Origin of the sequence: Pseudoalteromonas sp. PPB1, from assembly GCF_015356275.1 — a bacterium.
In the GTDB taxonomy this organism is placed as follows: domain Bacteria; phylum Pseudomonadota; class Gammaproteobacteria; order Enterobacterales; family Alteromonadaceae; genus Pseudoalteromonas; species Pseudoalteromonas rubra_D.
In genome coordinates, this window is the sequence record NZ_JACEQV010000006.1 from 1 (window position 1) to 57,671 (window position 57,671).

Annotated in this window: 51 protein-coding genes and 3 tRNA genes (1 of these 54 running past the window's edge); 34 read left to right on the forward strand and 20 right to left on the reverse strand. The window is 45.8% G+C overall.

Going from position 1 to position 57,671, the window contains the following annotated elements:
• Positions 1-63 precede the first annotated feature (63 nt).
• The 4 genes from IY568_RS07540 to IY568_RS07555 all read right to left on the reverse strand — a co-directional run bounded on the left by IY568_RS07540 (position 64) and on the right by IY568_RS07555 (position 2,699).
• A tRNA-Val gene (locus IY568_RS07540) sits at positions 64-139 on the reverse strand.
• 40 nt (positions 140-179) lie between these two features.
• A tRNA-Val gene (locus tag IY568_RS07545) sits at positions 180-256 on the reverse strand.
• Between the two features lie 126 nt (positions 257-382).
• Positions 383-1,372, reverse strand: a complete 990-nt coding sequence (locus IY568_RS07550; RefSeq protein ID WP_194867222.1) for a DUF3080 family protein — start codon at positions 1,370-1,372, stop codon at positions 383-385.
• Positions 1,344-2,699: an MATE family efflux transporter gene (locus tag IY568_RS07555; RefSeq protein WP_125559740.1), complete on the reverse strand. Its 1,356-nt coding sequence runs from the start codon at positions 2,697-2,699 to the stop codon at positions 1,344-1,346. The genes IY568_RS07550 and IY568_RS07555 overlap by 29 nt, the downstream gene beginning before the upstream one ends.
• Before the next feature lie 138 nt (positions 2,700-2,837).
• Between IY568_RS07555 and IY568_RS07560 the strand changes: the two genes are divergently transcribed.
• A complete protein-coding gene (locus IY568_RS07560) occupies positions 2,838-3,479 on the forward strand; it encodes a riboflavin synthase subunit alpha (RefSeq protein WP_125559798.1) in 642 nt (213 codons plus the stop codon).
• A 152-nt stretch (positions 3,480-3,631) separates the two neighbouring features.
• On the opposite strand, the gene IY568_RS07565 is transcribed toward IY568_RS07560, so the two are convergent.
• The gene (locus IY568_RS07565; protein WP_010384490.1) at positions 3,632-3,835 is read right to left on the reverse strand and encodes a CPXCG motif-containing cysteine-rich protein; all 204 of its coding nucleotides are present in this window, start codon (positions 3,833-3,835) and stop codon (positions 3,632-3,634) included.
• A 78-nt stretch (positions 3,836-3,913) separates the two neighbouring features.
• Positions 3,914-4,768 carry a fructosamine kinase family protein gene (locus IY568_RS07570; protein ID WP_194867223.1) on the reverse strand — a complete coding sequence of 285 codons (855 nt, stop codon included), beginning with the start codon at positions 4,766-4,768 and terminating at the stop codon, positions 3,914-3,916.
• Between the two features lie 135 nt (positions 4,769-4,903).
• Here IY568_RS07570 and IY568_RS07575 point away from each other — a divergent pair, with 135 nt between their 5' ends.
• A complete protein-coding gene (locus IY568_RS07575; RefSeq protein WP_125559736.1) occupies positions 4,904-5,596 on the forward strand; it encodes a DUF445 domain-containing protein in 693 nt (230 codons plus the stop codon).
• Between the two features lie 99 nt (positions 5,597-5,695).
• Here IY568_RS07575 and IY568_RS07580 read toward each other — a convergent pair whose 3' ends face one another.
• Positions 5,696-6,055 (reverse strand): DUF3718 domain-containing protein, encoded by a 360-nt coding sequence (locus tag IY568_RS07580; RefSeq protein ID WP_164517515.1) that lies wholly within the window; start codon positions 6,053-6,055, stop codon positions 5,696-5,698.
• Positions 6,056-6,675: 620 nt separating this feature from the next.
• Between IY568_RS07580 and IY568_RS07585 the strand changes: the two genes are divergently transcribed.
• The 4 genes from IY568_RS07585 to IY568_RS07600 all read left to right on the forward strand — a co-directional run bounded on the left by IY568_RS07585 (position 6,676) and on the right by IY568_RS07600 (position 11,377).
• Entirely contained in the window at positions 6,676-8,058 is a 1,383-nt protein-coding gene (locus tag IY568_RS07585; protein ID WP_194867333.1) for an amidohydrolase, read from the forward strand.
• Between the two features lie 10 nt (positions 8,059-8,068).
• Complete coding sequence (locus tag IY568_RS07590; RefSeq protein WP_138536037.1) at positions 8,069-9,313, forward strand: amidohydrolase family protein; 1,245 nt, start codon at positions 8,069-8,071, stop codon at positions 9,311-9,313.
• Between the two features lie 164 nt (positions 9,314-9,477).
• A complete protein-coding gene (locus tag IY568_RS07595) occupies positions 9,478-10,548 on the forward strand; it encodes a sensor histidine kinase (RefSeq protein ID WP_010384498.1) in 1,071 nt (356 codons plus the stop codon).
• A 4-nt stretch (positions 10,549-10,552) separates the two neighbouring features.
• Positions 10,553-11,377, forward strand: a complete 825-nt coding sequence (locus tag IY568_RS07600; protein WP_125559731.1) for a LytR/AlgR family response regulator transcription factor — start codon at positions 10,553-10,555, stop codon at positions 11,375-11,377.
• 69 nt (positions 11,378-11,446) lie between these two features.
• On the opposite strand, the gene pyk is transcribed toward IY568_RS07600, so the two are convergent.
• The gene (gene pyk, locus IY568_RS07605) at positions 11,447-12,880 is read right to left on the reverse strand and encodes a pyruvate kinase (RefSeq protein ID WP_125559729.1); all 1,434 of its coding nucleotides are present in this window, start codon (positions 12,878-12,880) and stop codon (positions 11,447-11,449) included.
• 319 nt (positions 12,881-13,199) lie between these two features.
• Here pyk and gndA point away from each other — a divergent pair, with 319 nt between their 5' ends.
• Entirely contained in the window at positions 13,200-14,573 is a 1,374-nt protein-coding gene (gndA, locus tag IY568_RS07610) for an NADP-dependent phosphogluconate dehydrogenase (protein ID WP_125559727.1), read from the forward strand.
• 70 nt (positions 14,574-14,643) lie between these two features.
• Here gndA and ansA read toward each other — a convergent pair whose 3' ends face one another.
• Positions 14,644-15,654 carry an asparaginase gene (gene ansA, locus IY568_RS07615; protein ID WP_194867224.1) on the reverse strand — a complete coding sequence of 337 codons (1,011 nt, stop codon included), beginning with the start codon at positions 15,652-15,654 and terminating at the stop codon, positions 14,644-14,646.
• Positions 15,655-15,743: 89 nt separating this feature from the next.
• A complete protein-coding gene (gene sppA, locus IY568_RS07620) occupies positions 15,744-17,615 on the reverse strand; it encodes a signal peptide peptidase SppA (protein ID WP_228553227.1) in 1,872 nt (623 codons plus the stop codon).
• 241 nt (positions 17,616-17,856) lie between these two features.
• Between sppA and IY568_RS07625 the strand changes: the two genes are divergently transcribed.
• From IY568_RS07625 to IY568_RS07635, 3 genes are all read left to right on the forward strand, one after another.
• The gene (locus IY568_RS07625; RefSeq protein ID WP_125559721.1) at positions 17,857-19,818 is read left to right on the forward strand and encodes an FAD-dependent oxidoreductase; all 1,962 of its coding nucleotides are present in this window, start codon (positions 17,857-17,859) and stop codon (positions 19,816-19,818) included.
• Positions 19,819-19,960: 142 nt separating this feature from the next.
• Positions 19,961-20,662, forward strand: a complete 702-nt coding sequence (locus IY568_RS07630) for a DoxX family protein (protein ID WP_138536027.1) — start codon at positions 19,961-19,963, stop codon at positions 20,660-20,662.
• 82 nt (positions 20,663-20,744) lie between these two features.
• Positions 20,745-21,293 (forward strand): NAD(P)H nitroreductase, encoded by a 549-nt coding sequence (locus IY568_RS07635; protein ID WP_138536025.1) that lies wholly within the window; start codon positions 20,745-20,747, stop codon positions 21,291-21,293.
• A gap of 266 nt (positions 21,294-21,559) precedes the next feature.
• On the opposite strand, the gene IY568_RS07640 is transcribed toward IY568_RS07635, so the two are convergent.
• Positions 21,560-24,160 (reverse strand): TonB-dependent receptor, encoded by a 2,601-nt coding sequence (locus IY568_RS07640; protein WP_194867225.1) that lies wholly within the window; start codon positions 24,158-24,160, stop codon positions 21,560-21,562.
• A 141-nt stretch (positions 24,161-24,301) separates the two neighbouring features.
• Here IY568_RS07640 and IY568_RS07645 point away from each other — a divergent pair, with 141 nt between their 5' ends.
• Positions 24,302-24,826 (forward strand): YaeQ family protein, encoded by a 525-nt coding sequence (locus IY568_RS07645; RefSeq protein ID WP_125559714.1) that lies wholly within the window; start codon positions 24,302-24,304, stop codon positions 24,824-24,826.
• Here the strand turns inward: IY568_RS07645 and yfaE are convergent.
• The 5 genes from yfaE to ubiG form a co-directional block, all read right to left on the reverse strand.
• A complete protein-coding gene (yfaE, locus tag IY568_RS07650) occupies positions 24,818-25,090 on the reverse strand; it encodes a class I ribonucleotide reductase maintenance protein YfaE (RefSeq protein WP_138536021.1) in 273 nt (90 codons plus the stop codon). The two genes, IY568_RS07645 and yfaE, sit on opposite strands and share 9 nt — an antisense overlap.
• Positions 25,090-26,220 (reverse strand): class Ia ribonucleoside-diphosphate reductase subunit beta, encoded by a 1,131-nt coding sequence (gene nrdB, locus IY568_RS07655; protein WP_049866281.1) that lies wholly within the window; start codon positions 26,218-26,220, stop codon positions 25,090-25,092. The genes yfaE and nrdB overlap by 1 nt, the downstream gene beginning before the upstream one ends.
• A 51-nt stretch (positions 26,221-26,271) precedes the next feature.
• Positions 26,272-28,557, reverse strand: a complete 2,286-nt coding sequence (gene nrdA, locus IY568_RS07660) for a class 1a ribonucleoside-diphosphate reductase subunit alpha (RefSeq protein WP_049866282.1) — start codon at positions 28,555-28,557, stop codon at positions 26,272-26,274.
• Between the two features lie 366 nt (positions 28,558-28,923).
• Entirely contained in the window at positions 28,924-29,571 is a 648-nt protein-coding gene (locus IY568_RS07665) for an HAD family hydrolase (RefSeq protein WP_194867226.1), read from the reverse strand.
• Positions 29,568-30,278 (reverse strand): bifunctional 2-polyprenyl-6-hydroxyphenol methylase/3-demethylubiquinol 3-O-methyltransferase UbiG, encoded by a 711-nt coding sequence (gene ubiG / locus IY568_RS07670; protein WP_194867227.1) that lies wholly within the window; start codon positions 30,276-30,278, stop codon positions 29,568-29,570. Before ubiG ends, IY568_RS07665 begins: the two co-directional genes overlap by 4 nt.
• A gap of 182 nt (positions 30,279-30,460) precedes the next feature.
• Between ubiG and gyrA the strand changes: the two genes are divergently transcribed.
• The 16 genes from gyrA (at position 30,461) to IY568_RS07750 (ending at position 45,008) form a co-directional block, all read left to right on the forward strand.
• Entirely contained in the window at positions 30,461-33,124 is a 2,664-nt protein-coding gene (gene gyrA, locus IY568_RS07675; RefSeq protein ID WP_194867228.1) for a DNA topoisomerase (ATP-hydrolyzing) subunit A, read from the forward strand.
• Between the two features lie 143 nt (positions 33,125-33,267).
• Positions 33,268-34,350 (forward strand): 3-phosphoserine/phosphohydroxythreonine transaminase, encoded by a 1,083-nt coding sequence (serC, locus tag IY568_RS07680; protein WP_194867229.1) that lies wholly within the window; start codon positions 33,268-33,270, stop codon positions 34,348-34,350.
• Positions 34,350-35,627 (forward strand): 3-phosphoshikimate 1-carboxyvinyltransferase, encoded by a 1,278-nt coding sequence (gene aroA, locus IY568_RS07685; protein WP_125559704.1) that lies wholly within the window; start codon positions 34,350-34,352, stop codon positions 35,625-35,627. Before serC ends, aroA begins: the two co-directional genes overlap by 1 nt.
• Before the next feature lie 214 nt (positions 35,628-35,841).
• A complete protein-coding gene (cmk, locus tag IY568_RS07690; RefSeq protein WP_125559702.1) occupies positions 35,842-36,549 on the forward strand; it encodes a (d)CMP kinase in 708 nt (235 codons plus the stop codon).
• A 95-nt stretch (positions 36,550-36,644) separates the two neighbouring features.
• Entirely contained in the window at positions 36,645-38,312 is a 1,668-nt protein-coding gene (rpsA, locus tag IY568_RS07695; RefSeq protein ID WP_010384522.1) for a 30S ribosomal protein S1, read from the forward strand.
• 59 nt (positions 38,313-38,371) lie between these two features.
• Positions 38,372-38,662: an integration host factor subunit beta gene (gene ihfB / locus IY568_RS07700; protein ID WP_010384523.1), complete on the forward strand. Its 291-nt coding sequence runs from the start codon at positions 38,372-38,374 to the stop codon at positions 38,660-38,662.
• A gap of 69 nt (positions 38,663-38,731) precedes the next feature.
• On the forward strand, positions 38,732-38,941 hold the full coding sequence (locus IY568_RS25425; RefSeq protein ID WP_416365162.1) for a lipopolysaccharide assembly protein LapA domain-containing protein: 210 nt from the start codon (positions 38,732-38,734) through the stop codon (positions 38,939-38,941).
• The gene (lapB, locus tag IY568_RS07710; protein ID WP_194867230.1) at positions 38,938-40,101 is read left to right on the forward strand and encodes a lipopolysaccharide assembly protein LapB; all 1,164 of its coding nucleotides are present in this window, start codon (positions 38,938-38,940) and stop codon (positions 40,099-40,101) included. Before IY568_RS25425 ends, lapB begins: the two co-directional genes overlap by 4 nt.
• 35 nt (positions 40,102-40,136) lie before the next feature.
• Positions 40,137-40,847 carry an orotidine-5'-phosphate decarboxylase gene (gene pyrF, locus IY568_RS07715; RefSeq protein ID WP_125559696.1) on the forward strand — a complete coding sequence of 237 codons (711 nt, stop codon included), beginning with the start codon at positions 40,137-40,139 and terminating at the stop codon, positions 40,845-40,847.
• 445 nt (positions 40,848-41,292) lie between these two features.
• Entirely contained in the window at positions 41,293-41,706 is a 414-nt protein-coding gene (locus tag IY568_RS07720) for a hypothetical protein (RefSeq protein WP_125559694.1), read from the forward strand.
• Positions 41,707-42,216: 510 nt separating this feature from the next.
• A complete protein-coding gene (locus IY568_RS07725) occupies positions 42,217-42,654 on the forward strand; it encodes a nucleoside deaminase (protein WP_125559692.1) in 438 nt (145 codons plus the stop codon).
• Between the two features lie 184 nt (positions 42,655-42,838).
• Positions 42,839-43,210, forward strand: coding sequence for a hypothetical protein (locus IY568_RS07730; protein ID WP_125559690.1), 372 nt, complete (start codon positions 42,839-42,841; stop codon positions 43,208-43,210).
• 130 nt (positions 43,211-43,340) lie between these two features.
• Positions 43,341-43,431 (forward strand) — tRNA-Ser (locus tag IY568_RS07735).
• 51 nt (positions 43,432-43,482) lie between these two features.
• Positions 43,483-43,851, forward strand: a complete 369-nt coding sequence (locus IY568_RS07740) for a hypothetical protein (protein WP_138536007.1) — start codon at positions 43,483-43,485, stop codon at positions 43,849-43,851.
• A 173-nt stretch (positions 43,852-44,024) separates the two neighbouring features.
• Positions 44,025-44,642 carry an FKBP-type peptidyl-prolyl cis-trans isomerase gene (locus tag IY568_RS07745; RefSeq protein WP_049865357.1) on the forward strand — a complete coding sequence of 206 codons (618 nt, stop codon included), beginning with the start codon at positions 44,025-44,027 and terminating at the stop codon, positions 44,640-44,642.
• Positions 44,643-44,699: 57 nt separating this feature from the next.
• Positions 44,700-45,008, forward strand: coding sequence for a hypothetical protein (locus IY568_RS07750; RefSeq protein ID WP_138536005.1), 309 nt, complete (start codon positions 44,700-44,702; stop codon positions 45,006-45,008).
• Between the two features lie 116 nt (positions 45,009-45,124).
• Here IY568_RS07750 and IY568_RS07755 read toward each other — a convergent pair whose 3' ends face one another.
• Positions 45,125-47,545, reverse strand: coding sequence for a methyl-accepting chemotaxis protein (locus IY568_RS07755; protein WP_194867231.1), 2,421 nt, complete (start codon positions 47,543-47,545; stop codon positions 45,125-45,127).
• Between the two features lie 169 nt (positions 47,546-47,714).
• Here IY568_RS07755 and IY568_RS07760 point away from each other — a divergent pair, with 169 nt between their 5' ends.
• The 4 genes from IY568_RS07760 to IY568_RS07775 all read left to right on the forward strand — a co-directional run bounded on the left by IY568_RS07760 (position 47,715) and on the right by IY568_RS07775 (position 51,285).
• The gene (locus IY568_RS07760; RefSeq protein WP_194867232.1) at positions 47,715-48,707 is read left to right on the forward strand and encodes a cytochrome-c peroxidase; all 993 of its coding nucleotides are present in this window, start codon (positions 47,715-47,717) and stop codon (positions 48,705-48,707) included.
• A 13-nt stretch (positions 48,708-48,720) separates the two neighbouring features.
• A complete protein-coding gene (locus IY568_RS07765) occupies positions 48,721-49,326 on the forward strand; it encodes a cupredoxin domain-containing protein (RefSeq protein ID WP_125559684.1) in 606 nt (201 codons plus the stop codon).
• Between the two features lie 10 nt (positions 49,327-49,336).
• Positions 49,337-49,918 (forward strand): cytochrome P460 family protein, encoded by a 582-nt coding sequence (locus tag IY568_RS07770; RefSeq protein WP_125559683.1) that lies wholly within the window; start codon positions 49,337-49,339, stop codon positions 49,916-49,918.
• Between the two features lie 146 nt (positions 49,919-50,064).
• The gene (locus IY568_RS07775) at positions 50,065-51,285 is read left to right on the forward strand and encodes a glycoside hydrolase family 18 protein (protein ID WP_010384544.1); all 1,221 of its coding nucleotides are present in this window, start codon (positions 50,065-50,067) and stop codon (positions 51,283-51,285) included.
• A 53-nt stretch (positions 51,286-51,338) separates the two neighbouring features.
• On the opposite strand, the gene asnS is transcribed toward IY568_RS07775, so the two are convergent.
• Positions 51,339-52,736: an asparagine--tRNA ligase gene (asnS, locus tag IY568_RS07780; protein ID WP_010384545.1), complete on the reverse strand. Its 1,398-nt coding sequence runs from the start codon at positions 52,734-52,736 to the stop codon at positions 51,339-51,341.
• 362 nt (positions 52,737-53,098) lie between these two features.
• Between asnS and IY568_RS07785 the strand changes: the two genes are divergently transcribed.
• Positions 53,099-53,533 carry an AAA family ATPase gene (locus IY568_RS07785; protein ID WP_010384547.1) on the forward strand — a complete coding sequence of 145 codons (435 nt, stop codon included), beginning with the start codon at positions 53,099-53,101 and terminating at the stop codon, positions 53,531-53,533.
• A gap of 73 nt (positions 53,534-53,606) precedes the next feature.
• On the opposite strand, the gene IY568_RS07790 is transcribed toward IY568_RS07785, so the two are convergent.
• Both IY568_RS07790 and bioA read right to left on the reverse strand, forming a co-directional pair.
• A complete protein-coding gene (locus tag IY568_RS07790; RefSeq protein ID WP_010384549.1) occupies positions 53,607-54,944 on the reverse strand; it encodes a KamA family radical SAM protein in 1,338 nt (445 codons plus the stop codon).
• 173 nt (positions 54,945-55,117) lie between these two features.
• Entirely contained in the window at positions 55,118-56,407 is a 1,290-nt protein-coding gene (gene bioA / locus IY568_RS07795; protein WP_194867233.1) for an adenosylmethionine--8-amino-7-oxononanoate transaminase, read from the reverse strand.
• A gap of 114 nt (positions 56,408-56,521) precedes the next feature.
• Between bioA and bioB the strand changes: the two genes are divergently transcribed.
• Positions 56,522-57,565 (forward strand): biotin synthase BioB, encoded by a 1,044-nt coding sequence (gene bioB, locus IY568_RS07800; protein ID WP_010384553.1) that lies wholly within the window; start codon positions 56,522-56,524, stop codon positions 57,563-57,565.
• Positions 57,566-57,671: the 5' end (the start) of an aminotransferase class I/II-fold pyridoxal phosphate-dependent enzyme gene (locus tag IY568_RS07805; protein WP_194867234.1), read on the forward strand. Its footprint extends 1,028 nt past the window's final position; the window shows 106 of its 1,134 coding nt (coding positions 1-106); it begins with the start codon at positions 57,566-57,568; its stop codon lies off the right edge, out of view.

The window sequence follows — 57,671 nt, forward strand, 5'->3', positions numbered from 1 at the left end:
CTAACCAACTGAGCTACGGTCGTACAATAATAAACGCTTTAAAATTAATCTAGAAAGATTAATTGGTACGACCGAGTGGATTCGAACCACCGACCCCACCATGTCAAGGTGGTGCTCTAACCAACTGAGCTACGGTCGTACAATAATAAACGCTTTAAAATTAATCTAGAAAGATTAATTGGTACGACCGAGTGGATTCGAACCACCGACCCCCACCATGTCAAGGTGGTGCTCTAACCAACTGAGCTACGGTCGTACAATGTTGAGCAACTATGACTGTTTTGTTGCATTACGTCACTTGCCAACGGCCGCTAATATATAGCGAGCGTTCGAAGGGATCAAGTAAATTTGCTAAATTAATGTTTGTTTGCACTTTTTTCGCTCATACCGGTGCAACTTTACACACTTTGTAGAAGCCTTGCCACCATTGTGCATGCTGCCTGCTCGATGATTTCAGCTCTGTCATCAGGGCCGCTGCATGATCCGGGTATAACGGGTGAGGTATAGCTTGTGAAATTTGAGCGAACGAGTTACTCAGTTCCTGTAACTGATTACTGAGCTGAGACTGGTATGGTTGCAATTGCGAAATAGCGTATTTATTGAAAATATTATGCAACACCTGAGCCTTTTTCTTGTTTTTACCTTCAGGACAAATCGTTTTTTCCAGCTCTATTTGCGACAGCCATGTCGTTAGTTTTTGGTTCCAGCTAATTTGTCTACGCGCACTGGTCATTAAAGTTTGGATATAGCTGTTATTGTGTAATTTACTTAAGGCAGGCGTTATTTTCTGTGGGTCAATGTTTTCAGGGGTAAGTAAACTGTTTGCTATGGACGCAAGCACAGCCAGGCTCTCATTGGCCTGGATCTCATTGTCTGTGCCTCGCTTGTCAGTTTCTTCAAATGTCAGTCGGTTAAATTGGTTTAGTTCGGGCTCTGCTGAGAGCATAAATGCGAAATACTGAGGCAGCGCTGTGCGCTTTTCTTCGGCTGCCTGACGAAGAATGTGTTTGACTTCCTGATTCTGAGTTTTGGTATCCTGAATGCAGCGTTCAGCCAGCTGGATAAAGCGAACTTGATACTTGAATACCTCGCTGGGGACGGCCAGTTTACCGAGTTGGTTATTGTGTCGTGCTACGTCCTGGGCCAGCGCACAATGTCCCAGGTTGGCTAGCTGCAATACAGAGAGCTTAAACGAGGCTTCAGGCCTGGTGGCTGTGTATTCGACGATAGGGGATAGTTTGTCAATGCTGGGCGGAGGGATGTCCAGCACATTGGCCAGCCTGTTGGCATATTCCTGGTTGATGTCACTGGCAGTGGGTGTACAGGCCACTGCCAGTAGCAGGCTAAACAGGATCGGGGCGTAACGTATCAAGCCGTTTCCTCACAAAATAAAGAAGTAGTATAGCGGCGCAAGTCAAACCGACGATAATGCCGACCCAGAACCCTCTGGCACCCATGGCCGATGTCAGTATGTCGGTTTTTGCCAGCACAAAACCGAGGCTGAACCCAATCAGCCAGTAAGACACAAAGGTGACAATGGTGATGGGGCTGGTGTACTTCAATCCACGCAATACACCATTGGCAGCAACCTGCAAAGCATCTGGCAGTTGATAAATACATGCCAGCACGATTATCCCAGAGGCCAGTAACGCCACTTCGGTATTTTGAGTATATACCCAGGCAATCTCATTTCGGATCACGTAGGTAAAGGCCGCAACAATCACTGATACTACCACGGCACAGACAAAGCTGGTGTAGACCGAATTTACCAGTTTGGGGTAATTGCCTTCTCCTGACAAAGTTCCGATACGTATTGCGATCGCCATAGAAAGGCTAAGAGGGAGCATAAACAGAATGGTGGTTACGCTGGCTGCTATTTGGTGTCCGGATACTGCGATGGCTCCGAGATCTGCAATGAATAGGGGAATACAGGCAAATAAGGTCACTTCAAAAAACGTTGCGAGACAAATGGGCAGGCCAAGTTTGACTATTTGAAACAAGGTTGCAGCATGCGGCCGTGCGAAGGCTGTGATCAACCAGTGTCCATCGAGATATTTATTGTTGAAGCTATAAATCAACTGCGCGATGGCCATGACCCAAAATACTAAGGTTGTTGCGAGTCCACACCCCGCGCTGCCCAGTGCAGGCATGCCAAATTTGCCATAGATAAATACATAGTTGGCAAAGACATTGACGACCAGTCCAAGCAAACTAATGTACAAAGCTGCTTTTGTGTTACCAACGCCTTCTGTGACATTACGATAGACAGAAAACAATAAAAAAGCAGGTAATCCCCATTTCACAAAATCAATATACTGTTGTGCTAAGTCTGTGATAGCACTCGCTGCCCCGATACGTGCAAAGACCAAAGGAGTAAAGGCACTGGCAATAAAACCAAGTGAAGAGAGTATTAATGCAAGGTAGATACCCTGCTGAAAGTAGGTTTTAATACCGTCTCGTTGTTTGGCCCCATCGCAGTAAGCAACCATACTGGTGATTGCCAATAGAATACCCTGTAAAGAAAAGGTCATTGGGTTCCAGGTGCCGGTTGCAATTGACAGTGCAGCGAGATCTTCGGCACTGACTTGCCCCGCCATCATAGTGTCGACAACCGACATAAGTACCAGCGTGATTTGGGCAAAAAAGACAGGGGTGGCAAGACGCACCAGGCGCTTTGCTTCCCATAAAGCAAATTTCATACTGAGTCTGGACTTCCTAAAACGTTAATCTTAAAAAACTTCTTTAAAACTTACCACTTTTATCTGATAAAAGCGCAGTTTAATCTGATGAGTGTTTGGGTTACACTGCGCGGCATTATTCTCGAAAATCTGAGTGTTATGTTTACCGGAATTGTACAGACTCAAGCGACAGTAGTTAGTGCTGTGTTGCGCGAAGGGATCATGAAGCTGGTGTTGTCGGTTGACAGCCGATATTTGGAAAAATTGACTCATGGTGCGAGTATCGCAATTAATGGATGTTGTCTGACCGTCACAGATTTTGAAGTAAGAGGTGCAGACGTCGTCGGACAGGTGTCTTTTGATGTGATCGACGAAACGCTCCAGTTGACCAACCTGAACTTGCTGCAGCAGGGCAGCCGGGTTAATTTTGAACGCTCTGTGACCTTTGGTACTGAGTTGGGTGGGCATATTGTGTCCGGCCATGTGCATTGTCAGGCGACGATCCTGGCATATATTCAGGAAGCCGATAACTGCCGGATCAAACTTGCCATTCCTGAGCAGTGGAAAAAATACATTCTTTATAAAGGGTTTATCAGTGTTAACGGTGCAAGTTTGACGGTAGGTAAACTAGAAGAAGATGGTTTCTGGCTTCATCTCATTCCGGAAACACTGGCACTGACCAACATTGGCACAGCCCACGTTGGCGATCTGTTTAATATTGAAGTTGACCAGCAGACATACACGACCGTGAACACGGTAGAACATTATTTGCGTAAAAATAGGGGCAATTTCTCATTGTGAGACTATCCTGGTGGCGCGAGTCGATGATTTCGAGGCGATAATACCGCTGTTACATCCTGTTATCGTTGCGGCGCTGGTATCTGAGGAGACAATACCGTGAGTAGCAGGTGTTGTTCTTAAACATGTGGTGATGTGGGCACTGTCAGTGCCCATTAAAAGACTTGTTCGTCGTCTGCATCAACCCTCAGTTCAAGCTTGTTAATTGCGTAATCTATATGCATGTTCAGATGGATCGGGTTGCAACAAGCTGCGCAATCTTCATAGTAGTCCTGATCACCTTCGCTGGCGTCCAGACTAACAAAAATATGATGGCCACAATGCGGGCAACTAATACGTTGGTCATACAGCTGCTTCATGAGTTTACTCCAACGAGTTTTCCGTTTTTTACATTAATAACTATAGCAGCATTGTGGAGTATTACAGTAAAGTTGCAGTTATTTGCAAAGGTCTTCGATGTGGTTAGCGGCCTGCTTCAGATAATCCCCTGCGAACATATTTGCGTGGCATAGCAAAGGATAGAGTTGATAGATACGCCGGCGGTCTTCATACCCTTCCATTCTGGGGTAAACACTATCATACCCTTCATAAAATGCATGTGGCAGGGGCGCAAAGAGTTCGCTCGATGCGAGATCTATTTCTCTGTCACCATAATAACAAGAGGGGCAGAATAAACAGGGTTTACCCTGGGAAAAGGCGATATTGCCACGCCAAAAGTGGCCGTGAAGCAAAGATGGCGCGACTTGATGTGGCAACATGGGTTTAATGCGCTCAACGAACTGGTCGATATCGACCAGTTTGATCCCTTTTTCTGCCAATAGTTGTAGCTGCCAGGCGATCCGTTCTTCGGCAAAAAACAATTCCCATTTTTTATGCCACTGGTTTGGCTGAGCCAAATCGAAAAAGTAATTATCTTCCTCCAGTCCATACATTTTTTGCTCGTGGCGAGCGTGTAGTTTGGCGAGCGTGGTGCCACAGGTGTACCAATCTTCGAGCTCTCCTGACGTCTCAAGCCATTCAAGCACCAAAAAGCAAAATTCAATGCTTGAGCCTATTGTGATGGTATCGGCAACTAAAAAGTCGCTGTCCCGGATCAATGTGTCATGGTTGCGGGCCTCGCATTCAAAGCGCTCCAGCGCTTGAATATGATCTACTTTAACCAGATAGCAGTGATGATCATTCTCGATTTTAAACAACCGAGCGTGCGCATTGCAGGGCAATTGCGTTTTACGGGTAAACTCGAAATGTTCATGAATTGCATCACTGATATACTGGTTTACGAGATTCCACATAGTCCCGCCAAGGTTTGAGCACCACACATAGTCTAAACTATGGCCGATTTTTGCTATAACACAAATACTTGTAGCGAGATTTAAATTCACTACAATATGCGGCCGGGCAAAATACTCAGATCATAAGAGGCACTGATGAGTAAAAGTTTAGCGACGAATATCCTGGCCGCTGTGGTTGTACTGCTTGGCTGGTTATTAAAGATCGATGTGTTATGGACTATGGGCTTGTTTGCCTTGTCGGGGGCCGTGACAAACTGGCTTGCAATACACATGCTGTTTGAGAAAGTGCCGGGTCTGTACGGGTCGGGCGTGATCACCATTAAATTTAAAGAATTTAAAAGCGCCATTCGTAAACTGATACTCGAAGAGTTCTTTAACGAAGATAAGTTGCGTAGTTTCGCACAAAAAAATGAGATTCAGCTGGATCTGAAGCCAGTTATTACGCAAACCGACTTGTCACCTGCATTCAATAAATTGGTACAGGTGATAGAGGCTTCTCAATTTGGGGCTATGTTGGCCATGGTGGGCGGTAAAGAAGCGATTGAGCCGATGAAAGACAGCTTCACCGATAAAATGAAAGAAGCCTTGTTTGAAATCAGTGAAGGGGAAGATTTTCAGCAGCAACTGTCTGGCCTATTGAGTAGCGGGCAGTCGGTTGATGCCGTAAAAGTAGCCATTGAACATGCTGTTGAAGAGCGTTTGGAAGAACTCACGCCAGCGATGGTCAAAAGTATTGTTCAGGATATGATCCACACGCACCTTGGCTGGTTGGTGGTTTGGGGTGGTGTCTTCGGTGGCTTGTTTGGGCTCATTGCAGCTTTGGTCTAAAGGCCACCTTGTGTGGGTCATTTAGATTGGATAAAACCATTTATATGGACGCATCGTGCTGGGTATCAGTTCACGATGCGCCGAATGGATGGCTGACACTTATCTGGAACCAGAAATGACGATTGTCTGTGTGTTTTCGGTCATCGCTATGTCTGTGATTGACGTGTCAGTCGTAAAGTCGATATTAAGCAGCCCCGCAGTTTTATGCAGGCCAAATTTCTTGGCAAACTGAGGCACTGGCATCTCGTTGCAGGTGAGTTTATTGGCAACAATAGAGCGGCTGATACGATGCTCCGTTAGTTCTTTAATTAAAGTTAGGCGGTGGTTAGTTCCTACTGCAACACATAGCTGTGTCGCGATGCTGTTGTCTGCTCCTACAAATTCTATGTCTCCTGCACTGGCAGCCATGCTGGTGGCCAGAAGCAGAGGGGAAAGCACTAAAGTCGCGGCAAGTTTCATGATCTTCTCCAGATTTATACAAAGCTCACAACAAGTATTAATGCGAATGCTGCAAAATGCTGTAACCATGAAATAACCGAATGTAAGTAACTATGTCTGCTGTAAAAGTGCTAAGTAACAAATTGATTTTAATGCTATAGTTGTTTCAGACGTAAGAGAATAATGTGTTTTGTCAGGGCAGTTTTTTTTCGATTAACTATTTTTCTTTGTTTCATTATAGTGATGTTTTCCTTTAATTGAGCTTAGATTAATACCTGTGTCAAAAGTATGTCGATACTTCTCTGGTTGTGACTGCAATACAGGTTTGTCGACATTGCGTACTGCCGATAATATGCACTGTACTGAGTTTGCAACACCTTTAGGAGTCACACTTGGATTCGCGGTATTGATGTAGAAAAAATAGGGGCTGATCATGCGGTTATGCTTGGCTCCAAGAATGCCATTACAGCTAATAGCAGGTGTATTAAAGTCAGCTTAGTCTCTATTGCAGGGAGAAAACTCGAAATGTGCAGATGGCCGAGCTATATTGTGAACTGTCGAAACTTAGTTGCAATTTTACGTCAATTGTAAGCCAATACTCTGCGGGGTGATCAATCACGCAGAACAATAAGAGAAATATGATGCAAAAATTCAAGCCGACGGCGATTGTACTTGCATTAAGTACAGTTCTTTTAGGGTGCCAGGACAAAGGCCCTCAGAAAGAAAAAGTCACCATTGATAAAAATCCATACCCAAGTACCTATCAGCCTCATAGCTCAGGCTCCACTTTAATCACCAATGCAACTGTACTGACAGGTACAGGCGAGCTGTTGGAAGACACGGATGTATTGCTTAAAGACGGCAAAATCAGCCAAGTTGGTAAAGACCTGTCCGCTCAGGCTGACGTGACCATCGATGCTCAGGGCAAATGGGTCACACCAGGTATTATTGATGTGCATTCACATCTGGGTGCTTATCCAAGCCCTTCTGTAGAGTCTCATGCAGACGGTAACGAGATCACCAAGCCGAATACAGCCCAGGTATGGGTTGAGCACTCAGTTTGGCCACAGGACCCGGGCTTTAACCGGGCGCGTGAAGGCGGGATCACCACCTTACAGATCCTGCCCGGCTCTGCCAACCTGTTTGGCGGTCGCAGTGTAACGCTGAAGAACGTGCCATCACCAACTATGCAAGGCATGAAGTTTCCGGATGCACCCTATGGTCTGAAAATGGCGTGTGGTGAAAACCCGAAACGTGTTTATGGTGGTAAGGGCGTCGCACCTTATACGCGTATGGGTAACATGGCGGGATATCGTGCTGCCTGGGCTGAGGCGACCGAATACAAACAGGCTTGGGAACAATATGATGCGGCTTATGCGGCAGGACTGAACCCGGATGCACCAAAACGTGACATTCGTTTGGATACGCTTCGTGGTGTGCTTGACGGTGAAATCCTGATCCACAATCACTGCTATAAAGCGGAAGAAATGGCTATGATGATCGACCTCTCTAAAGAGTTTAATTATCACTCGGGTACTTTCCACCATGGTATTGAAGCTTATAAAGTCGCTGATCTGCTTGCCGAGAATGGTAATTGTGCCGCATTGTGGCCTGATTGGTGGGGCTTCAAAATGGAAGCATATGACATGGTTCCTGAAAACGTTGCCATCGTGGATGCCGTTAAAAATTCATGTGCCGTTGTTCACTCTGATTCAGACACCACAATCCAACGTTTGAATCATGAAGCTGCCAAAATCATGAACACTGCGAACCAGGCCGGATTCTTGCTTAAAGAGCAAGATGCCATTAAATGGATCACATATAATGCGGCTAAATCGCTCGGTATCGAAGAAAAGACCGGGTCGGTCAAACAAGGTAAGCAAGCGGATATTGTTATCTGGGACCGCAATCCATTTAGCGTTTATTCTAAAGCCGAAACCGTCTACATCGACGGTGCCAAAGTATATGACCGCTTCGATGAGAAATATCAGGCGGTGAGTGATTTTATGCTGGGTCAGCGCTAAGGAGTAAATGATGAATAAGTTTAAGATTTCTTTATTGACCAGTGCATTGCTGGCTTCTTCAGCCGCATTTGCTCAGATCACGGCGATCACCAATGCTAAGGTTCACACATTGACTGACGCGGGTACCCTGGAAGGGGCAACTGTGGTAATTGAAGACGGCACCATCACTGCGATTAACCCAACGAGTATCGAGGCCGATGTGACGATTGATGCACAAGGCCGAGTTCTTACGCCTGGTTTTATTGGTTCAATGAACCAGCTAGGACTGGTTGAAGTGAGCGCAGTGGCCGGCTCAAGAGATGCAGGTGATGATAAAGCCGACGTGGATTTTGATGCCAGCCCGGCATTCAACCCTCGTTCGTCGCTGATCCCATATGGTCGCAAAGGCGGTATCACGCAAAATGTGGTAATGCCACATGGCGGAAAGAGCATTTTCAAAGGGTTAGCCTTTGTAGTGGACTTATCCGGAGAGTTTGACAGTGTACTGAAGACGCGCACTGCATTGTTGGTTGACATGGATGCAAGCAGCACCGGGTCGCGTGCAATGAAATACAAAACCCTGGCAGAAAAGCTTGAAGGTCAGCAGCAAAAGCTGTCTGATAAGGGCAAGAAAGACGATAAGAAAGCAGCGAAGAAGCCAAGCCAGGAAGAGCAGGTACTGACCGCAGTATTGAAAGGTGAAATGCCAGTTGTTGTTGGCGTAGAACGCGCATCTGACATCCTTGAAGTATTGAAGGTGAAAGAGCAGTTTGGCCTTAACCTGGTTCTTTGGGGCGTGAATGACGCTGTTCTGGTTAAAGAGGAAATCGCTAAGGCGAATGTTCCTGTGGTTATCAGTGCAGTGTCTAACTTGCCAACCAGTTTTAGCTCATTACATGCTGATCTTACCAACGCCGGAGAGCTTGAGCGTGCTGGCGTAAAAGTGCTGTTGTCTGGTTTTGCATTTGAAGGGGCGCACAATTTGTATCAGCTGCGTTTCGATGCGGGTATTGCTGTCGCACATGGTATGAGTTACGAAGGGGCGCTAAAAGCGGTCAGTAGCAATATTGCAGATGTATTTGACCTGGACGGGGGTAAGATTGCCTCTGGCCAGCGTGCAGATTTGGTACTTTGGAGCGCCGACCCATTTGAGTTTACTACAACCTTAGATAAACTCTGGATCAATGGTGAAGAAGTGAGTACAGAATCTCGTCACGATAAACTAAGAGACCGCTATACCACAGACTCCGATATGCCTCGCGCGTATACTAAGTAATCAAGATATCGATAAAGGTCCGTCAGGGCCTTTTTTCTTGCCTAAAAATCATATTTTCACTCTGTCGATTTGCGTTTAACCGTTAAAAAAGTAAGACCGCTGGCGCTGTTGAATGGGGCTGCCATAGGATATAATTTGGCTAAGTCTTAAGAGGTTATAAACGTTTGAAGTGGCAAGCTCTGGTCGATAATCGACAGCGATTTTTCTGGGTTTTACAAATTGCAGGCTGGATTGGCTATGCATTGGTAAACTACATAGGTTCAAAAGTATTCGAAATGCGCGATATTTACGTTTTTGTGATCGTGCTCAACGCCTATGCAGGTTGTCTGATGACAGTGCCATTGCGTTATCTCTACCGTAAAGTATGGAACGCAAAACCACTATTGCTTATCTTTGTTGTTTTTAGCACCTCTTACCTGACAGGCACACTTTGGTCTGTCGTTCAGAAGTTTAACATGTGGGAAATTTACCGGCATGGATACAGGCCCGAAGAATGGTATTACTACCTTCAGCAAGGTTTGGATTCTGTTTACATTATTTTGTGTTGGAGTGGTCTATATTTCGGTATTAAGTACTATCAGCTGCTGCAAAGTGAACGACAGAAGGCACTGAAAGCTAATACGATGGCCCACGAAGCGCAACTTAAAATGCTGCGTTACCAGCTAAATCCCCACTTTCTTTTTAATACACTCAATGCCATTTCAACGCTGGTACTGGTTGAAGAGAATAAAGATGCCAATCAAATGGTGTCCAGGCTGAGCGATTTCCTGCGTTATACATTAAATACAGACCCAATAAAAAAAGTACCGCTAGAGCAGGAGTTGCATGCACTCAAATTGTATTTGAATATTGAGAAGGTGCGTTTTGATGAACGCCTTGAAGTGGTTTTTGATATCACTGAAGAAGCCAAACAAGCACTGGTGCCTAGTCTGATCATGCAACCGTTAATTGAAAACTCAATCAAATATGCTATTGCGCATATGGCCAGTGGTGGCAAAATCGAGATAAGAGCTCAGGTTTTTGCCAATGAGCTATTGTTAGAGGTAGGTGATAACGGGCCGGGTGCGTCCATAGAAAATGGCCAGTTGAGCAATGTCCAGGGGGTAGGTATTGCCAATACCCAGGACAGACTAAGAACATTATACGAAAATAATTATTCATTTGTGCTTGCGCACAATACGCCTTCTGGATTGAAGGTGAATATACGAGTTCCTTTTGAAAAGGCTGAGAAGTAAAGTAATGAGCAAAATCAGAACGCTAATAGTAGACGATGAGTCCCTAGCCAGAAAAGGCCTGGCTGTGCGCTTAAAACAGATAGAAGACATAGACGTTATCGAGTTGTGCAGCTCAGGGGAGCAAGCGCTTGAGTTATGCGCCAATCAACAAATCGATCTGGTATTTCTCGATATTCAAATGCCAACCATGAATGGGTTTGAAGTGGCCAGAGCGCTCAGTGAGAGTGTTAAGCCGTTGCCGGCCATCGTGTTTGTCACTGCTTTTGATCATTATGCAGTAAAAGCCTTTGAAATTCATGCTTTAGATTACATCCTAAAGCCCGTAGATGACAACAGACTAAAACAGGCGGTTGAAAAAGTGCATAGCTATTTGAAAACACAACAAGATAATGCTCACAAGAAAAAGCTCGCCAGCTTCGTTGCCGGTATCACAGGCAATAACTGCGAAGAAATTCTGCGTAAATTGGCTACTGGTGACACCATTGAAGACAAAAAGTATCCAGAGTCGATTGCGGTAAAAGAGCAGGGGGAAATCATTCGAGTATCTGCTGCCTCTATTCAATGGATTGATGCTGCCGGAGATTACATGTGTTTGCACTGCTCTGACGGTCAGACTCATATTTTGCGTAAAACGATGAAAGAGCTTGAGCAGGAATTGGACCCTAAATTATTTGTGCGTGTTCATCGCTCAGCTATCGTCAATACCAAGCAGATCAGCAAGCTGGTTACACAAAGCAGTGGCGAGTATTTGTTGGTGTTAGAAAATGGCCAGGAGTTAAAAGTCAGCCGAAGCTACCGTGACAAAGTTAAAGCGGCTTTAGCAAGCTAGACCGTTTTTGGATGATGAATTGAGAAGGAAGGGTTATCCGGGCAGCAATGCCACCCGGACTCAGACTTTCTAGACGGTGACAATTTTCATTGTATTGGTCGCACCAATGGTTTCCATTACGTCACCGTGAGTTAGGATCACCGTATCGCCTTGTTCCAGCGCACCTGTTTCGACCAGTGTATTTAGCGCATCGCGAACGGTTGATTCTCCACTACATTGGGTAGAATCAAAATAAACCGGATAAACGCCCCGATAGAGCGCTGTCTGGCCAAGTGTTCTGGCATGTCGAGAAAGTGAATAGATTGGCAAGCCAGAGCTAATTCTCGACATTAATTTAGATGTATTTCCAGACTCAGTCAGTGCAACGATGGCTTTTACTGAAGTCAGATGGTTTGCCGCATACATAGCTGACAGGGCCAGTGTTTCTGATGTATCAGTAAACATGCTATCCAGTCGGTGTCTTGAAATGTGTGTTTGTGGCTGTGATTCAGCACCAAGACAAACACGTGCCATCGTTGCGACGGTTTCTTCCGGATATTCGCCTGCAGCTGTTTCTGCTGACAGCATTACGGCATCAGTGCCATCCAGTACCGCATTTGCTACGTCCATGACTTCGGCACGGGTCGGCATCGGGTTATCTATCATAGATTCCATCATTTGTGTTGCAGTGATAACCGTTCTGTTGAGTGAACGTGCACGGCTAATGATTTGCTTTTGCTTGCCTACCAAGGCCGCATCACCAATTTCTACACCCAAATCACCCCGTGCAACCATCACTGCGTCTGAGGCTAATACAATGTCGTCAATCGCTTCAACTGAATCAACGGCTTCTGCACGTTCAATCTTAGCCAGTAGTTGTGCGTCTGATCCTGCTTTTTCAGCAAGGCCCCGAACGTAGCGCATGTCGTCGCCGCTGCGCGGGAATGAAACGGCAATATAGTCAACGCCAATTTCAGTCGCAGTAAGTAAATCTTCTTTGTCTTTTTCGGTAAATGCAGGCGCTGTCAGGCCACCCCCCAATCGGTTGATGCCCTTATTGTTCGACAGGACACCGCCGACAGTAACCGTACAGTGCACTTTATTGCCCGAAACGTTATCTACGGTTAGCTGGATAAGACCATCATTCAACAGAAGTAAATCGCCCGCATTTACATCATTTGGTAGCTCTTTATAATCAATACCGACAGACTCGATAGTGCCTTCACCTTTTTCAAGTTCAGCGTCTAGAGTAAACTTTGCACCTACGTCTAGGTTAACTTTGCCGTCTTTGAATGTAGAAACACGAATTTTGGGACCCTGCAAATCAGCCAGTATTGCGACGTGTTTGTTCAACTTTTTTGCAATTTCCCTGACTGCTTCTGCGCGGTCTTTATGGTCCTGTGCGACACCGTGGGAAAAGTTCAAACGAACGACGTTTGCACCTGCGCGAATGATTTTTTCTAAGTTATTATCTCTATCTGTAGCTGGCCCTAGTGTTGCTACAATCTTTGTGCGTCTAAGCATCAGGTTCTCCTGTTGGCTTGTCTCGGTGACTTTATCTGGATAACTTGCTGGGTTTTAAGAAAGAAATATCTTATAGCCCTTTTTAACATGCAAATTAAATTATATGATCTATATGAACTGATTATGACACCGGTGTCAGGTGGCGTCAATCACGACTTTTTGTCAATAACATGCCGTACTTATCTAAAATTGATTAATTTACAATCAGGTAGGCGGGATCAGTGAGGTAAGCTGAACGCTTTATATCCGACTCAGCTTGGGTATAATGACGGTACGCTACCGAAAGACTATTGAATTTGTTACCGAGGAGGAAAACTTAATGCAAGTTGCATTAGTTGGTTTGGGTGTGATGGGGAAAAACCTCGCGCTAAATCTTATAGAACAGGGCATGACATTAGTTGCCTATGATAAAAACCCGGACGCGGGAGCGGAGCTATTAAGTTGCGCGCAGTCGTCGGGTATTGCCGAGCGCCTTCACATCGTTTCCGATCTTGCTGACATGGTTAAGCGATTGGATACGCCAAGGTCTGTTTTGCTTCTGGTACCGGCTGGTGAGCTGGTTGATAAAGTGTGTCAGGACTTAATTGAAGCGGGTGTCGAGAAAGGCGACATCATTGTCGATTGTGGCAATAGTAACTACAAAGATGGTATTGCCCGCAAACTTAAGTACCAGAACAAGTTCGAGTTTGCCACGATGGGGATTTCGGGTGGTGCAGAAGGGGCTCGACATGGGCCTGCTATGATGGCCAGTGGCTCAGAAGGTGGCTGGGAGCGCTTAATTCCTTGGTTCGAAAAAGTGGCTGCCACGCACAATGGTGAGTCTTGCTTTGCACGTGTTGGTCAGTCGGCTAGTGGCCATTTTGTGAAGATGGTTCACAATGGTATTGAGTACGCCTTGATGCAGCTTATCGCAGAGATGTATCAGCTGTTACGCATAGGTACCGGCCGCTCACCTGCTCAGGTAGCAGAGGTGTTTAAGAGCTGGTCTGAAGGGCCGCTTAACAGCTATCTGCTCGCTATTTCAAGCCATATTCTGAGCCTTGAAAGCGATCAGAATGAACCTATGGTTGACCTAATTGACAATAAAGTGGGTGCAAAGGGAACGGGTCTTTGGACTGCACAAAATGCGCTTGAGCTTGGGATCGCAGTTCCGTCTTTGGTGGCTGCTGTGCAAGCCAGACATTTGACCAACACCATAGATACACCAGCAGCGAAAGAAATGACGTATGCTCAGCGTGCAACAAACAGTGTAGATCTGGATTTGGATGAACTCAAAGATGCATTCTATTTTGCCAGCCTGCTTTGTTATCGTCAGGGTTTGGCACTGATCAAAGGCGCGTCCAGATCGCACCAGTGGAAAGTTGATCTGGATAAAACCCTTCAGACATGGCGTGCAGGGTGTATCATCAGAGCCGATTATCTGGACGATATTGCCAAAGGCGTTGAGTTCCTGGATACACAAGAAGGGCCTGCCAATGCTTTACGTAAAATTGCTGGTCAGGCAATTCAGAGTGGCCTGGCGTTCCCTGTACTGGCTTCTACACAAACCTATTTCGCGACACTGAGTACGCCGAGCAATGGCCACTTAGTTCAGGCGCAGCGTGATTATTTCGGTGAGCACGGAATTAAGACCCACAGCGGTGAGTCGTGTCACCTGACTGATTTAGCTGAGATTGACGCTAAAGTCAGATAAATTGTTTGACTGTTCAAATAAAAAGCCCGGGATGTCAGCCCGGGCTTTTTTGTATGTGTGCGTATGATGGCTAACGAGTCAGTTCACCACGCAGGTTGTCTTGCATCAGGTGACGTACGGTCTCCAGTTCGAGACCCTGACTGAATAAGTAATGTAGCTTAGTCAGACATGCTTCCAACGTCATATCATACCCACTAATTACGCCGCAGTTGAGTAGGGCGTTACCTGTCGCATAGCCACCCATATTAACCTGACCCTGAATACACTGGGTTAAATTAACGATCACGACCCCTCTGTCCGAGGCCGCTTTAAGAGCGTTAAGAATATCTTCTTGCTGAGGTGCATTGCCGACACCAAAGCTCAGTAATATAAGGGCTTTGATATCACTCTGCAGCACATTCGCTACCATGGTGCTACTGATACCTGGGTACAGGTGCAGCACGCCTATGGGTTGTGATGCAACAGATGTGACGCGCAAACCCTGGTCAACGTATGGGCTGAGCTGACCTTCGAGTAATTGAATATTGATCCCAGCCTGAGCGAGAGGGGCCATATTGGGAGAGGCAAAGGCGTCAAATCCGTCAGCATGTGCTTTGATGGCACGATTACCTCGAAAGAGTTTGTTATTAAAAAACAGGCTTACTTCGGCAATGGGGTAGTTTGCGGCGAGATACATTGCATTAAGCAAGTTAACCTGGCCATCAGAGCGAAGTTGGGACAGGGGAATTTGTGAACCTGTGATAATCACAGGCTTGGTCAGGTTTTCGAACATAAATGACAGTGCAGATGCCGTGTAAGCCATGGTATCTGTGCCATGCAATACGACGAACCCATCGTACTCTTCGTATTTACTCTTAATGTCGTCGGCTATTAGTTGCCAGTGTTGTGGCGACATGTCAGATGAATCGATCAGTGGGCAGTATTCATGAATGTCGAACAGGGGCATTTCTTCTCGGGTGAATTCAGCATTACTTTTTACCGTCTCTGTGAGATATCCTGAGACGGGTACGTACCCCCGGCTGGATTGCTTCATGCCAATTGTGCCGCCTGTATAGGCAATATAGATTTTTTTTCTTTTCATTCTGGTACCTAAAAAAAAGCCCGGATCCTAGTCCGGGCTAATTATATCAACTGCAGCATCACAATGCAGTCAAATCATTGAGACATTCCTTACTCACCCACTATGCAAGTGGTACACAAGGTGTAGATGTTGTTAGGGTCATTAAATTGTGTGATCATCGCAGCACTTTGTTTCACCTGATAGAAAAGCTGGTTGAGCCCTTCATGAGCAATCGGATTTAATGACGGCGCATTATCTTCTGACGCTGAAAGCAAAGACTGCATGGTTGCTGAGCCGAAAATATCCTGTAGTAGCTGCTCCTTTTCTGACAGGGTTTGCTCAACAGTGTAAATATCGTAATGCTCAAGGTTGGCCATTTTTGCAGCAGCTTCAATCGCTTGCTGCTTAGTACCAAGTTGGTCAATAAGCCCAAACTCATGCGCTTGAGTAGCAAGCCATACCCGGCCTTGTGCGACATCATCTACGTCAGATACTGGCAGGTTACGGGAATCTGCTATCACAGAAATAAACTTGTTGTAGGCATCTTCCACACCCATTTGCAATACATCTGCAAACTTAGGATCCAGGCCTCTGGACAAAGAGGACGACTTAAGCTCAGTCGTTGCCACACCGTCTGAATATACGCCCAATTCTTTCAATGAATTCTCAAAGGTTAAGATGGTTCCAAAGACACCAATAGATCCGGTAATTGTACTTGGAGACGCCCAAATTTCGTTAGCAGACGCTGCAATCCAGTAGCCGCCTGATGCTGCCACTGAGCCCATAGACGCAATCACTGGTTTTCCGGCAGCTTTAATGGCCAGCACTTCGTTACGAATAACTTCGGAAGCAAACATACTGCCGCCACCAGAATCAATCCTTAACACCACAGCCTTTACTTTGTCATCCAGTCGGGCTTTTCGTAGCAGAGCCGCTGTTGAGTCACCGCCTATCATACCGGCTTTACGTTTGCCGTCGACAATCGTGCCTTTTGCAACGACTACGGCGACTTTTTCGGTAAATGGATTCGGGCCAAAGTCGTGTGACGCGGTACTTGCAAAGTAGTCCTCGAAAGAGATTTGTTTGAAGCGCTTACCATTGTTCTGAGTGCCTACCAGGTCAATCATTTTTTGGTTGAATTCCTGGTCTGTTTCGAGTGAATCAACCCAGCCATACTTTAAGGCAAATTGCGCAGAGTCGCCGGTCACCGAGGCCATTTTATCTACATATTGAGTAAGTGTTTCGTCAAAGTTGGCAAGTTCAAATCCGCGCTTGTTTGCTACGTCTTGTTTGTACTGAGACCATAAAGTGTTAAGCCAAAGTTTGTTGGCTTCTTTTGCAGCCGCAGACATATCATTACGAATGAATGGCTCAACCGCTGACTTATAGGTACCTACCCGAAAGATGTGTTGTGTGACCTTGAGCTTTTCCAGTGCCTCTTTAAAGTACATTGGGTAGGAGCCATAGCCACTGATGTTAATGCCCCCGTACGGGTGAACAGATACTTCGTCGGCGTGAGCGGCCAGATAATACTGAGACTGACTAAAATACGGGCTATGCGCAAAGACCTTTTTTTCTGATTCTTTGAAAGATTCAATAGCACCGGCAATATCACGTAACTTATCCAGGTGTGCGTAGTGCATATGACGTAAATCTAGGTAAAGCGCTTTGATGCGGGGGTCGCGGGCCGCTGTATTGATGGTGTTGACAACATCGTCGACCAGCATTTCTTTGGGCAGGTCTTGTTTACCGAACACGTCTCCCATAGCTGCGTCTATTGGGTCAACATAAGTTAGTTGCTCAACCAGTTTACCAGACAAGTTCAGTCGCAATACACTGTCCTGCGTTACCTGAGGTTGCTCCTCCGTTGAGAAAACACCGATCATCGCTGCAATGATCAGGAAGAAGAACAAAAAATTGAGGATCAAGCGGCGAGAAAAGTTTATCGCGTGCCAGATCCCGAGAAAAAATTTACCGATCAATTTCAAAGCTATACCTCTGAATGTCTTAGTGGAATGTACTCACTGTTAATCATAACTTAGTTGCCGCAGCGTCGTTAGAACAAAAACGTAACTAAGTATTTATTTGGCGACGATGGGCGAAAAATCAATCACTTTTCTATCATTGAATCGTATTTAACAGAAATTAGTCGCGGTTTTTGCTTGCGAAAAAATATAAAATCGTTAATGTTCACAGGTAAGACCAGTTACATTGGGGCACGCAATGTTAGAACAAAAACTACAATTGAAGAACACAGATTTGCGAAATCGCTTGGTCATGGGCTCGATGCATACAGGCCTTGAAGAGGGATGGCACAACAGGAAACGGCTCAAAGCGTTTTATGAGGAGCGCGCAAAAGGGGGGGTTGGCCTGATCATCACCGGTGGGTATAGCCCAAACCTGCGTGGTAAACTTACGCCGATATCTTCTTCATTTAACAGCCGCTATGACATCATTAAGCACCGGGCCTATACCGATGCTGTCCATGCACATGGCGGTAAAATTTGTCTTCAGTTATTACATGCAGGGCGCTACGCGTATCATCCATTTAATGTTGCACCCAGTGATATTAAAGCACCCATTAATCCATATACGCCAAAATCGATGTCGTTGAGCATGATCCGCAATACCGTTAAAGACTTTGCTAAATCGGCCAAAATGGCAGAAAAGGCGGGCTATGATGGGGTGGAAATCATGGGCTCTGAAGGTTATCTGATCAATGAGTTTATGGCTGAGCATACCAACAAGCGTCAGGACTTATACGGGGGAACGCTGGAAAATCGCATGCGACTGGCGGTTGAAGTGGTACGCGCAGTAAGAGAAAAGGTATCCGCAAAGTTTATCATAGTATTCCGTTTGTCAGTTATGGACCTGATCCCCAATGGCTCGACTGCTGAAGAGGTTACGCTTCAAGCCAAAGCGTTGGAAGAAGCCGGTGTCGACATTCTGAATACCGGTATTGGTTGGCACGAAGCACGTGTCCCGACGATTGCTAGCATGGTACCGGCCGGGGCGTTTCGTGAAGCATCAAAGCGGCTTAAAGATGTGGTCGATATTCCGGTCGTGGCCGTGAACCGAATTAACACACCTGAGCTGGCAAATGATATTTTGAACCAAGGTGAGGCTGACTTGATTTCTATGGCGCGGCCATTACTTGCGGATCCAGAATTCTTTAATAAGTATGCTGAAAATAAACCTGAACAGATCAATATTTGCATCGGCTGTAATCAGGGGTGCCTTGATCACGTGTTTAAAGGTAAGCGGGCAACTTGCCTGGTTAACCCACAGGCCGGCTATGAACTGGATTATCCGCTGGAGCGCACCAACAGCCCTAAGCAGGTATTGGTTGTGGGCGCTGGGCCAGCAGGCCTGTCTGCAAGCTGCTATCTGGCTAAGAAAGGACACAAAGTTACACTGATTGATAAGAATCAACATGCCGGAGGTCAGTTCAATCTGGCAATGCGCATACCTGGTAAGGAAGACTTTAAATACACCCTAAATTACTTCCTCAAAGAAGTAGCACGTCTGGGCGTGACCATGAAGCTGGGTTGCGAGTACGAGTCGTCTATGGCTCAGTCTTATGATGATATTGTCTTCGCAACGGGCGTTAGCCCCAGACAGTCCAGAATTACTTGCAGCGATGGCAAACGTGTTTTCGCTTACGATGAAGTGATCCGCAAAGAAGTTGAACTAGGAGACAAAATTGCGATTCTGGGTGCGGGTGGTATTGGCTTCGACATGGTTGCTTTTCTCGCTGAGCAAGCCGATCAGAGTATCGATGAGTTCAAAGCGCAGTGGGGAATTGAATGCCAGCCGTCAGACACTGCAACAGGAAAAAAGCTGTACATGCTTAAACGCAGTGAAGGACGCTTTGGCAGTAACTTAGGTAAGACAACAGGGTGGATCCACCGAGCTGTTGCCAAGCACCACAATGTTGAGCAGATTGCCGAGTGCGAGTATATCTCATTCGACAGCAAAGGTTTGTTGGTTAAGCAAGCGGGTAAAGAACGCGTTCTGGACGTGGACACGGTTGTGGCCTGTATTGGACAAACCTCTAATGATGCGTTGTTCAACAAAGAGGCTATGCCTGCGAATCAACATGTGATAGGCGGAGCCAAATTGGCATCAGCCATTGATGCTAAACGGGCTATTTATGAAGCCCTTCAGGTTGCCAGAAAAATATAATCGTTCCAGGGCAGACAAAGCACGGGCATGCTTATTAGGCATATCACCCGTGTTTTGTGCTATTTAAAACCATACTATTTGCAATAAAAAACGGTGATTTAAGGTCTACACTCTATAACATCAGTTATCACAGACTTTATTTATGTTTAAATCACTCTATTCCTTTTATCGTACCTTTCTTACTAGATTAGCCTTGCTCGACGGTCTGGCGCCATTGATGCTCAGGTTGATCCTGGCACCAGTTATGATCATAGCCGGCTACAGCAAACTAAACCTCGCTAATTCTGATATTACTGGCCTGTCGCGCTTGCTGGCCGATGAAAATGTGGTGGCCTGGTTTGGTAACGCAGATTGGGGGTTAGGCCTGCCGGCACCGGACTTGCTGGCCTTTCTGGCAGGCTGGACAGAGTTTCTCGGTGGCTGGTTTTTGTTAATTGGTCTGGCAACACGTTTGGTGTCCATTCCACTTGCTGTGACCATGTTTGTCGCTGCAACTCAGGTGCATTGGCATAACGGCTGGTTTTCAGTTGCTCCCAGTAATCCGGATACCAGCGCAGCACAGGTTTTTGCCTGGTTGGGCAGCGATGCTGCGAAGCAGAGTCTGGAAGCAAGCGCAGAAGTCGCTGAACGCTTGTCTCGTATCAAAGAGATTGTTGCAGCGAATGGGCTACCAGAATATCTTTATGAGTATGGCAATCCGGTGATCCTGAACAATGGTATTGAGTTCGCGGCTATCTATTTTGCGATGCTGATAAGCCTCTTGTTTACAGGAGGTGGACGCTACTTTAGTGTGGATTACTGGGTCCGAAAGCCGCTGGAACCTGAGCAAAATTACTTGCCTTAAGCGGTTTTTGAAAGCAGACACTAAACTTTTGCGCCGGTGTCGCGTTAGAATAGGGTACTAACAGAAATTTTAGGAATTACAAATGGATGCCATTGAACTATTAACGACGCGACAATCCGACAGCAACTTGTCATTCCCGGGTCCTGATGCGGCTCAGCTGGAAGTAATAAAAAAAGCAGCTCTTAAAGTGCCAGACCACGGAGGATTAAAACCATGGCGCTTTATTCTGGTTGAGGAGCATGGCAGGGAGAAACTGGGCGAGATTTTTTATCAGGCTGCTGTTGAGGAGCAACAAGAGCAACGCATCATTGACCGTGCTAAATCCTTACCTGAACGCGCTCCTATGCTTATCATTGCAGTTTCTCCTTATATGGAACATCCAAAAGTGCCCAGAATAGAGCAAGTAGAAAGCGCAGCTTGTAGCGTATTTGCTATGCAGCAGGCGGCCTTCGCTCAGGGGCTATCTGGCGTATGGAGAACGGGTTACTTTGCACAAAGTAACTCGGTGAAGCGCCAGCTGGGATTGAATGAACAGGATGAAATCGTTGGTTATCTTTACCTGGGTACACCAACCGTACACTGTACCAAACCTGTCAGGCATCAGCCTGAAGACTTTTTTACTCAGTTATAACTCTTGCAGCCAGCCGCATTCTTCTAACGTTTTTAGGCGTACAGTATCGAAGTCGGTTGGTCTGATGCACAGCTTGATAGGGCCTGTATGGTGCGCATTAGTGGCATTAAATCGTGTGAGTGGGCAGGCCTTTTAAAACGGTTCTAACAGTGCTTATCATTATGGTAGGGCTAATAAAGAAAATGCCGCTTTGCAGCGGCATTGGGCTCAGATAGGAACTGTTAGTCTTTTGCTATTAGCTAACAAGAAAAACAGAGCCTACAAACTTAGAAGTAACCACGGATCCCTAACTTGAAGTTACGTCCTGGTAACGGGGCTTGCTCTTTGATAAATGAGCTATGTACAAAGCCAAGTTCATCAGTGATGTTGTCTACATTCACATAACCTACCAGATCTACACCAGATAAACTGAAGTTGTAGCTAAAGCTTGCATCAAGCAAGGTGTAGCTGTCTGTTTTAGTTTCTGACTGCGCGAGGTTGTCCTGCGTCATGTAGTGAGTAGCACTTAGTTCAGCCATAAAGTCTTGTAGCTCGAAGCGGTAGCTTGTGCCCAGCTTGTTCGATGGAATACGTGGCAGGTATTCGCCTGAGTCCAGCTCAGCTCTCAGGTGGTCACCAAAGACCTTAATGCGGTTACGCGCATCAATTTGATAGTGGGCGTCAAATTCAAACCCATATAGTTCAGCATCGGCGCTTTCAAACTGATATACAGGTAGGGCTCCATCATGGTGATGATCAGCCAGTTCAATGCCGTGTTCACCGGTATACATGTAGCCAGTATTACGCTGATAATAGTAATTTGAGACATCATTGTAGAAGAAGTTTACTGTGTAACCAAAATCGCCAATGAAACGTCTGAAACTGATATCCAGGTTCGTCGATCTTTCCTGTTCAATGTGCTCAGGTTCGAAGTGAACTTCATCACCTTCGATGTGGTAGCCAAGGCCGAGCTCGTAGGTCGAGGTGGCGATGTGCAGGCCATTTGACAGCAACTCGGCAGTCAGAGGTGCACGCTCTGAGCGAGACAGGTTAACGGCAACATTTTGCCCTTCTGCATAGTCATACACGGCTCCAATTGAGGCACTAAAGTTAGTAGTATCCAGTGTATAGTCGATCACCTCAGCCATGTGCTCATCTTCATGACCTTCATGCTCGTGGTCATGCTCGTCGTGACCGTGGTCATCATGATCATGCTCGTCATGGTCATCGTGGCCTGACGTAAAGTTGCTAGACAATGCGAAGTCTTCAACACGTGCACCCAGCTCTAAAGTTACATCACCAAAACGGCGCTCTTCAAGCACGTAGAATGCGTGTGTTTTTGTGTTAGTCGCTGGGGTGAACGCTTCTGCGCCTTCAGCGGCGTAGTCACTGTCAGAGAAGTGATAACCGATAATGCCGTGCCACTCGCCCAACCTGTGCTCGATATTAGTTCTCAGTTCAGTTGTTTCGTTAGTAAACGTTGTTCCAACGGCACCATGTTCAATTTCAGAGTGTTCATAATCGGTAAAACCTGCGCGCACCTGAATAGACTCGATCCAGTTGTTATGCAATGCATAGTTAAACATTGCCTGCCATCTGTCTTGCTTAACACGAGCGAAGACTGCTTCTTCTTCTGTCCCATGTGCATGGTCGTGCTCGTCTTCGCTATGCTCATCATGGTCGTCATGATCATGTTCGTCGTGGTCATGCTCATCATGGTCATGTTCATCACCATGGTCGTGATGTTCATGCGAGTGGGCAGGGATCCCGTAGTCGGTTTCAATGCGACCGTACGACAAGCCAACCGTCAGGTGGTCGCCAACGAAGCTGGTACCAATATTAAATTGCTCGGAGTCGATAAAGGTATTGGCAACACGCTCAGCGTACTCAGTCTCGCCGTGTTCCTCTTCTCCGTGCTCATCGTGACCATGTTCATCATGCTCATCATGACCGTGTTCATCATGCTCATCATGACCGTGTTCATCGTGATCATCATGTCCATGTTCATCGTGGTCATGCTCGTCATGTTCTTCGCCAGGTAAGCCGAAACGTGGTGTTTCGTAATCGCCGCCTTTACGCGTTACGCCATCAAAGTGGAAGTTAAAGCCGTTGTTGCCTGCTTCGAATAAAGCAGCGACTGTATTGGTATTTGAATTGGTGTCATGGCTGAATTCAGCTGCACCCTGAACACCTTCAATCACATCAGTTGGGATACGATTATCAACCACATTAACTACACCACCAATAGCGCCTGAACCATATAGCAATGTAGCAGGGCCACGTAGCACTTCAATTTGCTGTGCAGCGAGAGAGTCGTTGGTATTGGCATGATCAGGGCCGACGCGAGATGCATCACTGCTGTCGAGGCCGTTTTGGGTAATTTTAACGCGTGGACCATCTAAGCCACGAATGATCGGACTTGATGAGACAGGGCCAAAATAACTGGCGTTGATACCTGGTAGTTGCTTGAGTGTTTCACCCAGAGTTGGCTTTGCGCTGTTTTTCAGCTCATCACCACTTAAAACGGCTACAGGAGAGGCCATTTCGATGTTGCTTTTGTGCAGAGCAGAGGCATATACCACTACGCTCTCAACTGAACTTGGAGCCAGCTTAACGGTTACATAAGGTGAGTCCGGAGAAACATCAATGCGCTCATTGATAAAGTTGTCTTTACTGACATGCAGCTGAGCGGCTTGATCGACGTTAATGCTAAATTGGCCGTTAATATCAGTTTTAACGGACTGAGATTTACCGTGCAAATGCACAGTAGCATTTGGCACTGGCTGGTTATTGGTATCCAGCACTTTACCTTTTAATTGTGCGGCAGAGGCCTGCGAGGAAAAAATTGCGCTGGTTATGGCAAAAGTGATCAAAGACTGCTTAAACATAGTACTCATTCTGAATTGTTTATACTTGCAATAATATAACACCGCATTATTGCGGTATCAATGATGTTATACTATCTCTTTAAGTTTGCATTATTTTGACGGCTTAATATAGTTAGTTTGATAGGTTCAGGTACAAATATCATGACTGATCTCTTTGTTTTTAAGGTGCGAATGAATATTGCAGACTTGTTTCATCGCTCACATCATCAGGAAGTGTTCACCGCAGCGCTGCAAAAAGCCGAGACATTGGAGCATTTTGTATTAAAGCTGATAGGGTTTTGCGGTCTGTCTTACTTAGACAATGTGCACTGGCTGGGAGTGAGAGAGAAGCATCAGCCAGACGTGTGGCTAGAGAATGCGCAGGGGCAAGTAGACGTTGCACTTTATGCTGGAGAACATAGCCTGATTGAACTGCACAAGTATCGTAAACAAGCGAATAAGGTGGTTTTTCTGGTGTCTGACGCTGATGCTTGGTATGCAGAACTGGCACCTCATCTGATAGCGGTACGGGATATCCGTATTTTTTCACTATCCGCAGATTTTGTGAGTCAATTGGCCAGTGTTTTATCGCGTAGTCTGCATTGGGACGTGATTATAGATAATGGGGTGATCAGCGTGAGTGACAAAGTGGATTACTATCAAAGTGAGATCATTAAACTACACTAGCTTAATGATCACATCGGTAACTGGCTGACTGCAACAGAGCAAAATTTCTCCGTCACGCACGAATGCCAAAGGTTCCTGATTGTAGGCTATCTTTCCCCGGCAGAGCTTAGCGCGGCACGCTCCACAAAACCCTTCTCTGCACTGATAGGCAACTTCAACCTGATTGGCTTCAAGCGTTGCAAGGAGTGAAGGGGAGTGAGCCGCGTGAAGGAGCGGCTCTTTTTCAGGGTCAAGAAAGATTTTTTTGACTGGCCTGTCTGTCATTACAGGTCAAAGTCACCAAAGTCAGACGCATCGACTTCCGCATCAATCTGACCTACCAGGTATGAGCTGATCTCAGCCTCTTGTGGTGCGACCTGAACATTGTCAGACACTAACCAGGCGTTGATCCAGGGGATAGGATTACTGTTACTTTCAAACTGTGCAGGTAAACCGACAGCAGTCATGCGTACATTGGTAATGTATTCAACATACTGACAAAGAATGTCTTTGTTCAGGCCAATCATAGAGCCATCTTTAAATAGGTATTCTGCCCATTCTTTTTCCTGCTCAGCGGCTTCTACAAACATCTGGATCGCTTGTTCCTGACACTGTGCAGCGACTATCGCCATTTCTGGATCATCTTTGCCATCTTGCATAATGTTAAGGATGTGCTGAGTACCAGACAAGTGTAGTGCTTCGTCACGGGCGATCAGCTTGATGATCTTGGCGTTACCTTCCATGAGCTCACGTTCTGCGAATGCAAATGAACAGGCGAAGCTCACATAAAAGCGGATCGCTTCTAGGATGTTCACCGACATAATGCAGAGATAAAGCATTTTCTTTAGCTCAAACAGGTTAATATGCACTGTTTCGCCGTTGATTTCGTGCTTACCTTCGCCGTACAGATTGTACAAAGAGACCTTTTCGATCAAAGCGTCATAATGTTTAGTAACCGCTTCTGCACGTTCACTGATCTTATCGTTTTCGACGATATCGTCGAAGATCAGTTCAGGTGACTTAGTGACATTGCGAATAATATGCGTGTAAGAGCGGCTGTGGATCGTTTCACTGAAAGCCCAGGTCTCGATCCAGGTTTCCAACTCTGGGATTGAGACGATAGGGAGCAAAGCAACATTGGGAGAACGCCCCTGCACACTGTCTAACAGTGTTTGATATTTTAGGTTGCTTAGAAAAATGTGTTTCTCGTGCTCTGGTAATGCCTGGAAATCCAATCTGTCTTTACTGACGTCTACTTCTTCAGGACGCCAGAAAAAAGACAGTTGTTTTTCGATCAGCTTTTCGAAAATAGGGTACTTTTGCTGATCATAACGGGAGACATTAACAGATTGGCCGAAAAACATCGGCTCCTGCAATTGATTGTTGTGGGTTCTGTTAAACGTAGAATACGACATAGATAATTCTCGACACCAAAAAAGAGCGGGTAAATTACCCGCTAACTATGATTAGATTTTACAAGCGCCGCCTGCACAATCATCGTCTTCAGCCTCAGGCTTCATTTCGTCCTGAGCATCCGATGCACCGTCACGGGTGTTGTGGTAATACAAGGTTTTCACGCCAAGCTTGTATGCGGTAAGTAAATCTTTGAGCAACAGCTTCATAGGCACTTTTCCACCTTCAAACTTAGTTGGGTCATAGTTGGTATTGGCTGAAATAGTTTGGTCAACAAACTTTTGCATAATACCCACCAGGCCTAAATAGCCATCGTTTGAAGGGATATCCCATAATAGCTCGTAGTTGTCCTTCAGTCGCTCGTACTCAGGCACTACTTGCTTAAGGATACCATCTTTACTGGCCTTAACGCTAATGTGACCGCGCGGTGGCTCAATACCATTTGTTGCATTAGAGATCTGCGAAGAGGTCTCAGATGGCATCAATGCAGATAAAGTCGAGTTACGCATACCATATTGCATAACGTCCTGACGTAATCCATCCCAGTCAAGGTGCAGGGGCTCGTTACAGATACCGTCTACATCTTTTTTGTAGGTATCGATAGGCATGATGCCTTTTGCGTAGGTTGTCTCATTAAATTTAGGACAAGCACCACGTTCCTGAGCAAGCTTGTTAGAAGCTTTCATCAGGTAATACTGAATGGCTTCGAATGTTCTGTGCGTCAGACCATTGGCGCTGCCATCTGAGTATTTAACGCCATTTTTTGCCAGATAGTAAGCAAAGTTGATAACACCGATACCCAAAGTACGACGACCCATAGTGGCATTTTTCGCCGCTGGGACAGGGTAATCCTGGAAGTCCAGCAAGTTGTCCAGCGCACGAACAGCCAGCTCAGCAAGCTCTTCAAGTTCATCCAGGCTGCTGATAGCGCCAAGATTAAATGCAGACAGAGTACACAATGCAATCTCGCCTTCTTCGTCATTGACGTGGCTCAGTGGCTTAGTTGGCAGTGCAATTTCCAGACACAGGTTAGACTGACGAATAGGTGCAACTTTTGCGTCAAACGGGCTGTGGGTATTACAGTGGTCAACGTTTTGCAGATAAATACGACCAGTACTCGCGCGTTCCTGAGCAAACATAGAGAATAGCTCTAGTGCTTTAATGCGCTTCTTACGGATTGACTCGTCCTGCTCATACTGTACATACAGACGTTCGAACTTTTCTTGATCTTCGAAGAACGCGTCGTACAAACCAGGCACATCTGATGGGCTGAACAAAGTGATGTAATCGTCTTTGATCAAGCGAGCGTACATCGTTTTATTGAACTGAACACCGTAGTCGAGGTGTCTTACACGGTTTTCCTCAACACCCCGGTTGTTTTTCAGAACCAGCAGGTTCTCCACTTCCAGGTGCCATAAAGGGTAAAATAGTGTCGCAGCACCACCACGAACGCCTCCCTGAGAGCAGCTTTTTACCGCTGTCTGGAAGTGCTTGTAGAATGGGATACAGCCTGTGTGGAATGCTTCGCCATTACGGATAGGGCTACCCAGAGCACGGATCCTACCGGCATTAACACCAATCCCGGCGCGTTGGCTAACGTACTTAACAATCGCTGACGACGTAGCGTTAATAGAATCAAGGCTGTCTGCTGTCTCAATTAATACACACGAGCTGAATTGACGAGTCGGAGTACGTACGCCCGACATAATTGGCGTAGGCAGTGAAATCTTAAATTGTGAAACCGCGTCGTAGAAACGCTTTATGTAATCAAGGCGTGTCTCTTTTGGGTAATCTGAGAACAAGCTTGCTGCAACCAGAATATACAGGAACTGAGCGCTCTCATAGATTTCCCCAGTCACTCGGTTTTGCACCAAGTACTTACCTTCTAGCTGTTTAACGGCGGCGTAACTAAACGACATATCACGATCATGCTCCAGAAAGTCGTTTAACTGCTCGTATTCTTCTCGAGTGTAATCAGTCAACAAACCCGCATCATAGCGCTTATCTTCAACCAGTTTAGTCACATGATCGTACAAATGCGGTGGCTCAAACTGACCATAAGCCTTTTTACGCAAATGGAATACTGCCAGGCGCGCTGCCAGATATTGATAGTCTGGCGTATCTTTGGAAATGAGATCAGCGGCGGCTTTAATGATGGTTTCATGGATGTCTTCGGTGCGAATACCATCATAAAACTGAATGTGAGATTTAAGCTCTACCTGAGAAACAGACACATTGTTCAGGCCTTCAGCTGCCCAGTTTATCACTCGATGAATTTTATCTAAATCAAGCGGCTCTTTACGGCCGTTTCGTTTACTGACAGATAATTGTTGGTTCATAGCTACGCCTGTATTCCCCCGGAATGCGGTAATTGTCATCGCATATTCATAATTGCTTAGCATTTCACCACTATATATGGTGTCCGCTAGAAAGAGGATCACAAGATAGTGGGGTTATCGCTATTTTGCAATAGAGCAACTTTCTATGGATTGTGGATAACATAGGGATAATATTTTTATGTTAGCAAACACTAACCTTCTGCTATCCAACATGGCTGCAAACAAAAAAAAATCAACTCACGACAATCGATTTTTCTCTTTTTTTAAGAAAATTTTGCAAACTGCACGACTGTTTTTTTTCTGTGCAGGTTTGTTCTCAAAATAGTTCACAACACTACATATAGTGGCATTTTTTAATCAATGCCACTAAATATACGAAATGAGTGATTCTGGGTTAGTAAGATTTAGATCTGCAGACCAACTGCGTGCCTCTTCCAGGGAAGGAATGAATCCCCACAAGGCTGCCGCTGACCGCATTCCTGCCGCCTTTGCCGCTTCAATGTCACGTTCAGCATCTCCAACATAGGTACACATGGTTGGATCTACGCCTAATTGTTCTGCGGCGAGTAGCAGTGGCTCAGGGTGTGGTTTGGCGACTTCCAGTGTGTCGCCGCATACCACCACCTCAATACCCTTAAGCTGGCTAATCTGAGCCAGCAGGGGCATGGTCAGAAATGTGGGCTTATTGGTCATAATCGCAATTTTAATTTCTCTGCTTAATAAGGTTTGAAGCAAAGTTTCAATGCCCTCAAAGCAACACGAGTGGACAGCGATGTGTTGTGCGTAATGGTCCAGTAGCTGTTGTTTTAATGCTGCAAAGTCGAATTTACTGAGGTGCTCCCCAAACCCGACTTCCAGCAACGCCTTTACACCATTGGAAATAGCGGGGCTATATACCGAGCGTGATACCTCGGCCATTTCGTGCTGTTTTAAAACGTGATTGAGTGCGGCGCCCAGATCATCACTGGTGTCGAGCAGGGTACCGTCGAGATCAAATATTACAGCCTGTGTCATGCGAGTTTCTCAAAGTGGAGGAGGTAATTGACACTGACGTCATTCGTCAGCGTAAAGGTTTTACCAAATGGGTTATAATTGATACCAGCAGCGCTGCGTACTTTCAATCCTTCGGCTTCGGCCCAGCCTATCAGGGTCGAGGGACGGATAAACTTGTTATGGTCGTGGGTGCCCGGGGGAACCATCTTCAGCACGCGTTCAGCCGCGACAACTGCAAGCAAAAATGCTTTGTGTGTCTTGTTCAATGTTGAGAAAAACACGTCGGCACCTGGTTTTGCTGCTTTTGCAACAGCTGCAATAATAGAAGCCGGATCGGGTACATGCTCAAGCATTTCCATGCAAGTGACAACATCGAATTGTGCGCTATGGTGTGCGGCAAATTCTTCAGCTGATACTTTGCGGTAATCAATTTTAACGCCTGCTTCTAGCGCGTGTAGTTTCGCAACATTCAGTGGCTCCTGACCGAGGTCAATGCCATGCGCTTGAGCGCCCATTTTTGCCATGCTTTCTGTCAGAATACCGCCACCACAGCCAACATCGAGCACTTTTTTCTCAAACAAACCACCACAGCGATCGTTAATAAAGTCTAGCCGTAACGGATTAATGTCATGCAGTGGTTTAAATTCGCCTTCGCGATCCCACCAACGTTCAGCTATCTCTTCAAACTTTGCAATTTCACTTAAATCCACATTTTGATGTTCGGTCATAAAAAACTTCCTCGTTGAACTGAGCGCATTCTATCGGTATTGGATGAAATTTCCGAGTCATTTAGCCACTGCATTAGCCCAGAAACTATGATAGTATCCTCAGTCGAACTAATAATAATTGAACCTTTTGATGTCTATAGTGTGACACAAAAGGAAAAGACTCTGAAGGAAAGTGGTATTAAATGACTGATCTTGCCAATGAAATCCTCCCGGTCAATATCGAAGACGAATTGAAAAATTCCTATCTTGATTACGCGATGAGCGTCATCGTTGGACGTGCCTTACCTGACGTCCGTGATGGCCTGAAGCCTGTGCATCGTCGCGTGCTATTCGCGATGAACGAGTTGCGTAACGACTGGAACAAACCTTATAAAAAATCAGCCCGTGTTGTGGGCGACGTGATCGGTAAATACCACCCACACGGTGATAGCGCAGTTTACGACACCATTGTTCGTATGGCTCAGCCGTTTTCACTACGTTATATGCTGGTGGATGGCCAGGGTAACTTTGGTTCAGTCGACGGAGACTCTGCGGCTGCGATGCGTTATACCGAAGTACGTATGGCAAAAATGTCTCATGAGCTGCTGGCTGATCTGGACAAAGAAACCGTAGATTATGTGCCAAACTATGATGGCACTGAGCAAATTCCTGACGTGTTACCAACAAAAGTACCTAATCTGCTGGTTAATGGTTCTTCGGGTATCGCGGTTGGTATGGCGACAAACATCCCACCTCATAACCTGACTGAAGTGATCAATGGCTGTCTGGCTGTGATCCAAAATCCAGATATTACTATCGATGAGCTAATTGATTATATTCCGGGACCTGATTTCCCGACTGCGGCTATCATTAATGGTAAGAAAGGTATCGAGCAAGCATACAAAACCGGTCGCGGTAAAGTATATATCCGTGCCCGTGCTGAAATCGAAACCGATGAAAAAACCGGTAAAGAAACCATCATCGTTAACGAGATCCCATATCAGGTCAACAAAGCACGCTTGATTGAAAAAATCGCGGAGCTGGTGAAGGACAAAAAGGTTGAAGGGATCAGTGCACTACGTGATGAGTCTGACAAAGACGGTATGCGTATTGTTATTGAGATCAAGCGTGGTGAAGTAGGCGAAGTGGTACTGAACAACCTGTATGCTCAGACTCAGCTACAAACTGTGTTTGGTATCAACATGGTTGCGCTGGACAACAATCAGCCGAAGTGTTTCAACCTCAAAGAAATGCTTGAGGCCTTTATTGTCCACCGTCGTGAAGTTGTAACTCGCCGTACTGTATACGACTTGCGCAAAGCTCGCGATCGCGCACACACGCTGGAAGGTCTGGCAATTGCGCTAGCCAATATTGACCCAATCATTGAGCTTATCCGTAAGTCACCGACTCCAGCAGAAGCGAAGGCTGCATTGACGTCTCGTCCGTGGGAGTTGGGTTCAGTGCGCCCAATGCTTGAGCGTGCTGGTGAAGAAAATGTCGCGCGTCCAGACTGGCTTGATGCTGAGCTGGGGATCCGTGATGGCCAGTACTACCTGTCTGAACAACAGGCTCAGGCTATTCTTGATTTACGCTTACACAAGCTAACAGGCCTGGAGCACGAAAAGATCCTTGGCGAATATCAAGAGTTACTGGATCTCATCGCAGAATTACTCTTGATTTTGTCTTCACCTGATCGTCTGATGGAAGTGATCCGCGACGAATTGGCTGAGATCAAAGAAAACTATGGTGACGAGCGTCGTACAGAGATTTCTGCAGCTGCACATGACATTAGCCTGGAAGATCTGATAAACGAAGAAGACGTGGTTGTCACCTTGTCTCACGAAGGTTATGTAAAGTATCAACCTCTGTCTGATTACGAAGCACAGCGCCGTGGTGGTAAAGGTAAAGCCGCAACTAAGATGAAAGATGAAGACTTCATTGAACGTCTGCTGGTTGCAAATACCCACGATACAATTTTGTGTTTCTCAACCTCAGGACGTTTGTACTGGTTGAAAGTGTACCAGTTGCCACTGGCATCTCGTGCCGCGCGTGGTAAGCCGATAGTTAACTTATTGCCGCTTGAAGCTGATGAACGTATCACCACTATATTGCCGGTCAAACAGTACGAAGATGATAAGTTTGTCCTGATGGCTACCGCCAATGGTGTTGTCAAGAAGACACCGTTAACCGCATACAGTCGTCAACGTGCAAGCGGTATTATTGCCATTAATCTGAATGACGGTGACAACCTGATTGGTGCTGACATCACAGATGGTAATAACGACATCATGTTGTTCACTGATCATGGTAAAGTTGTACGCTTTAATGAAAAGCTGCGCGACTCAGAGACCGGTGAAGTGAAGATTGACCCTGAAACGGGTGAAGAAATGCTGGCGCTGCGTCCTATGGGTCGTACAGCAACCGGTGTACGTGGTATAAAGATGCCGGATGACGTCAAAGTGGTGTCATTGATTGTACCTAAGAACGATGGCGCTATTCTGACTGTAACTGAAAATGGTTATGGTAAGCGCACACCGCTTGAAGAGTACCCGGCTAAGAGTCGTGCAACGCAAGGGGTTGTTTCGATTAAGGTCACAGATCGTAATGGCCGAGTTGTTGGTGCAGTACAGGTGCAAGATAACGACGAGATCATGCTGATTTCGAACCGTGGTACCCTGGTTCGTACTCGCGTTAATGAGGTCTCAACGGTAGGCCGTAACACCCAGGGTGTTATCCTGATCAGAACGGTTGACGACGAGCAGGTAGTTGGTTTACAACGTATCGAAGAGATCGAAATCGACGACGCCCTGGAAGGGGAAGCAGAGCTTGTTGAAACGCCTGATACTGATGAACAGGCGCCAGAGTAATCTGGTTCAATTTAAAAAAGCGGCTTAGGCCGCTTTTTTATTCTCCGAGGTATATTCAGGGCACGCAACATCACACAGTGTGTGCCCGTTAAAAATAAATAGTACACTGCCTGGTGCAGTATAAAAACTGGAATGAGGAAACTATGAGCGTTTATAACTTTTGTGCAGGACCGGCGATGTTGCCACCTGCTGTTATGAAAAAAGCCCAACAAGAATTTATTAACTGGCAAAATTTAGGGGTCTCTGTGATGGAGATCAGTCACCGTTCTGCGCCGTTTTTAGAACTGGCGCGAGAATGTGAGGCGAGCTTGCGTCGTCTGATGAATATTTCGGATGAGTTTGAAGTTCTGTTTATGCATGGGGGAGGTCGAGGCCATTTTGCCGCGGTTCCGCTAAACCTGCATCAGGACGACGCGCCTGGCGTATACATCGAGAACGGAATTTGGTCCTGCGGTGCAACGAAAGAAGGCCAAAAGTTTACTCAGGTAGAGTCAATTGACATTCGCCGGGATCAAGATGGTACCTTTGATGTCTTGCCTGTTTCACAGTGGAACCTACCTGAAAATGCCGCATTTATTCATTACTGTCCTAATGAAACAATTGATGGTATTGAGTTGTTTGAAGTGCCTAAGCATCCAACCGCGCCGATCGTTGCAGACATGTCATCAAACATTTTGTCGCGCGAAATGAACGTTGACGATTTTGATTTAATTTATGCCGGGGCGCAGAAAAATATTGGTCCGTCAGGCTTGAGCATTGCGATTGTGCGTAAGACATTGCTTGAGCGTGAGGGCCTGCCAAGACCCGCCATCCTAGACTACGCAATCGAAGCAAAACAGCAGAGTATGTACAACACGCCACCTACTTTTGCCTGGTACCTGGCTGCTGAAGTATTCAAATATCTTGAATCAATTGGTGGCGTCAAAGCCATGGAAGTGCATAACAAAGAAAAAGCCGCGCTTTTATATGATTACATTGATGGTTCGTCATTCTATCTGAACAAGGTGGCTAAACATTGTCGTTCTTTGATGAATGTACCGTTTTGGTTGCATGATGAATCTTTAAACGAGCAGTTTTTGGCACAAGCCGAGGACAATGGTTTGATTGCTTTGGAAGGTCACCGCTTCGTAGGGGGCATGCGTGCCAGTATATACAACGCTATGCCAATTGAAGGCATTAAAGCATTGATTGCGTTTATGGAGAAATTTGCCAAGGAGAACAGCTAATGGAACAGCTTAGACTAAGCGCCATAGACAAAGTAAATGGCAGTGTCACGCTGCCAGGCTCGAAAAGCTTGTCAAACCGTGTGTTACTGCTGGCCGCGTTGTGCGATGGTGTTACACAAGTGAATAATTTGCTCGACAGTGACGATATACGCCACATGCTCCTTGCGCTTTCTGAGATGGGCGTCAATGTTGAGTTGAACGAAGACAAAACGTCAGCTCGTGTTTATGGCCAAGGCGGGCGCTTCAAAACACCATCTGAAGCGTTATTTTTGGGCAATGCTGGCACTGCTTTCAGACCACTCACAGCTGTATTAGCGGCAAGTCAGGGGCAATTTACATTGATTGGTGAACCTAGAATGGAAGAGCGACCCATTGGTCACCTGGTCGATGCGTTACATGCACTGGGCGCCGATATCAAATATCTAAAAAATAAGGATTACCCACCGTTACAGATTAATGGCGATGCAATTGAGGGCGGCGAAGTAGAAATTGACGGTAGCATATCAAGTCAGTTTTTAACCGCATTACTGATGGCTGCGCCTTTGTTTGTTAAGGACAGCACAATTCGAATTAAAGGGGAGTTGGTTTCAAAGCCCTATATTGACATTACACTCGGTGTTATGGCGCAGTTTGGCGTTACTGTTAGTCATGATAACTACCAGGTGTTTCATGTTAAAGGGCAGCAAGGTTATGTTTCTCCGGGCAGTATCATGGTAGAAGGTGATGCATCATCGGCGTCTTACTTTATTGCAGCAGCAGCCATCGCTGGCGGTGAAATTGAAATTAATGGTGTTGGACGCAAGAGTGTTCAGGGCGACATAGGGTTTGCTTCTGTGATGGAGCAGGTAGGCGCTGATATTGACTGGCATGATGAAAAACTCGTTGTTCGCAAGGGTGAATTAAACGGGGTGGATATTGATGCTAATGCGATCCCGGATGCCGCAATGACACTGGCAACTGTAGCTTTGTTTGCTAAGGGAAAAACGGCCATCCGTAATATTTACAACTGGCGTGTCAAAGAAACCGATCGCTTGTATGCCATGGCAACAGAACTTAAAAAAATCGGTGCAGAGGTGACAGAGGGGCATGATTTCATTGAAATCACACCACCTGAGACTTTTAACCTGGCAGAAATTGATACTTATAACGATCACCGTATTGCGATGTGTTTTTCTATGGTGGCCGTGGGTGGTGTCGATGTGATCATTAATGATCCTGGCTGTACCGCTAAAACCTTCCCGACTTACTTTGAGGTTCTCTCTTCAGTCAGTCAATAACGGCTGTCGGTTCTTGTGGGGTAACCTACAAAGCTTGTAGTCGGCCAATGGCAGGCAGCGTCCGTTTAGTCTAGCTGCCTGCGCTTTTGGTTCTTGCCTGCTTCTTTGCGTAAATTTTTAATCAAACAAAAAGTTACATGTCAATAAGGATCTATTCAGTAAACTTGCGTATAATACCGCAGTTAATTTTTGGTGTGCATTTCGGGAGGTTTAAATGCAGGCTGTCATGCCAGTAATCACCGTAGACGGCCCAAGCGGCTCGGGCAAAGGAACGGTTTGTCGTTTATTAGCTGAGAAGCTTGATTGGGACGTGTTGGATAGTGGTGCAATTTACCGCGTTTTGTCTTTAGCTGCTATTCATCATCATATTGCACTCGATAACGAAGAGGCTTTAGTACCTCTCGCCGCGAATTTGGACGTTCAGTTTCCGATAGACGGTGTGACGAAAAAAATTAAAGTGATCCTTGAAGGTGAGGACGTCACTCACACGATCCGCAATGAAGAGGTCGGTGCAGCAGCGTCTAAAATCGCTGCATTACCTCGGGTTCGTGAAGCTTTGTTGCGTCGTCAGAGGGCTTTTCGTAGTGAAAGAGGTCTGATCGCGGACGGCAGAGATATGGGAACGGTTGTTTTCCCTCAAGCTGAACTAAAAATTTATTTAACAGCCAGCGCGCAAGAACGTGCAAGACGTCGTTATCTGGAGTTGAAGGATAAAGGGCTGGATGTTACACTAGATGGTCTTTTAATCGAGATTGAAGCTCGTGATGATCGAGATATGAACCGTAAGGTCGCGCCTTTGGTGCCGGCACACGATGCTATCGTACTCGATACAACGGAATTAGATGCGGAACAGGTGTTTACGAAAGTCACTACGTTAGTGCAGGACACCATTGCTGCCGGCAAGTTACCTGCATCAAGCTAGATTTTTTACTGCGTTGGCAGGAGGCCGACGTTATATTAACCACCCCATGCAGCATGGTTGCTAATTGGAATGTTTATTTATGAGACGTATTTAGTATGTCAGAAAATTTTGCGCAGTTATTTGAAGAAAGCCTAAAGGGTTTTGAAGCAGAGCAAGGCTCTATCGTTAAAGGTACTGTTATTTCAATCGAGAACAACATTGTTCTTGTTGATGCTGGCCTTAAGTCTGAAAGTGCAATCCCTGCAGAGCAATTCAAAAATGCTGCTGGTGAACTAGAAGTTGCAGTTGGCGACGAAGTAGATGTTGCACTTGACGCAATCGAAGATGGTTTCGGTGAAACTATCCTTTCTCGTGAGAAAGCGAAGCGTCATGAAGCTTGGATCCGCCTTGAGAAAGCTTGTGAAGAACAAGAAACTGTTGTTGGTATCATCAATGGTAAAGTTAAAGGTGGTTTCACTGTTGAAGTTGATTCAATCCGTGCATTCCTACCTGGTTCACTTGTTGACGTTCGTCCAGTACGTGACACAACACACCTTGAAGGTAAAGAGCTTGAGTTCAAAGTAATCAAGCTTGACCAGAAGCGTAACAACGTAGTTGTTTCTCGTCGTGCTGTTATCGAGTCTGAAAACTCACAAGAGCGTGAAGAGCTGCTGGCTAACCTTGTTGAAGGTCAAGAAGTTAAAGGTATCGTTAAGAATCTTACAGATTACGGTGCGTTCGTAGATCTGGGCGGTGTTGACGGTCTACTTCACATCACTGACATGGCTTGGAAGCGCGTTAAGCACCCAAGTGAAATCGTAAATGTTGGTGACGAGATCGCTGTTAAAGTTCTTAAGTTCGACAAAGAGAAGACTCGTGTTTCTCTAGGTCTTAAGCAACTTGGTGAAGATCCTTGGGCAGCTATCGCTGGTCGTTACCCAGAAGGCGCTAAGCTAACTGGTCGTGTTACTAACCTAACTGACTACGGTTGTTTCGTTGAAATCGAAGAAGGCGTAGAAGGTCTGGTACACGTGTCTGAAATGGACTGGACTAACAAGAATATCCACCCTTCAAAAGTTGTTTCACTAGGTGACACTGTTGAAGTTATGGTTCTTGAAATCGACGAAGAGCGTCGTCGTATTTCTCTTGGTCTTAAGCAGTGTAAAGCTAACCCTTGGCAGGAATTTGCTCGTCTACAGAACAAAGGCGACCAAGTTACTGGTAAGATCAAGTCTATCACTGATTTCGGTATCTTCATCGGTCTTGACGGTGGTATCGACGGTCTTGTACACCTGTCTGACATTTCTTGGAACACGCCTGGCGAAGAAGCTGTACGTGAATACAAGAAAGGCGACGAGATCTCTGCAATCGTTCTTCAGGTTGACCCAGAGCGTGAGCGCATCTCACTAGGCGTTAAGCAAATCGAAGCTGATCCTTTCAATAACTACCTAGACGCAAACAAAAAAGGTGCTATTGTTAAAGGTAAAGTGACAGACGTTGACGCGAAAGGCGCAACTGTTGAGCTTATCGAAGGCGTTGAAGGCTACATCCGTGTTGCTGACATCGCACAAGAGCGCATCGAAGACGCAACTAGCGTTGTTTCTGCAGGTGACGAGATTGAAGCTAAATTCGTAGGTGTTGATCGTAAGAACCGTACAATCAGCCTATCTGTTAAAGCTATCTTCGAAGCTGAAGAGAAAGAAGCGCTTGAGAAGCTGAAGAAAGAAGAGCCTGCATTTGAAAATGCAATGGCTGCAGCTTTCAAAAACGCTCAAAAAGACTAATATCAAGTCTTAAATAGAAGGGCACTTTTTGCCCTTCTTTTTTATCTAAAGGAAACGCTATGACAAAGTCAGAACTAATCGAAAAACTTGCTGAGCAACATATTCACGTCCCAGTCAAAGACGTTGAGAATGCGGTAAAAGAGATTTTAGAGCAAATGGCAGGTTCACTTTCAAGCTCAGATCGTATCGAAATCCGCGGCTTTGGCAGCTTTTCTCTCCACTATCGTTCACCTCGTACCGGCCGTAACCCGAAAACGGGTGAAACCGTAGAGCTGGATGGAAAGTACGTACCTCACTTTAAGCCTGGTAAAGAACTTCGTGACCGTGTGAACGCTAGTCTCGAAAATTGATTAATGAGGTAACGCTTGATCCAGGTAGTAAGAAAGGGATTATTTTTGATACTGGTGATACTCGCTTTTGTGTTGGGTACACAAAACCCGGCTTTAGTAAAAGTTGACTATATCATCGCCAGTTCAGAGGTACCGTTGGCCAGTTTAATAAGCCTATGTGTGGTGTTTGGCTTAGTGCTAGGGTTGTTACTGAGCATTGGCAAGATAACGCAGTTAAAGAGGCAAATTCGCCAACAGCAGAGAGTTAATCAATCGATACAAGCGCAAAGCAGTAAATGATTGAGTTACTTTTCCTATTGCTTCCGGTAGCAGCTGCTTATGGCTATGTCATGGGAAAAAACAGCGCTAAAAACCAGGCTCATGAACAAAACCGAAAAATTACCTCAGAATACAGTAAAGGGTTAAAGTTTCTTTTAGATAGAGAAGAAGATCAGGGCCTTGAGCACCTGATCAAGTTATTAGAGGTCAGTGCTGATTCTGTTGAGCACTACCTCATACTCGCCACCTTATTCCGCAAAAGAGGTGAGCTCGACCGAGCCATCCGAATCCATGAATTGCTTCTTAAACAGCCTAGCCTGGACATACAGGTCATCCAGTCCTGTAAGTTGGCTCTCGCTGAAGATTATATTATGGCGGGATTACTAGACAGTGCCGAGGAGCATTTGGTTGAGTTAGTTAAAGCGGACTATGAAGAGGCGTTGACGCCCATTATACAACTTTATTCGCAAACCCGGGAATGGCAAAAGGGTGTGAATATGTATGAGAGTCACGCCGAGCTATTTACCGAACAAATTTACTGTGCTGCAATTGCTAACTTTTATTGTGAAGCTGCACTTGAAAATCAGGCTTCTGAGCAAGAAACCTCAGATTATCTCACTGATTACCTCGAGCGCGCACTTAAGTTGCCGAGAACGACGATCAGGCCGCTGTATGAATTAGGGCATGATGCGCTTAGCAAAGAAGATAATGTTAAAGCCATTTATTACTGGCGTAAGCTGGTCTCACAGTTTCCCTGTGCCATTCCTCTAGTGCTGCAAGATTTGCATGTCTGTTATCAGCGTCTCAATATCGAGCACGAGTTCCATACGCTGGTCAACGATTTGCTGAAAACCAGCGGTGTACTGGTAAAAATAAAGCATTGTGAGGGGTTGGTGGAAGCGGGGCATACTCAGCAAGCTGTGGACTATCTCACAGACAGTTTAAAGCGAGAACCTTCAATCCGAGGGTTCAGTTTTCTATTAAAGCTGCTTGCCACAAGGCAGGATAAGTTTCAGTCGGTATTAAATGAAGTAGATAATCTGGTCTCCGCTTATGTTGAAACAAAGCCGGACTACCAGTGCCGTAATTGTGGGTTTACCAGTCACAAACTTTATTGGTTATGTCCCTCCTGTAAGTCTTGGGAATCCATTTTGCCAAGTCAGGGTGTGGACGGGTATTAAAACATCGATATTTTATAAGGCGAAATAGATCAACTATGTCAAACACAGAAATGAAAAAGGTGCTAATTGCACTGGATTACGACAATGAAGCTGCTGCGCTGGCGTTTGTATCCCAGCTTTCTCCTGATGAATGTCGTTTAAAAGTCGGAAAGGAAATGTTCACCTATTTCGGCCCTCAATTTGTCTCTAAGCTGATTGACAAAGGGTTTGACGTGTTTCTTGATTTGAAGTTTCATGACATTCCAAATACAGTTGCGAAGGCAGTAACAGCCGCTGCAGAGCTAGGTGTGTGGATGGTTAATGTGCATGCCAGCGGCGGCACTGAAATGATGAGCAAAGCGAAACAAGCACTGGAAGCCTATGGTGATAAAGCCCCCCTGCTGATTGCGGTCACTGTATTGACCAGTATGGATCAGGCACAACTGAGCAAACTCGGTGTAGATAAGACCCCTCAGGAGCAGGTGGTTTATTTGGCAAAGCTTGCTAAAGAGTCTGGCCTCGATGGCGTTGTCTGTTCAGCACAGGAAGCGCAAACACTTAAGGCTGAATTGGGCAGTGACTTTTGTTTAGTAACACCAGGAATAAGACCTGCAGGCAGTGATGCAGGAGATCAGAAGCGGATCATGACGCCAGAACTGGCGATAAAGTCGGGCAGTGATTATCTTGTTGTTGGCCGACCTATCACTCAGGCCGCTGATCCAGTTGAGGCTCTGAGCGCTATCAACGAATCAATTAAGGGTTTGTAAACTTCGTCTTATTTCAGACCAGCTTGTGCCAGCTAGCTGGTCTTGCAACCTAAATTAATTGGACTCGGTTGCAGTAATACTTTCCACTCTCACTTTTTGCTTCTTAAACCTTGTTGGAACGGTACGCATTAGCGGAAAAATAACCTAACTCAGACAAGCCTGCTACACTGATATTATTATACCAATTTCACTTAATACTTGGTCTATTTGAAGGAGCAAATAGGACGCTAACAGCGTTAAAAATTTCTCATTTAGAACCTTATACCTTAGATATAGGTTCACAAATTTTTGCCTCGCCTATAGGGATGTAGGTGCCTCAGCGGTAGCAGGACGCGGGAGCGGTGTTTTCGACCCTATTTTCTCGCCTCAAAATAGATCACTTAATTAAGCAAATTGGTATTACAGGAAGTTGACGCATTGTTATTTTTTAAATCAAGGAGCAGATATGGACCAGCAACAAGTTGCCAGTATAGTATATGGCCTCGCCAATGGCATTGACCCTATCACAGGAGAAATCCTACCCGCACAGTCGCCGTATAACCATCCCGATGTGATCAGAGCACTTTTCCAGTCTTTACAGTGGCAGCCAAAACCGAAAAAGGTAAAGAAAACCCTGGCTCAAAAACAACAGGACAACCTGGATAAAGGGTTGCCCGAGAATTACGGCTTACCTTGGTCTGACGACGATATAAAGCAGGTACTTGAGCAATATAAAGGGAACGTAGAGATTGATAAAATCGCTGTTACCCTGGCTCGTAAGCCGGGTTCAATCATTGCTGTATTGAATAAGCAGGGTGTAATAAATGATTTGCAAGCTCAGCAGCTTAACCAAGCTTACAGGTACCAGGCTCCCAGGTAACTGGGATGCAGCCTAGCAGTCACGGGGATTAATACCAATTTCACTTAACACCTGGTCTATTTGAGGGAGCAAATAGGATGCTAACAGCGTTAAAAACTTCTCATTTAGAACCTTTACTAAGGTATGAGTTCGCAAATTTTTGCCTCGCCTATAGGAATGTAGGTGCCTCAGCGATAGCAGGCCGCGGGAGCGGTGTTATTGACCCTATTTTTTCTCCTCAAAATAGATCACATAATTAAGCAAATTGGCATAATCTGGACTGGGTTATTCTTATTTTATCCTCAATTGAGTGCTAGTTTAAATGATGCTGTGTTAGCTGCACAGCTTTTAAACCGAGTAACAGCAATCTGGATATGACTGAGCGAGCCAGAAGAATGGCCAGTCCCTTGTGGAGCGTTATGGTCTCATTGAGTACAGAACACTGCGTGTGGCATCAAAGCGACAGGTTTTCTTTTTTGGACTGATATCTGATTTATGCGGATTGGTATAGCCAACATCAGGAGTACAATGATGGATAAGTTTTTAGCTGCGGCAATTGAAGAAGCGAAGAAAGGGCTTGGTACAGGTGGGATCCCGATCGGCTCTGTCCTGGTTCACAAAGGTCAGATAATCGGGCGTGGGCATAATCAGAGGGTGCAGAAGGGTAGCACCGTCTTGCATGGTGAAATGGATGCGTTGGAAAATGCCGGTCGCCTAAGTGCATCAGTTTATAAAGAGTGCACTTTATATACGACCCTGTCACCGTGCCCCATGTGCTCCGGGACAATCTTGTTGTATGGCATTCCCAATGTTGTGATTGGTGAAAACAAGAACTTTATGGGTAGCGAGACCTTGCTTGCAGAGCATGGCGTTAAGCTCGAAGTCCGCCAGGACGCTGAATGTATCGAAATGATGGATGAATTTATTAAAACCCGTCCAGAACTGTGGAATGAAGATATTGGAGAGTGAGTTTTTGGCACATGAAACTAAGTAGATACATCATTCATTAGTGTGCGAGGAGCAATATAATGATGCATGTCATTAAAAGGGGAACTTAGTGCACGAATTATTCGTCCTGCGGTTGTTTTGTGACCTGAATCTTTGTTAGGCTATTGTCTGGCAGTCTCAGAACACAATTATAAGAAGAATAGTAATGGGCAATCTATTTTTGAAAGAGCGGGAGAATTGGTGGACCTGGATTGTTTGGGGTGTATTAGGGTGTATTTCAACAGGCATTATGTTACCTCACATTAGTGAAGTTTGGTTGGCGCTGTTATCACCTGCCTGTTTCCTGCTCATTTTAACCAGTTGGATGAGTTATAGTCGACGCTTTGATTTTAGTCGCGCGTTTAAAGTGCTCAGTTGTGTTGCTGTTATGTCAGTTATCCCTGTGTTGTTGGAAAACCTTCACCCGGTGATAGATCCGACACAAGGTATTGTTGATATGGCATTGGTGATACTTATGTGTGTTGGGCTAAGTGTCATAGGCGCCTGGGTCGCCAGAAGACCCAAGCAGTACTATTGATGCGCGAGCAATAACCCTGCTGATGTCCCTTCGATGTATAAAAGGTAGCCATTTAGCAAGTGAGTTTTGCAAAAAGCTGAATTAGGGCTTTACTTTTTTATCCTGGCACCATAGAATGCGCGCCAACAACGGAGAGATGGCTGAGTGGTTGAAAGCACCGGTCTTGAAAACCGGCATACGTTAATAGCGTATCTAGGGTTCAAATCCCTATCTCTCCGCCACCTCATTCCCAAAACCGCCTATACGGCGGTTTTTTTCGTTCGGAGGCAGTGATGACTAAACAGGTTGTTATTCATAGTTCGTTATGGGTGATCTTCAGTTTTTTCTATTTGAGCGGCTTGCAGGCAGCTTTGGTTTTGGCAATTGACGGGCAAGCGTATCCCAGCATCTGGATTACTTTGCTGTATACCTTCGCTTTTAACTTGTTAGTTGGTCATATCATCACTAAGTACGAAAAGCTGCTGCCTATGATTGCCAGTGTGGTGATTGCTGCGTTTGGGGTTGTAGGTTTCGGTTGTTATTTTACAGAGCGGCTCGCAGGCTATAGCAACGAATTAATCATTGGGTTGACATTGAGCTTACCGTTTGCGACTTTCATTGTCAGAGAGTTTAAGCTTAAAAACCAAAATAAAGCCCAGTAAGACTAGGCTATCCAGTCATGCTCTGAGGCTGCATGATAAGTGCGGCCTTTTCACGGAATTTAACGACAGTGCCTTCTAGCGCTGTTTTATAAAGTTATTCACCTCCCTGTTAGTCATCAGTACGCTGTGATACACTGCCGCTTCTTTTAAACTGATAAATAAGTGGATCTAATATGTCAGATTTATTCAACACAGATGCTGAAAAGGCAAGTTATGGTATTGGTTTGCAAATGGGTGAACAGCTTAAGTCTAACCCATTTGAAGGTTTGAACCTGAACTCGGTATTCGAAGGTATGAAAGATGCCTACGCCGGTGAAGCATTCCGTGTAGAAATCCCTGAGATCCAGGCTGCATTCGAAAAAATCAATGCAGAAATTCAAAAGCGTCGTGAAGAAGAAGCCAAAGTACTGGCTGCTGAAGGCACTGCATTCCTGGAAGAAAATGCAAAGCGCGCTGAAATCACCGTTACTGAGTCTGGTCTGCAGTACGAAGTAATCGAAACAGGCGAGGGCGACAAGCCAGCCGCTGACTCTACAGTTCGTGTTCACTACCATGGCACACTGATCAATGGCACCGTATTTGACAGCTCTTACGAGCGTGGTCAGCCAGCTGAATTCCCGGTAAACGGCGTAATCAAAGGCTGGACTGAAGCACTACAGCTAATGCCTGTTGGCTCTAAGTGGCGTCTATATGTACCGCATGACCTTGCTTACGGCGAGCGCGGTGCTGGTGCTTCAATTGCACCATTCTCAACTCTGATCTTTGATGTTGAATTACTGGAAGTTCTTTAATTTCAGTACAAAGGCTGCTTAGTTTAGCAGCCTCTTATATATTTAAAGGAGATAATTATGAAAAAACTATTACTACTGCTTTTGCTCTTACCTAACCTTGTACTCGCTTCAAAAGAAACGTCAGGTACTGTTACGCTGTCAGGCGCTAACAACATCATTTTAGTTGATTTTAGTAAACCAAACTCTAGTTGTGGTTCACGTTACTATCTGCCGCTGAGCTCTGAGTATGAAAAGGCGCTATTTTCTATGCTACTAGCAGCACAATTGTCCGGGAAGAAGGTCTGGGCCAATGGCGCTGGTGACTGTCAGACGGGTTACCCTTACAGAAATGCTTATAAGCTAGTAAACATGAAGATATATGATTAAAGCGTGTAGCTTCTTTTTCGCTTTTTGAGCAGTATCCACAATCAATACAAGAGCTTGTGAGATACTGCATTAGGGTCAATAGACAAATCGCCTGTACTACGACATTTTTCTTTTCGTTACTCATCAAAAAATGCGTACAGTTGCTCCAACACTTTAACCTGGTTAGCATCTCGTACATCGAACTCTAAGCCATAGTAGGCGTGCTCATCTGAACGGTCTTCTTTTCTGATTACTTTAGCGGGTATTTTTAGCGGCTGTTGTTGCATGTATTCGGAGTAATTTTTCTTTGGCTCGTACAGGGTCAGAATTACGGTGCTGTTAATATCTAGCTCCTGGTTCAACTGCTGACTCAAAATAACCCCACAGCCAACACAGCTTAATTCCCGGGTAATCGTTGAATAGATTTGATCATCTGTTTCAATGTTTAGTTTTATTTTTGCTTCAACTCTGTCCGAGCGCCTTTTCTCGTGTTGTTGCTGAATATATGAGTCTTTGTCTTCATCGAAGAAGAAGCTGTCCATTAAGTTATTGACCAACTCTGACGTCTGATATAAATCCCCCCCAATCATGGAGACCATTTGGGCTTTTTCTGCATTCTGCTGGAGCGACGCAAACAAGTGCTGCAGTTTTAGCTGCATTTCAATCATCTGATCACTTTGACGGCTTGACCGTTCAGCGACTTGCTCATTGGCGGAGACTATCCTGTCTATCGTCAGGGTCATCGCTTTCAGTGCCTGGCCACTTTCGTCTGAGCGCGTTTTACTGATATTGACCTGCTCTATGATGTTAGTCATTAGATTGATGACATCCGACACTTTAGTCAGCAGTTGTGTAATGACCTGTCTGATTTCGTCCGTGGAGGCGGCTGTGCGCTTTGCCAGGCTTCTGACTTCATCGGCAACAACCGCAAAACCTCTTCCTTGTTCTCCAGCTCTGGCTGCTTCAATCGCGGCGTTCAATGCAATTAGCGCCGTCTGATCTGCGACTGTTGAAATTGCATCTGTTACCGTTTCAATTTGCTCACTGGCAGACTGTAACTCTCCGACTTCTTTGGAGGCAATTTCAACCACTTCGACTGTTCTGTTCATTTCCTCTAAATTACTGCTTACAGCAGCTATCCCGGAGTCGGCTTCCTGCCTGGCCTGGTCTAGGACGCCTTTGCTTTGCTCTATGGCGTTACTTGATTCGTGCAACAGCTCCATAAAACAGTCAATAACCTGCATCACCTGGTTGTAACCGTCATTTTCGCTTTTCGCGACGGAGCTGATTTCGGTCGCAATTGCGGCAACCTGGTGCGCTGAATGTCCAACCTGTCTTGATTGTCGCCGGACGGTTGAAATAGTCGAAGACAACGACAGTGTCATATGATTAAAGCTTTCTGAAAGTTGATTTAATTCATCTTTATGATGCATTGAGAAATAGCTTTCTTTGGTTTGAAAGTTCCCAACGGAAATATTTTGCGCACGCTCTAGCAACAGTTGAACGCGTTGTTTGAGTTTGTTACTGAACAACAGACTGATTGAACTGGCAATAATCACTGTTATCAAGGAAGCGATTGTAATGACGATAAACATATCGCTGAGTGCGGTTTCAACGGTGGTAATCCCATTTGCAGATACCTGAGCAACATGTGAGTTCAGTTCATTGAGTTGCGCAAAAATCTGCTTAGTCAACGGAGAAATCACTTCGCGTAAATGTTTAGTGGCGAAATTTGCGTCCGGACTTGCTTGTTTCTCAAAGGCTAAAATCGTCAGTGGCGCAATTTTTTCACGTTCTTCACTGTAAGCGCTCCATTTCATCAGTTGAGCTTCACTGAATAACTCTTCGTAATCGTCCAAAATGGCAACAAACGCATCGCTATTTGCAAACCAGGCTTGATCGAAACCGTCTATATTTTTTTGCTCTCTTGTTAAAAGAAAAGCGCGTAACTCGGAGATCGCGGTTGCAAAACTCATCTTAGAGTCCACCAGGAGCTTAAATAACTCCATACGCTCTTCGTCTGGGTCTTGTTCAAGCTCGGACTCTATGAGCTCTGATAAGAGTCCGACCATCGACTCGGCCAGAGGAATGGCCTGGGTGACCAGAATTTTGACAGCGGGCTCGTTGTCTACGGTATTACTAATATCGGAGACGACTTGTTGCTCGGTATTCAGTTGGCGCAGGTTTTGTTCAATGGTACTTAAAATGCGATTTTCAAAGCCTGTTTGCTGCGCCAGTGCTTGCAATTGCGCAAAGTGCTTGTTGATATTGTTCCATGCTGCTTGTCTGGCTGTGATGGAGTTGCGTCTTTCTTCAGGGCTGTTTCCTGTGATGATTTGTTCTTTCAAAGAAATCTGGGTTTCTAGTATCGCCATTCTTAAATCTGAATTCGCTTTTACCAGTGGTAATGACACCGATGAAAATTGCGTAAAGCTCTGTCCGATAGAGCCTGTATTCAGGTAGACGAAAAAATTACTAAAGATACCGAGCGACGTGATGATACCAAAAGCAATTAACATCTGTATCGCGATACTTGGCACGATGCGTGATATATCCATCTGTTCTCACTTAATAAACTAGCACGAAGAAACTGCCCTGGCAGAGAAGGCAATACTCATATAACAGGTGTTGCGTGATAGGGTTTATTTTTTTGCATTATCGAAAAATATAGTCAATCCTTGCTGTAGTTCAAAAATTAACCTTAACTTTGTCGTCGAAGGGGGGAAAATGAGTGCGTTGAGGGGGCTTTTAATTGCAGCATTTTGTATAACCAGCTTAAAAGTAGGGGCCAACGCTGGTGTGAACTTAGGGGGGTTAGGCACCCCCGATAAAGATGACATTGAGTACCCCGATGACGAGGAGCCAAGCGACAGAGAGATCCTGTTGGGCAAAACGCTATTCTATGATACCCGGCTTTCGAGGCACCATAATCAGTCTTGCGCGACGTGTCATAACCCTGAACTGGGGTTCAGTGACGGTCTGGCCAAAGGCATTGGTAGTGGGGGAGATATCCTGGGCCGAAATGCACCGCACTTGTATAATCTGGCCTGGTCTGTCACTTTTTTCTGGGATGGCAGAGCTGCTTCTTTGGAGGAACAAGCATTGGGCCCTCTGGTATCTGATATGGAAATGCAAATGACCCCTAAAGATGTGGTCAAGCGTTTAAAAGACGTTAAATTTTATCGGGACGAGTTTGCGCAAATTTATGGTGAGATTTCCTTTGAAAATGTTGGCCGGGCCATCGCCGCCTTCGAAAGAACCATCATCAGTGATAACTCACCCTTTGACCAATATCTGGCAGGCAATAAATTTGCTATGTCACCGTCAGCAATCAGGGGCTTAAGTGTCTTTGTCGGTAAAGGGCGGTGCACTAAATGCCATGATGGTGAAAATTTTACAGACGATAGCTTTCATAACATCGGAATAGATAACAAAGATAACGGACGTTTCGAACTGGACAAAAGTGCGCAATTCAAAGGGGCTTTTAAGACCCCGGGTTTAAGAAATATCATTATGAGTGCGCCTTATATGCACGATGGTTCATTGGGCACGCTCGAAGAGGTCGTGGAGCACTATGACAAGGGGGCTGTGGGCACAAAAAATGTAAGCCCGCTCATTGTGCCACTCAACCTATCAACCCAGGAAAAGGCGGATTTGATTGCCTTTATGGCCGCGTTGACTGATCCCGTTGTGATCCAACGACCAATCATTCCTCAATAAAGGAAAAAACACCATGATTAAACGTATGCTAGCGCTGGGCCTGTGCATGGTTTTTAACACACAGGCTGCCACATTAACCGGTGAACTTACTTTTGTTAAAAAGCCGCCTTTTGCAGGCATTTTGTATGCGAAAAACGGAGCAGGGCCGAAAGCTGCTGAATTAGACCAGGCGAATAAGGTGTTCGACAAAAAAGTGGTGGTGGTTGGTAAAAATGGTGAGATCACCTTTAAAAATTCAGATGAATTTCAGCATAATATTTTTGCCAATGATCCCAATTCAGGTGTGAAGTTTGATGTGGGTTTGATGAATCAGGGTCAGACAACCAAAGTGTCTGCTGATTGGTCAGAAAACACACTGACTCGCATTGGGTGCAAAATCCATCCAAAAATGCGCAGCTACATTGCCAACGTGAATTCTGACACCTATCAGGTACTGCCTTTCACGAAAAAACAAAAAACTTATAAAATCGACTTAGATGCCGGATCTGCCAGCACGTTTGTGTTACAAATTCCTAAATATGACCCGGTCGAGGTTACGCTTTCAGCCGGAGAAGCAAAGTCGGTAGAAGTAATGTACAAGGGAAAACTCAGAGCCAATTTAAGTCTAACTTTAAAATAAGGCGCAGCGTATGAAACGCGTTTTGCGAATGCTGGCGGCTGGTCTTATTGCTGTATCTGGCCAGGCCATTGCAGATCCATTTGGGGTTTACCCCTTTAAAATACCGCCACAGTATCAGGCTGAGTTGAGCGATTACCGTACAGACTGGACACGTGTAACGGGGTTCGAGCACTCAGGCTTACATTGGCAACAATTTATCGTCGTGTTTCTGAATAAAGATGTCAGAGTGTATGAAAGCAACTATCTGGAGTATTTGCGGCTCTACCAGGATTACGATGAGGATGAAGACGAAGAAGAGCCTGTGCCTAACTTTAAGTCCTACTCACCGGGCACGATTGTTTTAAAAGAGAATTTTTCCTCTCAATCGGGGTCGCCCCACGAAGCTCTGACAATCACTATGATGATTAAACGTCAGCCAGGCTACTCGCCTACACACGGTGATTGGGAATATGTGCAGTTCGATAAGCAAGGGAAAGTACTGCTAGCGGGTAAAGGCACGGATAGTGCGATACAAAAAGTGTGTGCCAGCTGCCACGAAAGTATCAAAGAGCGGGATTACATTTTTGCGAACTTCTATTCAAAGAGTAAGTGAATTATTGAATATTACACTGACAAGGGCGCACTAAAATGTGTATAAGTATGCGCCGGGTGTAAGGCATTATTATAAATCTTCATTTTTAAATTTTTTGTTAACGTGATATTTGTTGTGTTTAATATTTATACAACATGGAGCACGTTATGTTTAAGAAAACCTGTCTAACTTTAGCTGTGGCTATATCTGGTCTGTCAATGCAGGCGGCCTGGGCACAAGATTCATTTTGCCCAAGGGTGGAAGGCTTTTACTCCACCTGGGATTACCCTGCGGGCGGTCAGCTGGATGTTCAGGACCTGGCCACTGATAAACTCACTCATATTATAGTGGCATTTGCGTATCCCAACGCCGATGGCACGCTAAACACGCTTGAGGCCGACCGCTATATTGATGACATTGTGGCACACGCGCACGCTAACAATACTGGTGTCATGATTTCAGTCGGCGGTGCCGGGGTTGATTTCCTGTCGATGGACGAACAGGCGCGAGCGAACCTGGTAAAAAATCTGGTTGCTTACGCTGAGCTGCACAACCTGGACGGTATTGATGTCGACTGGGAAGACTGGAGTACCTACAATCAGCCAAACCCGGTAGAGAGTGGTTATTTGCTAAACCTGGTCAAAGACCTCAGAGCCGCATTACCTGCACATCTTGAAGTGAGCGTAGATGTTCAGGCCGGTGGCTGGTCAGGCATTAACTTTCATCCAGATCTGGATGACCATGCCGATTACATTCGCTTTATGGCCTACGACTACACCGGAGGCTGGGGTGGCTCACCGAAAAACCATCACGCAGCCTGGTCGTATATCCATGATGGCCTGGTAAATCCTGCGCAATGGAGCCAGAGCATGATCACTAAGTACGACGTGAGTAAAACCAGCCTGGGGATCCCTTTTTATAACAAATCATTCCCAGATGGGGTGAGTGGCCCGGTGACGACGTACACAGCGCGTGAGATTGTAGAGACCTTTGTTGATGGGTTAGGTGTGGACTACAACGCGGGCTTTTATGAAATGGATAATTATCTGCACTTTTGGGAAACCCCTGAATTGGTTCGCACAAAGTCGCAATTTGTTGCCGACAATGGCTATCCTGGCATTTTTATCTGGGAACTCCATCAGGACGCACGCGGTGACAAGAATAAGTTGTTAGATGCCATTGGCGAGGTGCTACCTAAGTGTCAGCCTTGTAGTGACGCCTGGCAACCATACCCCAGTGTTTACCAGACAGGGGATGTTGTGAGTTTTGAAGGGAAAAACTGGCGTGTCAATGGTGGTCCATTACATGGTGTTGCACCTATGACTGAGGGTCATGCTCACAGATATACTGAATTGGGTACATGTCAGAATTATGTAGCAGCCCGATAAGGTTCAGCTTATATAAAAAAGCCCCGAAAGGGGCTTTTTAACACTCAATAAGATTAGTAGGTTGCACTGCCTTTTGTGCGCGGGAAGGCGATAACGTCACGGACGTTGCCCATACCCGTTACGTAAGCAACTAAACGCTCAAAACCCAGACCAAAGCCCGAGTGTGGCACAGTGCCGTATTTACGCAGGTCGCGGTACCAGCTGTAATCCTCTTTATCCAGGCCCATTTCTTCAAGGCGCTGATCCAGAACATCAAGGCGCTCTTCACGCTGAGAACCACCAATGATCTCGCCAATACCCGGTGCTACAACGTCCATCGCTGCAACGGTTTTTCCGTCTTCATTCTGACGCATGTAGAAGGCTTTAATGTCGCGCGGGTAGTTTTTGATAACGACTGGCGCATTAAAGTGTTCTTCAGCCAGGTAACGTTCGTGCTCTGATTGCAGATCGACGCCCCAGTCAACCGGGAATTCAAACTTCTTACCACAGTTTTTCAGGATCTCGATAGCATCGGTATAGTCAACCTGTGCAAAGTCTTTGTCGATAAATGACTCAAGACGCGTGATAGCCTGCTTTTCAATACGCTGGGCAAAGAACTCCATGTCATCACGGCGCTCATCCAATACGGCCTTAAAGGCATATTTCAGCATATCTTCAGCAAGGGCGGCGATGTCGTCCAGATCGGCAAAAGCAACTTCTGGCTCAACCATCCAAAACTCAGCCAGGTGGCGCGATGTATTGGAGTTTTCAGCACGGAATGTTGGGCCAAAAGTATAAATCTTTGACATAGCGCTGGCATAGGTTTCACCGTTTAGCTGACCAGATACAGTCAAAAAGGCTTCTTTACCGAAGAAATCTTCGCTGTAATCGATGTCACCTTTATCTGTACGTGGCAGATTTTGCATATCCAGTGTAGAAACACGGAACATTTCACCGGCACCTTCACAGTCACTTGCCGTGATGATAGGCGTACTGATCCACATGTAGCCACGCTCGTGGAAGAAACGGTGGATAGCCTGTGACAGGCAGTTACGAACACGAGTAACTGCACCAATTACGTTAGTGCGCGGACGCAGGTGAGCATGCTCACGAAGATACTCGATACTGTGACGCTTAGCGGCCATTGGATAAGTATCCGGATTTTCAACCCAGCCCAGTACTTCAACCTTGTTAGCCTGAATTTCAAATGCCTGACCCTGACCTTCAGAGGCAACCAGAACGCCGGTAACGGCTACAGAGCAGCCTGCGGTAAGACGAGTCACTTCTTCATAATTATTAAGCGAATTAGGGACTACGGCTTGAATAGGATCGAAACAAGAACCGTCATGGACGGCTAGGAATGAAATACCTGCTTTTGAATCGCGTCGTGTACGGATCCAGCCTTTTACAGTAACCTGGCTGTCTACCGCAACGGTGCCTGCTAGTAGCTCCGTTATCGCTGTGTGGCTCATCTTTACTCCAAAATGATTATTTATAATTAGTCTGTTGCGTGTGTTGTTTAACTCACTGCCATGACCACGCTTTTTGCGCAGTCAGCTATGTCGTATCTTACCTGCGATAGACACATAAAAAAACCATCAAATGCCAGAGTAAGGCAATTTCTTTGGGCTTTTTTACACCCAATGGCAACTGACAGGGGATGTGAGTTCGATAATTGACCATTTGAGCTGGTTCTTCCCGGAGATAGTGAGCAAGATTGATGACGCAACACTAAAAAACAGCTTGCAGGTACTTGATGAATTACTTAAATGCGAAAATTATGGCATTATGTCACTCTACTACTAAGAAAAACTGGATATAAGTCGTTCAATAGATGAAACAGGCATTTATATTACGGGGATTACCTGGCTCTGGGAAAACACATTACGCGTATGCGCTGGCAGACGAGCTGGTGGCAGGCGATGAGACACAATTTGTCATTTGTGCAACAGATGATTACTTTCATAATGAGCAAGGCGAGTACCATTTTGAGAAGTTCAGGTTACCGGAATATCATAATCTGAATCTGGCACGCTTTATCAATGCGCTGGCTGAGGGGATCCCGCTGGTGATAGCTGATAACCCTAATATCAAACGCTGGGAATTTGTGGCCTATGCCAGTGCCGCACAGGCGATGGGATATCAGGTCAAAGAGGTAATTGTTGGTGAAGTAAAAGACAAGTCGATGCAGCATTTATATGCCAAACGCAACACACATGGCGTCGCTCTGAGAACTATTAGCAAAATGGCGTATATGTTCGAATGGTAACCAAAAACAATGGGTTATTAAATAAAGAAAAAGCCGACATGAATGTCGGCTTTCTTATGCATTGATGATGCCCTTACATGGCGTCGTATTCGTCTTGCCAGAAGAACTTCTCCTCGCCAAATGCTGGCTTGAGGCCGTCCAGCCAGGTCGCTTCTTCATCATATTTGGCAAAGAAAGGTCTCTGAACCCAGTCCGGGTTACGTGCCTGAATGAAACGCAACACGAATACTTTCTCACCGTTGATTTCAGTCACACCTGAAACCTCGACTTTACCTGGACCCGCACTCATAGAAGGTCCGCGTACCGTCCGGCTTACACCCGAAACCTCTTTATAAGCGTCACGGAAAATTTCCCAGGTTCTGTACAACGGTAACTCAAAGTAGCGCTTGGCGCCGGTGTCACGCTCAATGAACATGTAATATGGGATCATGCCCATCTGAGTTTGCTCTTTCCACATTTCAGACCACATTTCAGGGTCGGTGTTAAGGTGGTTAAGTAGCGGGGCCTGAGTCCGGATCTGGGCACCCGTTTTACGTAGCAGCTTAATCGCTTCTTTGGCAATGTCAGTGCGCAGCTCTTGCTTGTGGTTAACGTGTGCCATGATTGACACATGCTTTCCGGCATCAACCAGCTCTTTGAGCAGTGCCAACAAGTCTTGTGCGTCTGGATCTGTGACGTAACGGAATGGCCAGAAAGTCAAAGATTTGGTACCAATACGGATAGTACGAATGTGATCAAAGCGCGGCTCTTTTAGCGCTTCGAGGTACTTACGCAGTTTTACAGTACGCATTACCATAGGGTCGCCACCTGTCATAAGAAGATCGGTGACTTCGGTATGCTCTTCCAGGTAGCTGTGCAGCAGCTCTTCATCGTTGTTGTTAAAGCGCGTTGCTTTACCTACGAACTGTGCCCAACGGAAACAGAAAGTACAATAAGAGTGGCAGTACTGGCCCTGTGCCGGGAAGAACAAGACGGTTTCTTTATACTTGTGCTGAATGCCTTCTACACGCTCTCCGTCAAAGGTCGGGACGTTTTTGTCCATCTGACCGGCCGGGTGCGGGTTGAGCTTTTGTCTTAGTTTAGTCGACAGCTCGAAGACTTCTTCTGGCGTATGCTCGCGCTTTAGCAGCGCTGCCATTTCTTCATAAGACTCATCGTCCAGCATGCCACGTTGCGGGAAAGTAAGCTGGAAAACGGGATCATTGGGCACCTTGTCCCAGTCAATGAGTTCTTCAATAACATAGTTATTAACGCGGAAAGGGAAAACGTTTGCAACCACCTTCATCTGGAAGCGCAGGTGCTCAGGCAGTTTTTCAAGTTGCTCAATTTTATCAATCTGACGATGTTGATAAACAGTAAAGCGGGGCGGCTGATAAGCTTCAGCTGGCTGCAATTTGACGGTTTGTTGCATAGTAGCTCGATTCTCGACTTTATTCGGAATTTACAATCAAAGTCGCCTAGTCTAACAAAGCCGTGAAATGATTTCAGGTACAATCGATGAAATATCGTAAATAATTGCAAAATTGGCAAAAAAATTACCAACTTTGCATTTTTTGTCGAACTTTATTGCAGTGCTGGTCTTGATTAATATGCGTCCTGCTCGATAGCTTGGTAGATGCCTTCTGCCAGATATGCAATATCTTCATCCGATGTGATATAGGGAGGCATCAGATAGATCAGTTTGCCAAACGGGCGGATCCATAAGCCTTTTTCGATAAAGAAGCGCTGTATTTTTGCCACGTCAATTGTGCGATTTAGTTCAACAACTCCAATCGCGCCGAGTACTCTGACATCCTGCACGGCATCCAGTGCTTCGCAACGCTCAAGCATCCGTAAACTTTGTTCCAGACGCTGCACTTGCTGCTGCCAAACATTACTTTGCAATAGTGTCAGGCTGGCATTGGCGGCAGCACAAGCGAGTGGGTTGCCCATAAAAGTAGGGCCGTGCATCAGTACTTTGGCTTCGCCCTGGCTGATCCCAACGGCTATCTCATCAGTGGTAAGTGTTGCAGATAGTGTCATAGTACCACCGGTCAGGGCTTTACCCAGGCAGAGAATATCTGGGCTGATATCGGCGTGCTCACAGGCGAATAACTTTCCGGTGCGACCAAAGCCTGTCGCTATTTCGTCGAGGATCAGCAACACCTCATACTTATCGCACAGTGTACGGAGCTTTTTGAGGTAGTCCGGGTGGTAGAAATTCATACCACCAGCATTTTGAACTATTGGCTCAATGATAAATGCTGCAACATCCTGGTGATGCGCGACAAATGACGCTTCGAGCTGCTGTAATTCTTCTTCAACAGCGCCTTCATTGAAACGCCCGGAAGGTGCAGGTACAAAAATATGCTCCGGCAGGAAGCCCTGATACATACTGTGCATGGAGTTGACCGGATCGCACACGCTCATCGCGGCAAAGGTATCACCATGATAACCCTTTTGTGCTGTCATAAGTTTGGTTTTGCGATTATGGCCCTGGCTTAACCAGTACTGCAGGGCCATTTTAATTGCCACCTCAACACTGACTGAACCGCTGTCCGCCAGAAACACCTTATTCAGTGGCGCAGGAGTCATGGCCACCAGCTTTTTACATAGTTCAACTGCGGGAGCATGTGTGAGTCCGCCAAACATCACATGACTCATCTTGCCTGCTTGTTCAGTGATTGCAGTTACAATATTAGGGTGATTATAGCCATGAATAGCGCTCCACCAGGATGCCATACCATCAATCAATTCTTCGCCAGTCTCCAGATGAATGCGATTACCTTGTGTATGACTAGCCGGATAGACGGGCAGCGGATCCAACATAGAGGTATAGGGATGCCAGATATGAGTTTTATCAAAGGCTAAATCGATTGGGTTATTATTGCTCACTTGTAAACCTTGCTTAAGTGGTCTGTGTTGACAATGGTAAAGCAAGAAGTAGACTAAGCCAATCACCGTCATAACAACTGACTAAAAAATGTCAGTCAAAAGAAGAGAATAATTATGGAATTGGGCACAGTACGTCACGATTGGACGCATAAAGAAGTTAAAGCACTATTTGAAATGCCATTCAACGATCTGTTGTTTCATGCCGCGAGCATCCACAGAAAAAACTTTAATCCCAATGAAGTACAGATCTCTACACTCTTGTCTATCAAAACAGGTGCTTGTCCGGAAGATTGTAAATATTGTCCTCAGTCGGGCCATTACAAAACTGATCTGGAGCGTGAACGCCTGATGGAAGTTGAAAAAGTGGTTGCACAGGCCAAAGTGGCTAAAGAAAAGGGCGCAACGCGCTTTTGTATGGGCGCAGCCTGGTCTGATCCAAAAGACCGCGATATGCCCTATATTGAAAAGATGGTTCGCGAAGTCAGAGAACTGGGCCTTGAAACATGTATGACTCTGGGTAAACTCGATAATGACAAAGCACATGCGCTCAGAGAAGCAGGCTTAGATTACTATAATCACAACCTGGACACGTCACCTGAGTACTACGAACAGATCATTACCACACGTACTTATCAGGACCGTCTGGATACACTCGATCACGTCCGTGATGCCGGTATGAAAGTCTGTTCGGGCGGGATTGTAGGTATGGGTGAGCAAGCCTCTGACCGTTACGGCCTGCTTATGCAGCTAGCGAATCTACCTAAGCAACCTGAAAGTGTGCCGATTAACATGTTGGTTAAAGTGGCTGGTACCCCCCTTGAAGACGTTGAAGATTTAGATCACTTTGAGTTTATCCGTACCATTGCGGTTGCACGTATTATGATGCCATACAGCTATGTGCGTTTATCTGCGGGTCGTACAGCAATGAACGAGCAAATGCAGTCGATGTGTTTCTTTGCCGGTGCAAACTCGATTTTCTACGGCGATAAGCTACTCACCACAGAGAACCCGGAAGCCGATGCAGATATGAACCTGCTTAAAAAGCTGGGCATGCAACCGGAGAAACGTCAGGATTACTCAGACGAAGCCTATGAAGCGTCTCTGAATTCTGCAATCGCAGATAAAGCAACGTCTGAATTGTTCTACGAAGCCAACTAAATGGCTTTTGAGTTCATCGATGCAGCCCTCCAAGCCCGGGCTGCGGCATCTTTACTGCGTCATCGTCAGTGTATAGGCAAAGTTTCAGCCCGTGAAATCGAAGTTG

What these genes read in the sequence shown, in the direction of transcription:
- IY568_RS07575 (WP_125559736.1), top strand. Translation starts at nt 4,904, where the DNA reads ATGAGTAAAAGTTTAGCGACGAATATCCTGGCCGCTGTGGTTGTACTG.
- gndA (WP_125559727.1), top strand. Translation starts at nt 13,200, where the DNA reads ATGCAAGTTGCATTAGTTGGTTTGGGTGTGATGGGGAAAAACCTCGCG.
- IY568_RS07600 (WP_125559731.1), top strand. Translation starts at nt 10,553, where the DNA reads ATGAGCAAAATCAGAACGCTAATAGTAGACGATGAGTCCCTAGCCAGA.
- IY568_RS07570 (WP_194867223.1), bottom strand. Translation starts at nt 4,768, where the DNA reads ATGTGGAATCTCGTAAACCAGTATATCAGTGATGCAATTCATGAACAT.
- gyrA (WP_194867228.1), top strand. Translation starts at nt 30,461, where the DNA reads ATGACTGATCTTGCCAATGAAATCCTCCCGGTCAATATCGAAGACGAA.
- IY568_RS07740 (WP_138536007.1), top strand. Translation starts at nt 43,483, where the DNA reads ATGACTAAACAGGTTGTTATTCATAGTTCGTTATGGGTGATCTTCAGT.
- lapB (WP_194867230.1), top strand. Translation starts at nt 38,938, where the DNA reads ATGATTGAGTTACTTTTCCTATTGCTTCCGGTAGCAGCTGCTTATGGC.
- yfaE (WP_138536021.1), bottom strand. Translation starts at nt 25,090, where the DNA reads ATGACAGACAGGCCAGTCAAAAAAATCTTTCTTGACCCTGAAAAAGAG.
- IY568_RS07745 (WP_049865357.1), top strand. Translation starts at nt 44,025, where the DNA reads ATGTCAGATTTATTCAACACAGATGCTGAAAAGGCAAGTTATGGTATT.
- IY568_RS07640 (WP_194867225.1), bottom strand. Translation starts at nt 24,160, where the DNA reads ATGTTTAAGCAGTCTTTGATCACTTTTGCCATAACCAGCGCAATTTTT.
- IY568_RS07790 (WP_010384549.1), bottom strand. Translation starts at nt 54,944, where the DNA reads ATGCAACAAACCGTCAAATTGCAGCCAGCTGAAGCTTATCAGCCGCCC.
- cmk (WP_125559702.1), top strand. Translation starts at nt 35,842, where the DNA reads ATGCAGGCTGTCATGCCAGTAATCACCGTAGACGGCCCAAGCGGCTCG.
- IY568_RS07565 (WP_010384490.1), bottom strand. Translation starts at nt 3,835, where the DNA reads ATGAAGCAGCTGTATGACCAACGTATTAGTTGCCCGCATTGTGGCCAT.
- IY568_RS07785 (WP_010384547.1), top strand. Translation starts at nt 53,099, where the DNA reads ATGAAACAGGCATTTATATTACGGGGATTACCTGGCTCTGGGAAAACA.
- IY568_RS07760 (WP_194867232.1), top strand. Translation starts at nt 47,715, where the DNA reads ATGAGTGCGTTGAGGGGGCTTTTAATTGCAGCATTTTGTATAACCAGC.
- pyk (WP_125559729.1), bottom strand. Translation starts at nt 12,880, where the DNA reads ATGCTTAGACGCACAAAGATTGTAGCAACACTAGGGCCAGCTACAGAT.
- IY568_RS07590 (WP_138536037.1), top strand. Translation starts at nt 8,069, where the DNA reads ATGAATAAGTTTAAGATTTCTTTATTGACCAGTGCATTGCTGGCTTCT.
- nrdB (WP_049866281.1), bottom strand. Translation starts at nt 26,220, where the DNA reads ATGTCGTATTCTACGTTTAACAGAACCCACAACAATCAATTGCAGGAG.
- IY568_RS07635 (WP_138536025.1), top strand. Translation starts at nt 20,745, where the DNA reads ATGGATGCCATTGAACTATTAACGACGCGACAATCCGACAGCAACTTG.
- IY568_RS07750 (WP_138536005.1), top strand. Translation starts at nt 44,700, where the DNA reads ATGAAAAAACTATTACTACTGCTTTTGCTCTTACCTAACCTTGTACTC.
- ubiG (WP_194867227.1), bottom strand. Translation starts at nt 30,278, where the DNA reads ATGACCGAACATCAAAATGTGGATTTAAGTGAAATTGCAAAGTTTGAA.
- IY568_RS07765 (WP_125559684.1), top strand. Translation starts at nt 48,721, where the DNA reads ATGATTAAACGTATGCTAGCGCTGGGCCTGTGCATGGTTTTTAACACA.
- IY568_RS07755 (WP_194867231.1), bottom strand. Translation starts at nt 47,545, where the DNA reads ATGGATATATCACGCATCGTGCCAAGTATCGCGATACAGATGTTAATT.
- IY568_RS07725 (WP_125559692.1), top strand. Translation starts at nt 42,217, where the DNA reads ATGGATAAGTTTTTAGCTGCGGCAATTGAAGAAGCGAAGAAAGGGCTT.
- IY568_RS07585 (WP_194867333.1), top strand. Translation starts at nt 6,676, where the DNA reads ATGCAAAAATTCAAGCCGACGGCGATTGTACTTGCATTAAGTACAGTT.
- ihfB (WP_010384523.1), top strand. Translation starts at nt 38,372, where the DNA reads ATGACAAAGTCAGAACTAATCGAAAAACTTGCTGAGCAACATATTCAC.
- IY568_RS07665 (WP_194867226.1), bottom strand. Translation starts at nt 29,571, where the DNA reads ATGACACAGGCTGTAATATTTGATCTCGACGGTACCCTGCTCGACACC.
- rpsA (WP_010384522.1), top strand. Translation starts at nt 36,645, where the DNA reads ATGTCAGAAAATTTTGCGCAGTTATTTGAAGAAAGCCTAAAGGGTTTT.
- IY568_RS07560 (WP_125559798.1), top strand. Translation starts at nt 2,838, where the DNA reads ATGTTTACCGGAATTGTACAGACTCAAGCGACAGTAGTTAGTGCTGTG.
- IY568_RS07625 (WP_125559721.1), top strand. Translation starts at nt 17,857, where the DNA reads ATGTTAGAACAAAAACTACAATTGAAGAACACAGATTTGCGAAATCGC.
- IY568_RS07720 (WP_125559694.1), top strand. Translation starts at nt 41,293, where the DNA reads ATGGACCAGCAACAAGTTGCCAGTATAGTATATGGCCTCGCCAATGGC.
- IY568_RS07555 (WP_125559740.1), bottom strand. Translation starts at nt 2,699, where the DNA reads ATGAAATTTGCTTTATGGGAAGCAAAGCGCCTGGTGCGTCTTGCCACC.
- IY568_RS07730 (WP_125559690.1), top strand. Translation starts at nt 42,839, where the DNA reads ATGGGCAATCTATTTTTGAAAGAGCGGGAGAATTGGTGGACCTGGATT.
- IY568_RS07630 (WP_138536027.1), top strand. Translation starts at nt 19,961, where the DNA reads ATGTTTAAATCACTCTATTCCTTTTATCGTACCTTTCTTACTAGATTA.
- serC (WP_194867229.1), top strand. Translation starts at nt 33,268, where the DNA reads ATGAGCGTTTATAACTTTTGTGCAGGACCGGCGATGTTGCCACCTGCT.
- IY568_RS07770 (WP_125559683.1), top strand. Translation starts at nt 49,337, where the DNA reads ATGAAACGCGTTTTGCGAATGCTGGCGGCTGGTCTTATTGCTGTATCT.
- IY568_RS07645 (WP_125559714.1), top strand. Translation starts at nt 24,302, where the DNA reads ATGACTGATCTCTTTGTTTTTAAGGTGCGAATGAATATTGCAGACTTG.
- nrdA (WP_049866282.1), bottom strand. Translation starts at nt 28,557, where the DNA reads ATGAACCAACAATTATCTGTCAGTAAACGAAACGGCCGTAAAGAGCCG.
- asnS (WP_010384545.1), bottom strand. Translation starts at nt 52,736, where the DNA reads ATGAGCCACACAGCGATAACGGAGCTACTAGCAGGCACCGTTGCGGTA.
- ansA (WP_194867224.1), bottom strand. Translation starts at nt 15,654, where the DNA reads ATGAAAAGAAAAAAAATCTATATTGCCTATACAGGCGGCACAATTGGC.
- IY568_RS07775 (WP_010384544.1), top strand. Translation starts at nt 50,065, where the DNA reads ATGTTTAAGAAAACCTGTCTAACTTTAGCTGTGGCTATATCTGGTCTG.
- aroA (WP_125559704.1), top strand. Translation starts at nt 34,350, where the DNA reads ATGGAACAGCTTAGACTAAGCGCCATAGACAAAGTAAATGGCAGTGTC.
- pyrF (WP_125559696.1), top strand. Translation starts at nt 40,137, where the DNA reads ATGTCAAACACAGAAATGAAAAAGGTGCTAATTGCACTGGATTACGAC.
- IY568_RS07580 (WP_164517515.1), bottom strand. Translation starts at nt 6,055, where the DNA reads ATGAAACTTGCCGCGACTTTAGTGCTTTCCCCTCTGCTTCTGGCCACC.
- bioB (WP_010384553.1), top strand. Translation starts at nt 56,522, where the DNA reads ATGGAATTGGGCACAGTACGTCACGATTGGACGCATAAAGAAGTTAAA.